The following is a 57507-nucleotide window of genomic DNA, read 5'->3' on the forward strand; positions in this document are numbered from 1 at the left end:
GAACGGCTCGGCCGGATCGAGGACGCGGTGCTTCCCGCGGTCGTGGTCGCGGTCCGGCGCGGGGCCGGTCTCGTCCCGGTCGCGGCGGTGGACCTGCGCCTCGCCCTTCTTGGTGACCCGGAGCTGGATCGTCTCCGCGATCGTGTCGACGTGCCAGTTGCCGTAGGCGGCGAGCAGCGCCTCCTCCACGGCCTGCCGGGCGGGTTCGCCGAGCGGGACGTTGCGGACGTGGGCCTGGCGGTCGTCGTACGTCGTGATCTGGAGGTGCCGTCCGCCCTTGATGTCGACGTAACGCAGCTCGGTCCGCCGCCACGGCGGCAGTTCTCCGCGTCGACGACCGGCGGCGACGGCCCGGACCAGGCGCTCGTCGTCCAGCACCAGGTCTCGAAGCCGGTCAAGCGCGACAACCAGGGATTCGGGCATCCGGCCATTGTCGCGCGTCCGGTTTTCGCCGCCCACGGACCGGCTGCCGGACCGGCCTGCGGGCCTTACCCTGGGAGATCGCGAATCCGGGAGCTCGCGCGCCGGTGCAGAAGGGCGGATCGGATGCAGTACTTCACCAGACCCCTCGAGGCGTTGTTCACGATCGTCGTCGCCGGGTTGCTCTGGGTGCTGGCGTCCGTACCCATCGTCACCCTCGGTCCGGCCACCGCGGCCTTCGCCGCCGTGATGATGGAGTGGGGTCAGGACGGCCCACCCTCGGTCTGGTCGACGTTCTGGACCGCGTTCCGGCGCCACTTCCGGCAGGGCATGTGGCTCGGCTTCCTCGCCACCATCGCCGGGGTGCTGCTCTCGGTCGACCTGATGTACGGCCTGCGGGCCACGGACGCGCCGCTGCGCGCCGTCGTGATGGTCGCCGCGATCATCGGCATCCTGGCCGTCGGCGGGACGCTCGTCTTCACCTTCCCGGTGATGGTCGCCTACCCGGCGCCGTGGCGTCGGGTGCTGCGCAACGCCGCGTTGTTCGCCGCCGCCCATCCGCTGACGACGCTCGGCAGCCTGTTCCTGCTGCTGGCCGCGTCGCTGCTGGTCGTGTTCATCCCGGCGCTCCTGCCGGTGTGGGTCGGGTTCGCGGCCTGGACGATCAGCCGGCTGGTGCGGCGGGTCTTCCGGCGGTTCCTCGCCCGCCAGGAGGCCGCGGCGGCGCAGTCGGCCGCGAAGGCGGCGTCGCTGACCTGACCGCGTGGACCGCGTGGAGCGTCCGGCCCGACCTGGCTGGCCATGCCCTTGGAGTATCGAACGGGTGGCCATGAGGTCTTGGACGGACCGGCGACCCGGGGTGGAGGGTTGAACGAGGTCCACCACGGAAGGTTCGCGATGACACCCGACGGCCCACCCGTCCAGCCACCCGATCGCGGGCTCGTTCGGTCGTTCCGGCACCCGCTGGAGGGTGCCCGCATCCTCCTCGTCGGCGGCACCTCGGGACTCGGGCTGGCGGTCGCTCGGGCCGTGGCGGAGCGTGGGGCCACGCCGATCGTCGCGTCGCGCAGCCAGGTCCACGTCGACGGCGCGCTCGGCGCGCTGCCTGACCACGCGGAGGGCGCCACGGTCGACCTCACCGATCCGGGTTCGATCGCGCGTCTCGTGGACTACGCCGGGGCGCTCGATCATGTCGTCTACACCGCCGGCGAACCCCTTCAGCGCACCGAGCTGACAGACCTCACCCCCGAGATCGTCCGCAGCGTCTGGGAGACCCGCTACCTCGGCGCCCTCAGCGTCGTGCGAGCGGTCGCCGTGGCCGGCACGGCGACGGCCATCGGTGCCATACGCAAGGGCGGCTCCATCGTCCTGACCGGAGGCAGCGCCGGCCAGCGACCGGGACCGGGCTGGTCGCTGGGGGCGAGCCTGTGCGGCGCCCTGGAGGCCCTCACCCGAGAGCTCGCGCTCGAACTCGCCCCGGTCCGGGTCAACCTGGTCGCGCCCGGCCTCACCCGCAGGCCGCAGTGGGCCGGGATGTCCGGGGAGGAGCAGCGGGCGATGTACGGCCGCCTCGCCGCCACCCTGCCCGTCCGCCGGTTGGGCGAGCCCTCCGACGTCGCCCTCGCCTACGTCTACGCCATGGAACAGCCGATGGCGACCGGTACCTCGATCCTGGTCGACGGCGGCGCGGTCCTCGTCTGAGCGTCCCCGTCGCCCGTCTGAGCGTCTCCGTCAGGCGTGGCGGGCGAGCTCGGACCAGTCCGCGAACGCCGGGAAGTCCGACATCCGTCGCAGCGACTTCTCCGCCTCCTCATCCGCCGCGGTGTAGACGACGAGGCGAGCGCCTGGCTGCTCGCGCAGCCACAGGCTCGTCGTCTCCAGTCGGATCAGGCCGACCTGGGGGTGCACGAACGTCTTGACCCGGGTCGTCGGCCGGGCCACCGCGTGGTCGCGCCACATCTCGCGGAACTCCGGGGACACGGCGTTGAGCTCCCGGGTCAGCTCCGACCAGGACGCCTCGCCGACGTGGTCGGCGCGCGCACCACGGAAGAGGGCGAGGGAGTGGCCCGCCTCCTCCTTCCAGGGCAGCACGAGCTCGCGCCACCTCGGCTCGGCGAAGAGCAGCCACAACACGTTGCGGCGGTGGACCGGCAGCGGTGACATGTCACCCATCAGCAGGACGCGGGCGCGGTTGTCGGCGATCACGTCGTAGCGCGGTGTCACCACCTGCGCCGGATAGGGATCGAGGCTGTCAAGAACGCGTTGCACCGCCGGGTCGACCGCGACCTGTGGCGAGGCCCAGGCCGGACACGGCACGCCGGCGAGGGTGAACAGGTGCCGCGCCTCGTCCGGATGCAGCCGCAGGGTGCGGGCGATTGCGTCGAGGACCGAGCCGGAGGCGTTGATCGGGCGGCCCTGCTCGAGCCAGGTGTACCAGGTCACACCGACCCCGGCGAGCTGGGCGACCTCCTCGCGGCGAAGCCCGGGCGTACGGCGGCGCCCGCCCGCCGGCATGCCGACGTCCTCTGGCCGCAGCCGCTCCCGCCTGGAGCGCAGGAACCCGGCAAGCTCGGCCCGGCGTGGTTCGACCTCGGTCACGACAACCAGCATCCCTCGGATATGGCACTGGTGCCAGTCAGCGCTGGTACCAGGATGAGCAGGCTCTGGTACCTGCTTCAGGCCGGGTCAAACCTGGCGATGTGACAGTTGCTTCCTCGACCGACTCCTCGGCCAACTCCTCGACCACGCCGGGGCCTGACCGGCCCTGCTCCGGTCGCCGTTCCGCCGGGTCGACCACCCGCGGCGCCGGCGCCACTGCCGGCGTGTCGCGCGCGGCGTGGCGGGCCCTTCCGATCATCCTGCTCGGCTCGTTCCTCGCCACCTCGAACTTCTTCGTTGTCAACGTCGCCTTGCCGACGATCGGCCGGTCGCTCGACGCGAGCGCGGCCATGCTGCAAGTGGTCGTCGCGGCGTACTCCGTCTCCTACGCGGCGTCCCTCGTCGCGGGTGGCCGGCTCGGCGACCGCTACGGGCGGCGCAGGGTGCTCCTCGTCGGACTCACCGGCTTCGCGGTCGCCTCGGTCGCCTGCGGCTTCGCCTCCGACGCGTGGTTCCTCGCCGGAGGGCGGCTGGTCCAGGGCGCGGCGGCCGGAATCTTCGCGCCCCAGGTCCTGAGCACGATCCAGGCCACCTACCCCGGACCCGCCCGTCAACGCGCGCTTGCCGCCTTCGGAGCGACGCTCGGAATCGCCTGTGTGGCAGGGCAGCTGTATGGCGGTGCCGCGGTCGCCTTCGACCTCGCACACCTCGGCTGGCGGGTCATCTTCTTCACCTTCGCCCCACTCAGCCTCCTCGTCGCCGGCCTCGCTGTTCGCCTGGTGCCAGAGACCAGGGGCGTCGCCGTACCCATCGACCTGCGCGGCGCCGCCGCGCTCACGCTGTCCCTCGCACTCCTGCTGGTGCCGTTGAGCATCGGAGCCTCGGCGGGCTGGCCCGCGTGGAGTTGGGTGAGCCTCGCCGCCGCACCGGTCGCGGCGTACGGCTTCGTCCGCGGTCAGGCGACCCGCGAACGCGCGGGTGGCTCGCCGCTGCTCCCGCCGTCGCTGTTCCGCCTGGTCGCGTTCCGTCGCGGGTTGGCGGTCGTCGCGGTGTTCTTCGTCGGGACCGGAGGCTTCCTCCTCACCACCGGGATCTCCCTGCAGGACGGGCTCGGCATGACCCCCCTCGGCTCCGGGTTCGCGCTCGCGCCGTACGCGCTCGGCTTCCTGGTCGCCTCGCTCACGGTGCCCCGCCTGGTCGGGAGGTACGCCGCGCGGGTGATCGTGGTCGGCGCCGTCGTCCTCGCGGCGAGTCTCGCCGCGGCCGCCGCCCAGGCCGCCCTCGGGTACGCCCATCTGGGCGCCCCGGCTCTCGCGCCCGCGCTGGCGGCGATCGGCTTCGGGCAGGGACTGGTCATGATCCCGGTGTTCGGCGTCGTACTGGCCGAGATCCCGACCGACCGGGCAGGCGTCGCGAGCGGTGTCCTCACCACCACCCAGCAGGCCGCCCTCGCCGTGGGGGTCGCGGCACTCGGCGCCCTCTTCTTCCAGCTCGCCGCGGGACCCGTGGGCGCCGACGGCTGGCGTGACGCGACCGTCGCGGTGTTCGCCGGCGAGGCGGCGTTGGCGCTGCTCACCGTGCTGTTCGCGGTGCGTGCCGGGGGTACCGTCCGCCGTGCTCGCGAGGTGGCCGGAAGATGAGGTGTGACCGAAACGCGAGGTTCCGCGTCCGATGACCGTTCCCACCGCAACTCCCCGCCTGACCCGCCGAACGCCGGCCCGGCCTCCCGACGAAGCCCCCGACCGGACTCCCCGCCGAGTTCGCGGGCGGGCTCCCGGCAACGGGCGTTCGGAGTGGTCGCGGCGGTCGTGATCGGCATCTTCCTGGCCTGCCAGTCGCGAGTGAACGGCCAACTGGGCCAGGAGGTACACGACGGGATCCTGGCCGCCCTGTGGTCGTTCGGATCGGGCCTGGTCGTCCTGGCGACCGTCTACGCGCTCAGCCCCGGGACCCGCGCGGGTGTACGCCGGCTCTGGCGGACCGTTCGCTCGGCCGCCGGGGTGGGAATCGGAACCTCCGCCCGCGCCCTGCGCCCGTGGCACTGCCTGGGCGGGGTGTGCGGCGCCTACCTCGTGGTCACGCAGTCCTCGATCGTCGGACTGGTCGGTGTTGCGGTGTTCACCGTGGCGGTCGTCGCGGGACAGGCGGCGAGCAGCCTGGTCGTCGACCGGCTGGGCCTCGGCCCCGCCGGTCGGCAGCCGGTGACGCTGCTGCGAGTGGTCGGTGCCGTTCTCGCGCTCTGCGCCGTCCTCCTGTCGGTCGGGCACCAGTTGGACACACCGGCCAAGGCCGCCCTCGCGATCCTCCCGGCGCTCGGGGGTGTCGGCACCGCCTGGCAGCAGGCGGTGAACGGCCGGGTGGCCGCGACCGCCAGCGGATCCGGTGGCGCGCAGGTCGGGCAGCCCGGCCCGGTCGCCCCTGTCATCGACGGCCCCCACGCCACCCGCACCCAGGGAGCCCTGGTCGCCGCCCTCGTCAACTTCACGATCGGAACGTCCGCGCTCATCATCGCCGCCCTCGTCGACATCGCCCTGCGCGGAACGCCGGACGCGTTCCCGACCAACCCGATCCTCTACATCGGCGGCATGTTCGGTGTCGCGTTCATCAGCATGGCCGCCTACGTCGTCCGCATCACCGGCGTCCTGCTGCTCGGCCTCGCCTCCGTCGCGGGCCAGCTCATCGGCGCGCTGGTGTTGGACGCGCTCCTTCCCGCCAGTGGCACCGAGCTGAGCCCGACCACCGTCCTCGGCACCGTTCTCACCCTGGTCGCGGTCGCGATCGCCGCCGCTCCGGCGCGACGGACACCCGCCCTGGCGCGGTAGCACGAAGGCCCGCGGCCACTCCGCGTGTCCCCGCTGCTCCCCGGAGGTTCTCCTCGCGTCTCCTCCGACCGGTTCTGGCACTGCGTTTACCTCGCGGGGGTTGCCCCGGAAGGCCGGCGCGGCCACTCTTACGCAATGGAGTACACGCACCTCGGAAGGGCCGGCGTCCCGTGTCTCGGCGTGCCGTTCACGGGGCCGGGCGGCTCCGCGTCTGAGGCGAACGCCGGGTGACACTCTTCGTCGGAGCGCTCAACGGCGGCCACCGTAAGCAGCACCACTCCGGCATTCCCGTGACGCCCGCCGAACTGGCCGCCGACTCGGCGCGGGTCGCCGCCGCGGGCGCTACCGAAGTGCACGTACACCCCCGAAACGCCGACGGGAACGAGTCCCTCGCACCGGGTGACGTCGCCGCCGCGCTCACCGCGATCCGGGCCGCCGCGCCCGGCCTGGACGTCAGCGTCACGACCGGCGCCTGGATCGAACCCGACCCGCAGCGCCGGTCGGCCCTGATCGCCGAGTGGAACGTCCTTCCCACCTCGGCATCGGTGAACGCCCACGAGGACGGCGCGGTCGAGGTGGCACGGATCCTGCGGGCCCGCGGTGTGGACGTCGAGGTCGGACTCTTCACGGTCACCACCGCCGAATGGTTCGTCCGGGGTCCGCTTCGCGGGCTCGCCAACCGGATCCTCGTCGAACCCGTCGACCGGCCGAGCATCCTCGCCGTCCACGACGCCAGCAGCATGCTGCGGATCCTGCGTGAGCACGAGATCGACCTGCCGGTCCTCGTCCACAGCGACGGAGCGGCCACCTGGCCCGTCCTGTTGCGGGCGCGCAAGCTGGGCGTGCCGGTGCGGATCGGGTTCGAGGACACCTTCACGCTGCCGAACGGCGAGGTGGCCGAGGACAACAGCGCGCTGGTCCGGGCGGCCCTGGGCGAACAGACTCCGTCGGCCTGAACGAGCGGCGGGTACGAGCGAGCGGCTGGGCCACCCGCTCGTACCCGCTCCCTACGGCGCCTGCCAGCCCGGGTCGCGGCCGGACAGCCCGAGCGCCTGGTCGAGCCGAGAGGCGGTCGAGGGCACCTCCACCGGGTCGCCGAACAGCTTCATCTCCCGGGCCTGCCCGTCCCACCGGGTCACCCCGGCGTAGGCCGCCTCGGCCACCTCGTCCGTCACGTTCAACCGCTGCCCGGTGGCCTGGGCGAGGTCCCAGCCGTGCAGGACGAGCTCGCCGAAGAGCAACTCGGCGATGACCTCGGCCGGCATCTGCGGCTCGTGCCCGCCCATGGTGGTCATCCCCTCGCCCGCGCCGGGCTCTCCCCACGCGGCGACCGCGCGGTCGAGTTGGGCGGCGTAGTCGTGCGCCCAGTCTCCGCCGGTGAAGTCCCGGTCGGGGTCGAGCACGGTGGGATCTGTCAAGGGTGCCTTGCGGGCGGAGTGCTCCGAGACGTACCCGGTCCACACCACCAGGTGGTTGACCAGGGCACGAACGTCGTAGTCCGTGCAGGGCGTCGGCAACTCCAGCTGCTCGGGGCGGACCCCGCGGGCGACGTCGGCGGCCGACTTGGCGGCGCTCGCCATCAGCGGATGGAGCTTCATGTGCGGTCTCCTCGGGTCGGACGGAGTGCGCGGTGCGCGCGAACCTGACCAGTCAAGCCCGGGACCGGCACCTGGTCTTGAAGAAACGCGACAACCAACCAATCGGGCAGACAGCCAGCCGGACGGCCGACTCGCCCACCGGCCAAGGCCGGCGTCCACCGGGAGGGTCCGCCTCCACCGAGGACCGTCCGCGTTCTCGGGGGATGTCCGTGCCGGCCACTAACCTGCAGGCGTGGAGGGGCTGGTACCGCTGCGCGCTCCGGTGGACACCCGGGGCATCCTGCACGCCCGGGAGGGGCTGCGCAGGTTCGAGCTACGCCGGCACGCGCCCTCGGCCGCGCTGGCCCCGCTCGTCTCCCACTTCTGGGTCGTCGCGTGGGATCTGCGCGGCCAGGCCCCACACACCCAGGTGGTGCTGCCGCACCCCTGCGTCAACGTGACCTTCCTGCCCGGCCGATGTCAGGTCACGGGATCCCGCGCGCACCGCATCGGGAGTCGCTGCACGGCGCCGGGCGGGTGCTCGGGGTGATGTTCCGGCCCGGCGGGTTCCGCCCGCTGCTCGGGCGGTCCCTCACGATCCTCACCGACCGGGTGGTGCCGGTGGCGGAGATCTTCGGGCCGGCCGGTAACGCCGTGTCCGAGGCGGTCCTGGCGGCGTCCGACGACGCCGGGATGGTCGCGGCGTTCGAGCACTTCCTCCGTCCCCGGATCGACGCCCTGGCGGGCGAGGGCGGGTCACGGCTCGCGACCGTCGACCAGGTGGCGGGGATCGTGGAGCGGGTGGCGGCCGACCCGACGGTCCTGCGGGTGGACGACCTCGCCGACCAGCTGGGGATCGGCGTCCGCAGCCTGCAGCGCCTGTGCACCGAACACATCGGCGTCGGCCCCAAGTGGATCATCCGCCGCTACCGGCTGCACGAGGCGACCGCCCGGATGGCGGAAGCGGGCAGTGCGGGGTGCGACTGGGCCCGCCTCGCCGTCGAACTCGGCTACAGCGACCAGGCCCACTTCGTCCGGGACTTCACCGCCACCATCGGCGTCTCTCCCGCCCGCTACGCGCGCGAGACCGCCTCGACGACCGCACGAGCCACCAAGCCGACGGCGACCTCCACACGAGGTCACGGGCGACGGGCCGTGATCGGCCGACGAGGGCGAGGCTGACGAGGCACGCTGGGCGGCGAGCCTCAGGAGGCCGCCCGGCGCACCTCCGACCGCGCCCGTGATACTAATACCGGTATAACTATCGGGCTGCCGCATCTGAGCCCCCGTCAGCACAGGAGCCGTGGATGTGGAGACGCCTTCCCTGGCCCCGGAGGAGCACCCGCATGGTGGAGTTCAAGACCGCGAGCGAGATCGCCGCGATGCGTGAGGCGGGCAGGGTCGTCGCCCACGCGCTCGAAGCGTGCGCGAAGGAGGCGCGGCCCGGCACGTCCCTGCTGGAGCTGGACGAGATGGCCCGCGCGGTCCTGGCCGCCGACGGTGCGCGTTCGTCGTTCCTGCACTATCGCCCGCACTTCGCGCCGACGGCCTATCCCGCCGTCCTGTGCACCTCGGTCAACGAGGTCATCGTGCACGGGATCCCCGACGACTACCGGCTGCGTGACGGCGACCTGCTGAGCATCGACTTCGGGGCGGAGCTCGGCGGCTTCCACGGCGACGCCGCGAGAAGCCTGGTCGTCGGGCAGGCCGACCCCGCCGACGAGCAGTTGATCGCGACCGCGTGGGCTGCCCTCGAGGCGGGCATCGCCGCGGCCCAACCAGGTGGCCGCCTCGGCGACATCTCCCACGCCATCGGCCAGATCGGCCGCGGCGCGGGCTACGGCATCCCGGACGGCTTCGGTGGTCACGGGATCGGGCGCAAGATGCACGAGGACCCCTCGGTCCCCAACGACGGAAGGCCCCACCGTGGCTTTCCGCTGCGTCCCGGCCTGGTGATCGCGATCGAGCCGATGTTCATGGCCGGCGGAGACGACGCCTACCACCTCGCCCGCGACGGCTGGGCCCTTCGCACCAGCGACGGCAGCCGCGCCGCGCACGTCGAGCACAGCGTCGCCATCACCGAGGACGGACCCGTCATCCTCACGCTGCCGTAGCCGCGGACCGGTCAGCCGACGCTGACCTCGACCATGTGCAGGCCCGTCGACCCGTCGGGTGCGGGTGGTGCGAGCGCGGCGGTCTGCACCTCACCGGCCGTGTCGAACGCCCGTACCCGCACCTGGTGGTCGCCGGGCTTCGCGTCCCACGTCCACCGCCACTGCCGCCAGGAGTCCTTGGTGGGTTCGCCGGCGAGGTGGGCGACGTTCCAGTCACCGTCGTCGACCTGCACCTCCACCCGGGAGATCCCTCGGTGCTGCGCCCAGGCGACCCCGGCGACGACCACCTGGCCAGCCGACACGGCGGCACCCGAGCTGGGTACGTCGATGCGCGACGCGGTCTTGATGGGTCCCTGCTCCGACCACCCCCGCGTCGACCAGTACGCCTTGAACCGGTCGAACCGGGTGACCTCGATGTCGACGACCCACTTGGTCGCGGACACGTATCCATACAGGCCGGGCACCACCATCCGGACCGGGAACCCGTGCTCGAACGGCAACGGCTCGCCGTTCATCCCGAACGCCAACAACGCGGAGCGGCCGTCGGTGAGGGCGGACAGCGGCGTCCCGCAGGTCCAGCCGTCCTGCGAGGTGGACCTCACCGCGTCGGCGGCGGGATGGACCCCGACCTCGGCCAGGAGGTCGGCGATCGGCACGCCGGTCCACAGGGCGTTTCCGACGAGGTCGCCGCCCACCTCGTTGCTCACACAGGTCAGGGTCACCCACCGATGCACGATCCGGCGCTTCTGCAACTGCGCGACCGTGATGTCCAGGGGCCGGTCGACCATGCCGTGGATCCGCAGCCGCCACGTCGTCGGGTCGACCACCGGGACGGTCAGGGCCGTGTCGATGCGGTAGAAGACGTCGCTCGGGGTCCGCCACGGCGACAGGTCGTCGACGCCGAGGTCGGCCCCCGCGGGTACCGCCGTGGTCGGCGGGCGCGGGACGGGGAAGGTGGCGCGCGCGTCCTGCGCGGCCTGCTGTCGGGCGAGCAGCGTCCGGCCACCGCCGGCCGCGACGAGGGAGCCGACGACGACCACCCCGCCCCGCCACATCAGCTCACGGCGGGCCATCGGCGCGCGGGGTGCCGGGGGCGACGTGGGAGTCCGGGTGGGAGCCGTCGTCGACATGGTGGTCGGACGTGTCCCGAGCTGGCCACCCGGCGAGGTCGCCGCGCGGACCGTCGGCCGCCGGGCGGCGCTGTCCGCGACAAGCTGGGCGCGCTCGGTGACGGCCAGCAGCCAGGTCAGCACCCCCATGCCGACCGCCGCCGCGACGAGCGAGGGAAAGATCGTGCCCAGTCCCGAGTCGGGCCGAGTACCCGCCGCGATCGCCCCGAGCAGGCCCAGCCCGGCCAGGATCGCGAGGCCGACGCCCCGCCGTCGGGCGGCCAGCACGCCGGCGGCCGCCGCGATCGCGGCGACGACGACGACGATGCCGCTGATCAGGACCGGTTTGTCGGCGGTGCCGAGCGTGCGGATGCCGAACTCCCGGACGGGGACCGGGATGACATCGATGAACGCCGCACCGACGGCGACGACGGGAGAGGAGGGGGGACCGCCAACGACCCCCGCGACGAGTTCGGCGCCCGCGAGACCGGCGCCGGCCGCCAGGACGCCCCACAGGGCTGCCCACGGTCGAGAGATCGACGTAGCCACCCATGCATCTTCGCCCCGAAACCTGGAGATCGGTACATGCGGGCGGCAGGCGTCACACTTTCGACATCGCTCGCGGGCTCGGCGAACGGCTGCGGCGCCCGGCTCGGGGGGTCACAACCGGCCGAGCGCGCCGACGACGACGATCACCAGCAGGAGTATGAGCACGCCGGGGATCACCAACCGCCGATAGCGAGGATGCACGCGAGGAGGTTACTCCGGGTCGCCGGGGCTTCCGCTGAGCGGCCAGGAGGCGACGGTCTCGTAGCGGGAACGCCGCCCCTCGCCCTGGCCGAGGAACGACGCGACCAACTCGACGCGCTCGGCCACCCAGGACGGGCCGGCGTAGGTCGACAACGACTCCACCGCGGCGGACACGTCGCTCGGCTCCCGCAACCGCGCGAGGGTCAGATGGGCCCGGAACCGGCCCTCCCGTACGTCCAGGCCCGCTCGCCTGGCCGCCGCGGCGACCGAACCGGCGAGCGCGCGCAGGGGCTTCAGGTCACCCTGGACACCGGCCCACAGGACCCGTGCCCTGCGCGCGGAGCCGAATCCACCGCCACCTTCGACCCACAGCCGGAGCGGCGGGCAGCGCGTGGCGGCCCGGGCCAGCCGGCCTTCGAGATCGGTCCGGATCGCGTCTGGCACCTCGCCGAGGAAGGCGAGGGTGAGATGCCACTGGTCCGGCAGGCTCCAGCGGTAGCGCGCGTCGACGTCCGGGCGCTCTCGCACGCCGTCGACCGCCGCGCCCAGGTCGGCGAGCACGGCTGGTGGGGGTACGACCGCGACGAACAACCGCATCAGCCCACCGTGTGCCTTCTTGTGTCCTGCACCCGCTCGTCAGCGCCGCTACCGGGTGGCGAACGCGGCCCGGCGGCGCCGGGGGCGCCGTCGGCGGGCGGCTCCACCGACACCTTGTCACGGTCGAGCAGCACCCAGCACGCACGGTCACCCGTCACCGACCGGCGAAGCGGCCCGCGGCTCCCGGCCGGACAGGTCAGGCGGCCGGAGGTCGGGAGGAGCGATCCTCCTGACGCACACCACCTCGCGCAGGCAGAGACCTGCACGAGGTGGCGTACGACGGCTCCTATCGGCCAGCCTGGGCGCGCCGGGCCCGGCGCGTCGAGGCCTTCTTCCGCGACGGCAGCGAGTCGTGCGGCGTCGGCTTCGAGGAATGGGAGGTATCGCTCGAAGTCCATGCGGACACCCTGTCGTCGGACTCCGACGCCAGGTGCTCGACGGAGACCTCCGCCACGATGTCCCCGTCCTTCGGCTGGTCCCCACCGGCTCCGGCGCCCTCCCTCTCGGCTCCGGTTCCGGTGGTCCTGGCCGCCCCGATGCCCTGGAGGTCCTCGAGAGCCTCGAGGTCCTCCAGGTCCTCCAGGTCCGGGTCGCCACGCTGGTCGAGGCGAGGGTTCGCACTCTCGGCCTCGACGGTTGCGGTCCGGCGTTCGCGCTCGAGTACCGAGACGGTCTCGCGGCCCGGTGCTCCCACTCCCGCCGGCACGGCGACGGCCGCCGCGGAGTTGGCGGCCGGACGTGCCACCGACACGGCCTCGATCTCGCCGGCGCCTTCGGGCCCCGCCGCGTCGAGCGGCAGCGACACGACGGCGGGCATCGGGACGAACGGCTTGCGGGTGTCACGCACGTGCAGGTGCGGGCGCGGGCGCCATCGCACCTTCAGTACCAGCCCGTGCCGGCGGCTGTAGACGAAGCCGGCGACCAACGCGCCGAGCAGGCTCATCAGACCACCGCCGATCAGCGTCCAGCGGGCGCCGAAGGTCTGACCGACCCAGCCCATGATGGGTGAGCCGAACGGCGTGCTGCCGATGAACACCATGCTGTAGAGCGCGATCACCCGACCACGCATCTCCGGCGAGACCGAGATCTGCATCATCGCGTTGGCGGAGGTGATCATCGTGAGCTGCGCGAACCCGAGGAACGGCAGCAGCGCGGCGAAGGAGCCGTAGGTCGGCATCAGGCCGTTGACGGTCTCGAGGATGGCGAACACCACCGCCGCGACGAACACGACGCGCAGCCGCGGCCGGGCCGACCGTGCTGCCCGCAGGGCGCCGATCACCGCGCCTACGGCCACACACGAGCCGAGGATGCCGTACTCGCCGGCGCCCTTCCCGAAGACCTCGGTCGCCATCAGCGCACTGGTCATCTGGAAGTTCAGGCCGAAGCAGCCGACGAAGAAGACGATGCACAGCACGGCCATCAGGTCGCTTCTGCCACGCACGTAGCGGACGCCCTCCAGCAGCATGCCGGGCTTACGCGGTGGAGTGTCCGGCGTGTGGAGTTCCGAGGAACGCATCCGGGACAGCGCCACGATCGTCGAGATGTAGGTCACGGCGTTGATGAGGATCACCCAGCCGGTGCCGACCAGGACGATGAGCAGGCCGGCGACGGCGGGGCCGATCACCCGCGCGCCGTTGAACGACGCGGAGTTGAGGCCGACCGCGTTGGGCAGGTCCTCCTTGCCCACCATCTCGACCACGAACGACTGGCGCGCCGGGTTGTCGATGGCGCTCGCGACCCCGAAGAGGAACGCGAGGAGATAGACGTGCCACACCTGCACGACCCCGGTGAGGTTCAGCACGGCGAGCGCGCCGGCGGTGAGCCCCATGGCGGTCTGGGTGCACTGCAGGACCTTGCGCTTGTCGAACCGGTCGGCGATCAGCCCACCGAACGGCGCGACGAGCAGGAACGGCAGGAACTGCAGCCCGGTCGTGATGCCGAGCGCCGTCCCGCTGTTGTGGGTGAGTCCGAGGACGAGCCAGTCCTGGGCGACGCGCTGCAGCCAGGTTCCGATGTTGGAGACTGCCGAGCCTGCTGCGTAGAGACGATAATTGCGGTTCCGTAGTGATCGGAACGTACCTCTCACGCTGCGGCCAGCCTTTCCAGGATCGGCGCCGCCTGGCGCAGGATCTCTTTCTCCTCGGGGGACAGTTCATGGAACCGACGCGCAAGCCAGGCGTCGCGGCGCTTGCGGTCGGCGGCGAGAATGCGGCGTCCTTCGTCAGCGAGTCGAACGACCACCTGGCGTCCGTCGGTCGGGTGCGGTTCGCGCACCGCGAGACCGAGGGCCTCGAGTGAGCTCACGGTGCGGGTGGTCGACGGTGGCCGCACCTTCTCCAGGGCGGCGATCTCTCCGATCGTCAACGCGCCGTGGCGGTTGACGGTCGCCATCACACCCAGCTGGTTTGCCGTGAGCTGGTGGTCGTCGGCGCGTTGGTTGCGCAACCGACGGGACAGCCGCATCACCGAGATTCGAAGCACACTCGCGAGGCCCGCGTCAGATTTCACGGGCATAGTTGATGACGGCATGGTAGTTAGCCTACCTCATTACCCTTGCTAACGACCAACCGTCGGCGGAAACCCACCGTTCTCCGGCAGGACGGCAAGCGCTGTCCAGGTCATTTCCGCCAGGCGGGACGAGTGTGGACACGTGCCCACATGTCGGTACGAGAGCCGGCACATACCGGTACAGGAAGGGTCACTGGTGGCCCGCACCCAGAGTGCCTGGCCACGACAGGCCAGGAGAGGCGGCCGCTCAGGAGACGGAGAAGCCGCCGTCGACGAAGATCGCCTGACCCGTGACGTACTCCGCGGCCGCGCTGGCCAGGAACACCGCGACGCCCATGAAGTCGGCGGGCTCCCCGTTTCGCCCGACCATGGTCCGGGCGGCAAGCGCTTCCTCGCGGTCCGGGTCGTCGAAGACCGCCTGCGTCAGTGGCGTCTTGACGAAGCCGGGCACGATCGCGTTGCAGCGAACGCCGGAACTGGACCACGCCTCGGCCTGGGACCGGGTCAACGCGAGGATGCCGGCCTTGGAGACGCCGTACGCCCCGCTGTTGCCGAAGGCGCGGACCGACTGCTGCGATCCGATGGTGATGATGCGGCCCCAGCCGCGAGCGGCCATCGAGGGGCCGAACCGCTGGCCGAGCAGGAACGCCGCGTCGAGGTTCAGCGCCAGCGTGCGGTCCCAGTCGGGCGTGGTGAGATCGCCCATCCGCGGGCGGAGGTTGATCCCGGCCGCGTGCACGAGGATGTCCGGCTCGCCGAAGACCGCGACCGCCTCCTCCGCCGTCCGGGCCACCTCGGCGCGGTCCGCGAGATCGGCCCGCACGAAGCCGGCCTGGCAACCCGCACGGCGGAGTTCGGCCACCGTCTCGATCAGCGGCGGTTCGCGCCGGGCCACCACCACGACGGCGGCGCCGGCCTGACCGAGCGCGGAGGCGATGCCCCGGCCGATCCCCGAGCTCCCTCCGGTGACGAGGGCGACCCGCCCCCGGAGGGAGAACAACTCGTCGAGAAAGACAGTCACCGGACCAGTGTTCAGGAAACCCCGAGCAGTTGCTTGATCGGGTCGATGGCGAAGTAGACGACGAACAGCGCCGCGACGATCCACAGCAGCGGATGAACCTCACGAGCCTTGCCCCGCGCCACCTTGAGCAGCACGTAGGTCACGAAGCCCGCTCCGATGCCGACACTGATGGAGTACGTGAACGGCATCAGCACGATGGTGAGGAACGCCGGGAGCGCGATGTCGAAGCGATCCCAGGAGATGTCCTTGACCTGGGTCATCATCAAGAAGCCCACCACGACCAGGGCCGGCGTGGCCGCCTCGTACGGAATGATCTCGACGACCGGCGCGAAGACCGTCGCCAGCAGGAAGCACAGACCGGTGACGACGCTCGCCAGGCCGGTGCGGGCACCCTCGCCGACCCCCGCCGCCGATTCGATGTAGGACGTGTTGGACGAGACCGCCGCGGCACCGCCGGCCGCCGCGGCGATGGAGTCGACCACCAGGATCCGCTGGGAGTGCGGCGGTACGCCCCGCTCGTCGACCAGGCCGGCCTCGGCACCGATCGCGGTCATGGTGCCCATCGTGTCGAAGAAGTCGGCGAGCATCAGGGTGAAGACCAGCAGCACGGCGGCCACCACGCCGACGCGCTCGAAGGAGCCGAGCAGGTTGAAGTCACCGAGCAGGGAGAAGTTCGGGACCTGCACCCACGTGTCCGGCAGCCGCGGAACGTTCAGGCCCCAGCCCTTCGGGTTGTCGGCATAACCGGCCCCGGCCGGACCGATCTTGGCGATCGCCTCGATGACGATGGCCAGCACGGTGGCGCCGAGGATGCCGTACAGGATCGCGCCCCGGACCTTCTTGAGCACCATCACGACGATCGCGAGCAGGCCGAGGACGAAGACGAGGACCGGCCAGCCGCCGAGGAACCCGTCGACACCGAACTGCACCGGCACCGGCGGCGACCCCGTACGACGGACCAGCCCCGCGTCGACGAAACCGATCAGCGCGATGAACAGCCCGATGCCGACGCTGATCGCCGTCTTCAGCTCGCGCGGAACCGCGTGGAAGACGGCCGCGCGGAAGCCGGTCAGGACGAGTACCAGGATGATCAGGCCCTCGAGCACGATGAGCCCCATCGCGTCGGCCCACGTCATCGAGGACGCGATCCCGAACGCCACGAAGGCGTTCAGCCCGAGCCCGGTCGCGAGGGCCAACGGGAAGTTGGCGACCAGACCCATCAGGATGGTGACCACACCGGCGACCAGCGCGGTGGCCGCCGCGACCATGGCGAGGTTGGGTGCGCTGCCGCCGCCGAGGAACTGACCGTCGGCGTCCTTCACCGTTCCGATGATCAGTGGGTTGAGCGCGATGATGTAGGCCATCGCGAAGAACGTCACGAGCCCGCCCCGAACCTCCCGGCCGACGGTGGACCCGCGTTGAGTGATTTTGAAGAAGCTGTCGAGCCTGTTCGTGGAGCGCTGTCCGGCAGTTGCCATCCCGGTCGCCGCACCGGCCATCGAGGTATCCCTTCCGCTCGGCTGCCGGTCTCGCACGCCCTGTCGGACACCGCCGCCCCGGCAGTCAGGGCGGCAGCATGACAGAAGGCGACACACCGCGGCCCGCGGGCGTGCCGAGGCGGGACGATGACCGCCCATCGCGAACACCGCGTTACCCTCGGGCGTGTGAGCCGGGACGAAAGCCCTCAGAAGCCGCTGGTGAGCCCCAGCGTCCGCGACCTCCAGCCCCTCGACGTCGACGGCATCCGGACCCTGACCATCGGCGTCATCGTCTGGGCGGTCGCTTTCGTCGTCCTGTTGCCGTTCTCCTCCCGTCTACGGGAGATCGGCATGGACTGGTGGCTGTGGACGTGTGTGACCGGAATCGGCCTGGGCCTGGTCGGACTGGCCTACTGCGTCTGGCGGCGCGGCCGCCTGTCGCGTGGGGTTCCGGATCAGCGGACGTCGGGCTCGGCGTCGTCGTAGCCCAGCGTGTCGAGCACATGCTGGGCCGGCTCGGCGCTCTCCTGCGCCGCGGCGGGCGCCTGGATCTCGGAGTGGGCACCGCAGCCGTGGGCGAAGGCCACCACCTGGCCGTCGCTCGGGGAGTACTCGTTGCTGCAGACCCCGAACACCGTGCCGAGCGGCCCGGCGAGCGACACGAAGAACCCGCACGTCGCGCAGGGATGCGGAGCGGCCTGGGCGATGGGGTCGTCGGGCCCGTGCGTTCCGGTGTACCACCGCTCGGCGGCCTCGTCACGACCCTCCACCGACAGCACCCGGACGCGGCCCAGACCGACCTCCTGGTTGAGAACCCGGAGCGAGTCGGAGGCGTCGGTGTCGTCAGGCCCGAGATAGCCGGGTACGAGACGCGGGTCGTCGGGCGCGGCCGGCAGCAGGTCACCCGGACCAAGGTCACCGGCCTGGACGCGCTCCGACCACGGCAGCCACCTGGGGGCGAGGATCGCCTCGGTGCCCGGAAGCATCGCGACCTCGTCGATGGTGACGGCCTTCGTCCGCGGCGCCCGCGCGACCGAGACCGCCCAGCGCCAACCGACATAACCACCATGGTTGGTGGCGAAGTAGTGGGTGACACTGCGCTCGCCCTCGGGTTCGCAGCCGAGGTAGGCGCCGACACCTCCGCGACCGGCGACCTCTTCGGCGGCTTCCCGCGCCAACTCCACGGCACCGGCGCAGACAGCGTCGATCCGCACGGTCCTGGTCGGTCGCCGGGTGATGGTGCTCACAGGTGCGATTCTTGCACGCGGCCCCACCGCCCCGACCGGGTGTCGCGCGCCCCGAGGCGACCACTGTGGCCAGGGTCGGGCGAACCTGCTCGGGGTAGGACGAGACGCGGGCCGTCAGCCGGGGGGAGGATGAACCGATGGAGCCACGCGATCGCGCGCCCGACCCGGGTGCCACCGGCGACCGGCCAAGCCGGGCCGACGCCGGAGGCCGCCCACTCGGCCCGCCAGGACGCCGCGCGGCGCGACGCTGGGGCAACGGGGAGCCAACGGGTGAGCCCGAGGGCGGGCCCGGGAGCGAAGACAGGAACCAGCCGCGCACCCGGCCGCTCGAGGAGTCTGGTGACCAGCCCGCCGAGGCGGCCGAACACCGCGGTCGTACGACACGCGTCCAGGCCGACTCTCGTGGCGGTGAGGCACCACGCCACTACGCTGCGCGCGGTCCGCTGTCGCCCGACGCCAGGAATGCCGAGAATGCCGAGCCCCCGTCCGGTGGCACGTCCCGCCTGACCACCCCACCCCCGGCGCCGGGTGGTGCGCCGGGTGGAGGTTCCGGCGGGAACGGCGAGGCTCCGCCCGGCGGTACGGCCGGTGGCCCGACCTACGACGCCGGCTCCCACGGCAGTGGTGACTCCACCAACGGAGCCTCCCAGGCCGAGGGCACCAACGCCGAGGGCACCAACGCCGAGGGCACCGGGGACGGCGCGACGCAGGAAGGGGCTCCGCCGGCCACGCCGGGGCGGTTCACCCGGGCCGTCCGAGCGGTCCAGTCAGGCGGCACCGCCACCGCGCGCGCGTCGGCACACGCGGGCGGCGCCGTCGTCCGCCGGGTCCGGCGGGTCACCCACGCCCAGGGCATGGGCGAGTCGGGCCTCGCCAAGCTCATCGAGCTCAACGTCTTCCACTCCGCCGGTGACGCGGCGATGGCCCTGGGGCTCGCCGGCACGCTCTTCTTCGCCGTGCCCTCCGGCGAGGCCCGCGGCCGGGTGGCGCTCTACCTGCTGATCACGATGGCGCCGTTCGCGGTGGTCGCCCCGCTGATCGGGCCGTTCCTGGACCGGTTCCGTCGGGGCCGCCGCTGGGCGATCGGCTCCACCATGGCGCTCCGCGCGTTCTTCTGCTGGGTGATGGCGGGGGCGGTCGCGACCGGCGCGCTGTGGCTCTATCCCCTCGTGTTCGGCTGCCTGATCGCCTCGAAGGCCCACAACGTGACCCGCGCCGCGGCCGTACCCCGGCTGCTCCCGAACGGCGTCGCTCTCGTCACGGCCAACTCCCGGATCTCCCTCGCCGGCAGCATCGGCGCCGGGATCGCCGGCGCGATCGCGGGTGGCCTCGCCTACTTCGGGCCCGGATGGGCACTGCGGTTCGCGTTCGTGATCTTCACGATCGGCACGGTCCTCGCGATCCTGCTGCCGGCGCGGGTCGACTCCTCCGAGGGCGAGGAGGACGTCAAGATCTCCGACATCGGGCGGACGCTGCGCGGCGTCTCGTCCTCGATCGTGCTGGCGCTGCGGGCGAACGCCGCGTTCCGGGTCCTGTCGGGGTTCCTGCTGATGTTCATGGCGTTCCTGCTGCGCGAGGTGCCGTTACCGGGGTACTCCGCGACCGTGCAGGTGGGTGCCGTCGTGGCGGCCGCCGGTGCCGGCAACGTCGCCGGCACCGCGCTCGGAGCGCTCGCCCGGGCCCGCCGGCCCGACCTGGTCGTCCAACTCCTCCTCGGCGTCACCGCGGTGGTCGCCGCCCTGTCCGCGATCTTCTACGGACTGCTCACGGTCGCGCTGCTCGCGTTCGCCGCCGGTTTCGCCCAACAGCTCGGCAAGCTGTCCCTGGACGCGCTGATCCAGCACGAGGTGCCCGAGCAGGTGCGCACCAGCGTGTTCGCCCGCTCGGAGACCCTGCTGCAGCTGTCGTGGGTGATCGGCGGCGGCATCGGCATCGTGCTCCCGCTGATCCCCCAGCTCGGGCTGGGCCTGTGCGCGGCCGGGATGGTCGCCGGCCTGGCGGTCGTGCTGCGAACGTCGTCGCGAGCCAAGGCGGCGGAGTCGGCCGGGTCATCGCCGCCTTCGGCCTCACCAGGACCACAGGAGTCCTGACGTCGATCGGGCCGGAGCCGGTCAGAGCTCCAGCTCGTCGGCGAGGCCTCGCAGCACGGTCGACACCTTCTTGGCGGTGCGCGGGTCCGGGTGCCGGTCGCGGCGGTAGGTCGTCTCCAGCCCGTCGAGCAGCCGGATCAGGTCCTCGACGATCAGGATCATCTGGTCCGGCGACTTGCGCATGGCCTTGGAGACGCTCGGCGGCGGCTCGAGCAGGCGCACCGACAGGGCCTGGTCGCCCTTGCGACCGGCCACGATGCCGAACTCCACCCGCTGTCCGGCCTTGAGGGCGGTCACGCCTGCGGGCAGCGCCGCCGCCCGGACGTAGACATCGCCTCCGTCATCCTTGGTGAGGAAGCCGAAGCCCTTGTCCGCGTCGTACCACTTCACCTTGCCAGCCGGCACATCGACCTCACTCGAGAGAACCCGTGCGGGGGTTTTCCGGATCGCGGGGACAGCCCGCGCCTGTCATGACACGGCCCCCGATCAAGCGGGGGCCGCTCCAAGGGTAGACGCCGGGAGACTCGGGCTCTACCACTTAGATCGGCGGGCACCGGCCGTGGCCGGCACCCTCGAAAGCATCAGCTCAACGGTAACGCTGCGGGTTGGGCAGAAGCTCGTTCATCGAGCCGGAGCGGAAGCCCTTCGGGTCGACCTCCACCACGTCGAACCCGGCCGCGAGCACCGCCTCGTTCGCGTCCTCCAGCGCGGTCACGAGCTCCACCAGCTCCGCGTCGACCTCGACCCGGGCGGCGTCGCCCACGTCGCGTACCCGAAGGTTGCGGACCGGGACGCCCGCCTCGGCCAGGACGGCACGCAGAGCGACCTCGGCCTGTTCGACCCGGGCCAGCCGCGCCGGGGTGATCGTCAGGCCGTAGGCGATCCGACTCGACAGACAGGCCGCGGCCGGCTTGTCCCAGGTCGGCAGGCCCCAGCGCAGCGAAGCCTCCCGGACCTGTTCCTTGGTGAACCCGGCGTCCTTGAGCGGGGTCACCGCGCCCCGCTCGGCGGCGGCGCGGATGCCCGGGCGGAAGCCGGCGCGACCGTCGTCGGCGTTGGTGCCGGTGGCGATGTGGGTGATGCCGAGCTCCTCGGCCAGCGGGGCGAGCACCTCGACGAGCTCGGCCTTGCAGAAGTAGCAGCGGTCGCCGGCGTTGGCGCGGTAACCCTCGCGGGACATCTCGTCGGTGCGCGGCGTGTGGTGGACGACGCCGAGCGAGGCGGCGAACTCCCGCGCCGGCTCCAGCTCCGCGTCGGGCAGGGACGCCGAGACGGCGGTCGCCGCGGCGACCTTGTCCGGTCCGAGCGCGCGGACCGCGGCCGCGAGCAGGAACGCCGAGTCGGCACCACCGGAGAACGCGACCAGAACCGAGCCCAGACCGGCCAGCTCCGACTCCAGGGCGGCCAGCCGCCGCTCGAGCATGTGGTCGTCGAGCCAGAAGGAGAAGTCGGCGAGGTCGGCGAGGACGACGTCCGCTCCGGCCTCCCGCAGCTCCTGCGTCGACAGGCCACCGGTGGGTACGCCGAGAGCGAGCGCACCGGCCGCCCGTGCTCCCCGGATGTCGCCGAGGTGGTCGCCGACGAAGATCGTCGCGCCGTGTTCGCGCAGCACCTCGCCCTTCTGCTCCGCCCAGACGTCACCGACGACCTCGTCGACGTCGAGCCCGAGGTGGTCGACGTGCAGCTTGGCGTGCGGGGTGTTCTTCGCGGTGATGACGAGGACCCGGCCGCCGTGCTTGCGTACGGCGGCGATCGCCTCGGCCGCGCCTCCCATCAGCGCGGACGTCGTGATCGCGGTGTCGGGATACAGGCCGCGGTAGAGCGCGACGGCTTCGGCCACCCGTTCGGGCGGGAACCACGCCGCCGCCTCCTGTGCCAGCGGTGGTCCGAGACGGCTCACCGCGAGGGCGCTGTCGACGAAGACGCCCGACCGCGAGGACACGGCGTCCCACACCGCGGCGATGCCGGGGCGTGAGTCGATGAGGGTCATATCCAGGTCGAAACCGACGACCAACCTATCTGGGGCCACCCCTTGACCTTACGGGCTTGCCCAACGCGACCGACCTCTTACCCGTCGTGCGTCCAAAAGCGGACGAGGCCCGCCGCTTGTCGAGACCGTCCCGGTGACGCGTCGAGCCGACCTACAGGACCGCGGTCAGCGCATCGAGGGCGGCGTGTTGCCGGGCGGCGTCGGCGCCGTCGTAGGGCCCCGCCCAGTGCAGGCCGTACTGGTCGAGCGGGTTGCGGTCGCGGGAGTACACCGAGTCCGCCTGGGTCCGCAGGTAGTCGTGGTAGGGCCGCCCGCCCACGGCCCGGTCCAGCTCGGCGAGGTTGCGGACGAAGACCCCCTTGAACGACGGACCGTCCGCGCCGCAGTCGCCGGTACCGCCCTCGCACGGCTCCCGGAGCACCCCGCCCGGGTTGAGCAGCGGGTCGGTGGTGGCCGCGTCGGCGATCTGCCGGGCCCGGGTGAGCAGGCCCGTGTCACCGGTCGCGCGCTGGAGTTCGACCAGGCCTCCGAGGATCACTCCCTGGTTGTAGGTCCAGGTGGTCTGCTGGTTGTTGCGGCAGGTGTCGAAGTCGAGCCCGTCGTTGACGAGGTGCTGCGCGTTGATCAGCCCGCTCCCGTCGAACCACTGCCAGGTGTCGCGGGCCCGGGTGAGGTGCGTGGTGTCGCCGGCGATGCGGTTGTGCAGGGAGGCGGCGAGCTTGACGAACAGCTCGTTGGTGATGGCGTTCTTGTAGCGCTTGTCGGTCTTCCACCACAGTCCACCGCCGCAGTGGTCGTCCTCGTAGGACCACATGTAGTCGGCCGCGTGCCGCGCCATGTCAAGGTAGCGTTGCTCGCCGGTCAGGTCGTATGCCCGTATCCACGCGAGTCCCCACCAGCCGGTGTCGTCGAGGAACTCGTTGGTGAAGCCGCCCGCGGCATCCTTCTCGAAGGTCAGCCCGACGGCGTAGCGGTAGGTCGTCGAACCCGTGTGCCGACTGTAGTCGAGGATCGCCGTGAGCGCATTCGCCGAGTTCCACCAGCCGGTCGTGCGCCACAGGCCGGTGTCCTGGTCGTAGAACTGCATGAGGGCCGTCGCCGCCGCGTCGGTCGGGGTGGCGGCAGCGACCGTCGAACGCACCCACGGCGTGCACGCGATCTCTGGCCTGTCCCCCGCCCGTCCGCAGGCACGGATCGCGCCGATCCGCCGTGCCGCGGGCACGTCGACGTCGACCAGCATGGTCCGGGTGCCGGCGGCGCCCTCGGGGATCTTCGTCAAGCCGAGCTTGCCACCGTCGGGCTCCCAGGTGAGGCCGCCGTCGAAGGAGCGGTCGAGCCACACCTCGTCACCGGGATCCCCCTCGTCGATGCTCGCCCACGCGACGTTGTCGGCGTCTGACAGGTGCACCTTGACAGTCCGGCCCCAGACCGTGGCCCTGCCGGCCTCCCGGTCCTCCTGGGCGAGCGCGGGATCGCGACCGTCGGACGAAATGGTGCACACCTCCGCATTGGATCGGATCGGACCCGGCGAGGGCGCGGAGCTCCGGCGGCTCCGCGGGCACCCACGACCCGTCCGCGGACGCCGTTGTCGCGGACGAGTCGAGCATGAGTATCCCCACGACGGCCCGGGCCCGAGCGGAACTTCCACATTCTCATGGCCGGGCTGCGGGGCCGCCGACGAGGGAGGGTTCCGAATCGTCCGATTCGCCGCCGAGGTGACGGATCGCGGCGTGCGGGCTCGCTGGGACGTTCGGGAAGCTTGGTCAGCGGCTCGCGGGCCGAGCGGTCAGGACCAGGCCCCTGCCGTCCGGGCCGTCCAGCCGGAGCCGGTCCGCCTCCACCGTCGCGGTGACCCGGCCGCTTCGCAGGACCGCGAAGACCGCGTCCTCGGTGCGGCCTGCGTCACCCTCGCATCCCCTCTGCGTGGCCATGATCGGTCCGAACTCGATCTGGTCCCCGGTGGGGGTCGCCGGGCCGCTGAACCTGTTGCAGCCGGAGAAGCCTCGTACCTGTCCGGAGGTGAAGACGACCTGAACGCGGGCGAAGTGCGGACCGGTCGAGGCGACGTCCCCCTCCACCAGGGTGGGTTGCCACCGCGTCCCTTCCAGGCGCCGGTCCGGATCAGCGACCTCCCGGTCGAGCAGCACGACGCGCGCCTTCTCACCCGACAGGATCAGCTGGTCGTCCGCGACCCGCCACGACGGTCCCGCCTCGATGAGGTCGGCCAGCCAGCGGTCCTGCGCGTGCCGCTTCGGGTCGCAACCGAGGTCCGTCACCGCCAGCTGACCGGCGTCGATCCGGCCATCGTCGAGGGAGGCCGGCCCCTGCATCAGGGAGCAGCCGGCGGAGAGGAGGAGCCGACCGTCGGAGGCGAACTCCAGCCGGATGCGCGTACCCGGCACGAGCGGTCGCGGCCGCTCGTCCTCCGTCACCTCCGTGGACAGGTAGGTCCGGCCGCGCGGCTCGCCGCCGGCCGCGCCGACGGTGGTGCCGGACCGGTCACCGCAGCCGGGCAGGGTGAGGGCAAAGAGCGCCAGGGTGAGCGTCGCGGCGAAGCGTCCGGGTCCCATGTCGAAAGGACGGCTCCGACCCTCCCTCGGTTGTCCGCGCCCTCACTCCGGTCGTCGGCGGTCGGCCGCAGGCGACAACGCCGAGACAACCCGCACACCGTGCGTCGGTCAGGACAGCTGGCGCAGCAGCGCGTCGCAGAAGGCCGGCAGGTCGTCGGGAGTGCGTGAGGTGATGAGGTTGTCGTCCTCGACGACGTCCTTGTCGACCCAGGTGGCACCGGCGTTGCGCAGGTCGGTCCGGATCGAGTGGTACGACGTCACCGTCCGGTCGCGCACGATGTCGGCCTCGGCCAGCACCCAGCCGGCGTGGCAGATGGCGGCGACCGGCTTGCCCGCCTCGAACGCCTCCCGCGTCAGGGCGACGAGCCTGTCGTCGGTGCGCACCTTGTCCGGGGAGTATCCGCCCGGGACGACGACGGCGTCGAAGTCGGCGGCGGTGACGTCCGCGGATCCTTTCTCGACGGTGATCTTGGCGCCCTTCTTGCCGGTCAGCTCCCGGCCGGCGCGCATGCCGACGACGACCGCCTCGTGTCCTGCGTCACGTACGACGTCGTAGGGCACCTGGAACTCGGAGTCCTCGAAGATCTGGTCGACGAGGAACGCGACCTTGGCCATCAGTCCATTCCTTCCGTGCTCGCTTCGCCGGGCCGGCCGGCGAGTCGTGTCGGACCGATGCCCGGAATCTCCTACCCCTCCGAGTCTTCCTCACGCGGGTGGCCGTGTCGCGTCGCCGCGAGGCCTGGGCGAGCCGATTGTGACGCATCAGACACGGACCCGTGCTCGCCGACGGCTCGTCCACGGGCCGGTGTCGGCGGTGGGAGGCCAGGTCAGAGCAGCCCGCGCCGCCGCAGCAGGCCCACGCTGACCGCGCCGGCCGGGAGCAGCAACCACAGGGTGACCAGCCGGAACAGCGCCACAGCGGGCAGGGCGACGGTGAAGCTGACACCGGTCGCGGTCAACGCAGCGACCAGCGCCGCGTCGACCGATCCCAGGCCGCCGGGTACCGGAACGGCGTTCCCGGCCGTGCTTCCGAGCAACAGGACGGCCGCCACGGTGACGATGCCGAGCTGCCCACCGAACGCGTGCACCGAAGCCCACAGGGCGGTGATGAGACCGGCCGAGATGAGCACGGCACCCGCGATGCTCTGCGCGGCGCGCAGCGGGTGCGAGGCCATCGTCCGCAGCGAGCGCGTGAGCTCGGCCAGCATGGCCCGGGCGCGCGCTTCCAGCAGAGCCGACCGGCGGATGATGACGACCGCGACGAGCACCAGCACCGCGAGACCACCGAGGACGTACGGCGCGAAGCGCATGGTGTCGCCGCCGAGGAGGTCGAGGTCGGCGTTGGCCACGAACGCCACCGGCGGCAACAGCACCAGTGCCAAGAGAACCTGGACGCTCTGGGCGACCGAGACCGTGCCGACCGATGCCGTGTTGCCGACACCGACGCGGCGGAGGTACTGCACGTTGACGGCCGCGGCACCGACCGCCGCGGGCGACACGATCCGGACCAGCGATCCCGCCAACTGCGCGGCGAAGGTCGGCCGGAACCGCAACCGGACCGGGCTCGCACCCATGAGGTTCCAGCTGTTGCCCGCGAGCGTGACGATGACGCCGAGGACGGCGACACTGGCCCAGCCGAGCTCGAGCTGGGAGCGCCAGAGCCCCAGGTCGATCTCGTGGCGGTTCTGGTAGGTGAGCCAGCCGACGAAGCCGGCGACGGCGACCAGCAGCAGAACGTGCCGGCGACGCCACGACAACCGGACGTCGGAGCCCGCGGTGGGAGCGGTCGCGACCGCGGCACCACCACGGGTCGTCGGGGCCTCCCGTGTCGCGGACGCGGCGGACGCGGCGGATGGGACGGACACGGCGGAGCGAGGCCGCGCCCCCGCGTCGGCGTCACGCAGGGTTCCGCGGGCCTTCGTGGGCGCCGGGGCAAGACTGGTCACCGGTCACCTCCTACCAAAACGGTGCGCATGTCAATCGTCGAACTGGCTGTGAGTGGTTCCGAAGGGGCGCTCGACCGGGACGTCGCGCGCGACGGACTGGTCCTGAGGTCGGTCCCCGGTTGGGTCACCCGCGTGGCTTCGCGACCCGCGCGGTCGGTGCGGCGGCGGATGGCGGCCCGGACCACCTTCGCGAGGAGTACGCCGACCACACCGACGATGACGGCGTAGCCGACCAACCCGAGCGATCCGCGTACCTGCGCGATCTGGCTTCCGGCGAGGGCGCCCGCGCCGGCGTACACCACCGACCAGCAGACGCCGGCGATCCCGCACCAGCGCAGGAAACGAGCGTACGGGTAGCGGGTGGATCCGGCGACGACGGGCAGGAGTGCGTGCACAACGGGCACGAAGCGTGCCGCCACGATCGCTCGCGGCCCCCAGCGCACCAGCGTCTCACCGGCCGACTCCCAGCGCTGCTCGCCGAGTCGCCGGCCGAGCCGACTGGTGCGGAGTCGGGTGCCGTACCGGCTGCCGAGCAGGTAACCGATGGACTCACCGACGAGCGCGCCGACGACGCCGGCCAGGACCAGGCCGACGAACCGGCCGGGTGTCGTCACGGTGGTGGCGGCCACCAGCAACACCAGGTCGCCCGGGACGAGCAGCCCGAGGAGCAGGGAGGTCTCGAGTACCACCGCGAGGAACGTGAGTCCGAGGACCAGGGCCGGGGGGAGGCCGGTCAGCATCTCGTGCAACTGGGTCAACGTGCCGGCGAGCGGCATGTTCTCCCCCTTCGTCGATCGCGATTCGTCATGTCCCCCGGCGCCGTCGTACGAGTCGGCTCGCCCGGGTAGTTCCAGGCTGCCGGTCGGCGCGCTGCCCTCACATCGGGGAACGACCGCCCCCGACCCTGGACGGGTACTCAGGGTCGGCCAGGGTTTCTACCCGGGCGGCATGAGTGGACGGAGGCGATCGAGCTTGTGACCACGTCGTCGATCCTGCCCGCGCAGGCCTCCCTTGCGCGTCGGCCGATCGTCGAGAGCACCCTGCTACCTAAGTAGGGCGGGAGGGCACGTCTACCTCACCTTCGGAACGATGGGCCGGCACCCATGGCGTACGCCGCCGCGACGAGGCCGGCCGTCGGCGCGGTGATCAGCGCCGACCACGCGCCGCGTCGACCACCCGTCCGCGCTGACCACCCGTCCGCGCGGACCGCGCGGTATGCGAGGGATGCGGCGGGTGGCCCGGCCGGCCCGGGGTCGAAGCCCTGGACCGGGCCCGTTGGGCGCGCCTCGGGAAAGGCTCCCTTGCGAGGCGCTCTACCGTTGAGGTGATGCCCAGGCCCGCTTCCGAACCTTCGACGCTCCCCGAGACGCTGCGCGGCTTCGACGACGACGCCCTCGCGGAGCTCTTCCGTGCCCGGCCGGATCTCGTCACCCCGCTTCCTTCCGACATCGCCCAGCTCGCCTCCCGTTCGACGACTCGCAGCTCCGTCGCCCGCATCCTCGAGCGTCTCGACCGGGTGGGCCTCGCGACGATGGAGGCGCTCGTCGTCCTCCCGCGACCTGTCTCCGTCACCGCCGTCCGCGCCCTCCTCGGCCTGTCGGACGCGCGTCTGCGCGGCGTACTCGCCGAACTCCGCGCACTCGCGCTGGTGTGGGGACCGAGGAGCGCGCTGGAGTTCCCGGTCGTACTCGCCGACCTGCTGGCTCCCTATCCCGGCGGCCTCGGACCACCCGCCGACGACCCGGCGCTGGCCGACGAACGACAGGTGGCGAAACTGCTCGACGACGCCGGACCGGACAGCCGCGCCGTCGCCGAACGCCTCGCGGCCGGCTCACCGGTCGGCATCGTGTCGGACGCCGACCGCTCCGTCACCGTGGAGTCGGCACGCACCCCGGTCGAACGTCTGCGGGCCCGCGGCCTGCTCACCGCGGTGGATCCCCGCACCGTGCTGTTGCCCCGCGAGGTCGGCCTGCACCTCCGCGGCGGCCGCCTCTACCCAGGTGACGACCTGAACCCGCCGGCCCTCGAGGGCACCTCCCGTGACCCCGCGATGATCGACCGGGCCGCGGCGGGTACGACGCTGGAGACCGTACGGCGGATCGAGCAGCTTCTGGACGCGTGGGGAGCCGACCCACCGCCGGTGCTGCGGGCCGGCGGACTCGGCGTGCGCGACCTGCGCCGGATCGCCGGCGCGCTCGAGATCGACGAGCCGAACGCCGCGCTCCTGCTGGAGACGGCGTTCTCCGCCGGACTGGTCGCCGTCGGCGAAGACGACAGCTGGCTACCGACACCGGCCTACGACGCCTGGCTCGCCCTCGACACCGCGCATCGCTGGGCCCGGGTCGCCACCGCCTGGCTGAACTCCCCCCGGGTGCCGGCCCTGGTCGGCAGCCGGGACGAACGCGAACGGCTGCGGCCGGCGTTGTCGGCGGAGATCGAACGCTCGGCCGCGCCCGGCGTCCGCCGGCTGGTCCTGAGCGCGCTCGCCGAAGCCGAACCCGGCACGGCGCCGAGTACCGAGGCGGTGGCCGCCTGGGTGCGGTGGCGGCGCCCCCGCCGGGTCACCGCGTTCGTCGAGCAACTCCTCACCTGGACGCAGACCGAGGCGGCGACCCTGGGCCTGACCGGACTCGGCGCGCTCGCCGCCCAGGGCCGGGCCCTGCTCGACGGGGAGGAGCCCGCGGCCGACGTCCTCGCACCGCTGCTGCCCGAACCCGTCGACCACGTCCTCCTGCAGGCCGACCTGACCGCCGTCGCGCCCGGACCGTTGCGTCCCGAACTCGCCCGCGCACTCGCCGGGATGGCCGACGCCGAGTCACACGGCGGCGCGACGGTCTACCGGTTCAGCGCCTCCTCGGTACGCCGCGCCCTGGACGCCGGGCGGACCGCCGCCGAACTGCACGACCTCCTCGCCCGACACTCCGCCACGCCCGTACCCCAGCCGCTCTCCTACCTCGTCGACGACGTGGCCCGCCGGCACGGCCACCTGCGGGCCGGAGCGGCGACCGCCTACCTGCGCTGCGACGACGAGGCCGCGCTCGACGCACTACTCGCCGACCGGCGTACGGCAGCCCTCGGCCTGCGCCGGCTCGCACCGACCGTGGTGCTCTCCCGCCAGCCGCTGCGTACCCTCGTCGACGAACTCCGCGCGCTCGGGTTCTCGCCGGTCCCGGAGACGCCCGACGGTGCGCTCATGTTGACCGAGACCCGGGTGGGTCGGACCGCCGAGATCCCGCAACGCGCCACCGTCACCGGTCCCCGGGCCCCCGAGCCCGACGTGTTGGCCGCCGCGGTGCGGGCGGTCCGGGCCGGCGACCGTGCCCGGGCGAGCCGGCCCGCCGGGGTTACTGTCGGACAGTTGCGGCGGACACCCTCCGGTGAGGCGGTCGACGTGCTGCGCGCCGCGTTGGCAGGTGGCTGGTCGGTGTGGATGGGGTATGTAGACCAGCAGGGTGGTGCCCGTGACCGCATCGTCGACCCGGTACGGATCGACGGTGGCTGGCTCACGGCGTACGACCACGCGGCGGGGGAGGCTCGTACCTTCGCCCTGCACCGCATCACCGGTGCGGCGCCTGTCGACTAGGTAGGGTGCCGCACGAGGGCTCTGGTGGACGACCGAGGGGGCGGACCCACGCATGGCCGGAAGAACGGCATTTCCCAAGCCAGGCCGACGCCGATTCTGGCGTTCACTCACACTCGTCACATCGATCGCCACACTCGGCTTCGCGGTGTTCGCGGGCTGGCTCGGACTCTTCCCGTCCCCTCCCGACCACACGCCGGTCGCGGGACCAGCGCCGTCCGCCGGCGCTGCCGCGAACGACGCGACGGATCCGCACCGCACCGCCCCCAGACCTGGTCCGGGCCGGGCCGCCAGGAGCGATGACCGGTCGCGAAGGACCGCTCCGGCGACGTCCCCCACCTCAGCGGCAAAGCCGTCTACCGTCACCATTGCCCGGCGTGGCTCCGGCAAACTCGCCCTGGCACCGGGCGGGACCAAGCCGTTCGGGACCGGTCCCCTGGTCCGCTACAGCGTCGAGGTCGAGGACTCCCTGCCATGGACGCCCGCCGAGGTCGCGAAGATCGTCGACGGGACACTGGCCGACCCGCGCAGCTGGGCCGCCGCCGGCCGGGCGAGGTTCGAACGCGTCGCGAGCGAGGACGCCGACCTGCGCATCATCATCGCGTCCCCGGCGCTGACCGACGACCTGTGCGAACCCCTCGACACCGGTGGCGAGCTGTCGTGTCGGATGGGCGGCCACGTGGCGATCAACGCCGAACGCTGGGCCTTCGGTGCGGACGCGTTCCACGGTGACGTCGCCAACTACCGGCACTACGTCGTCAACCACGAGGTCGGACACTCACTCGGCAAGGGTCACGCCCAGTGTCCGGCAGCCGGGCGGCAGGCCCCGGTGATGATGCAGCAGACCAAGGGCGTGGACGACTGTTTGCCCAACGCCTGGCCCCTCCCCTCCGAACTCTGAGGGTCAGGCCAGAACGACGGCGGGGAGCGCGGCGATACTGTCGAGGACGTACGTCGGGGCCGGCTCGAGGTCGGCAGCGGTGGCACGGTCGGTGATCCCGGTCAGCACGAGCGCCGTCGCGACGCCACCGGCCCGACCCAACTCGATGTCCGTACCCACCCGGTCCCCCACCACCAGGACCTCCTCGCGCGCACAGCCGAGCCGCTCCAGCGCCGCCGCCAGCATCAGCGGAGACGGCTTGCCCGCCACCGCCTCCACCCGCACACCGGTGGTCGCCTCCAGGGCCGCGATGATGCCGCCGCAGTCAGGTACCTCGCCGTCTTCGACAGGGCAGGTGGCGTCGGGGTTGGTGGCGACGAACCTCGCGCCGGCCCGGATCCCCCGAAACGCCTCCGACCAGGTCGCGTAGCTGAACGTCCGGTCGAACGACGCGACCACCACCTCGGCCTGGGTCCCCTCCGAGACGAGGGTCACTCCCGCGCGCACCAACTCCGAGCGCAGGCTCTCCTCGCCGAGGAGGTACACGCGGGCACCCGGGGCCTCCGCCCGGAACCACTCGGCCATCACCGCGCCGGAGGTGAGCACGTCGCTCGGCTCGGTCGGGATGCCGAGCCCGGAAAGGCGCTCGGCGTAGGAGTCTGAGTCGCGCAACGGGTTGTTGGAGACGAACAGGACGCGGACGCCCTCTTTCCGGATCTCCGCCAGCGCCTCCACGGCGCCGGGGACAGGCCGGCCAGACAGGTAGACCGTCCCGTCCAGGTCGCAGATGACGCCGCGGAAGCCGGCGGTCGAGTTGCCGTTCATCACGGCCAAGCCTGGCACGCGTCCTCTCCGGGTCGTTCGTCAGGCGGGACGAAGCGCGAGCGCCAGCAGCCGAGCCGCGGTCACGACGCCCAGCAGCCGGGAGTCCTCGACGATCGCCACCAACGGGCTGTGCAGTCGGGCCATCAACGCCGCGAGCTCGAGCAGGGTGTCGCTCGCGTGGAGTACCGGCAGCTCGGCCGGCCGGTCCGCCAGCATGTCCGCGACGGTACGCCCGGCCAGCTCGGTCGCGATCCGGTCCGCCGCCTTCTCGTTCAGGACCCGCGCGAGCGGCGGATCGTCCTGCACGTAGTCCGGGACCACGAACCGCACCACCTGGGACGCCGGCAGCACCGCGACCGGTCGCCCTCCGTCGGCGGTCACGACCAGACCGGGCAAGTGGTACTCGCCGAGCAACCTCGCCGCCTCGAGCGCGTCGGAGCCGATGTCGACCGCCGGATGGTCCTCGACCAGGTCACGAGCGAGCATGCCGGCACGCTACCTCGCGACCGCTTGGCTCCGGCGGCTTCGGCGAGTTCCGCGTATTCGGCGTATTCGGCGTACGACGAAAGTGGTGGACACCGGTTGGCTTTCGGGTGTGGGTCAGGGCCCGCTGTCCTCCGTAGCGTCCCGGTGACGGAGGAGCCGGAGGCGCGTGGACCTGACCGGGCGCGTCCACGAACGAGGGGACACGGGGATGCGGAAGCCGCGCGCGGCGCACTGGACGGTGCCGTCGGTGATCTCGGCGGTGATGCTGACGGGCGTACTTCTGGTGACCGTGGCCGCACCGCCCGGGCCGAGCGGGCCGGTCGGGCCCAACCGGCCCGACGGCGGGCCGAGCTCGTCGGGTCCGGTGGCGATGACCGACCGGGGGCTCGTCCGGGGTACGTCGCGCGAGGGATACCAGACCTTCCAGGGGATCCCGTACGCCGCGCCACCGGTGGGCGAACGACGCTGGACCGCACCGCGACCCGCGCCCGCGTGGCGCGGGATCCGGGACGGAACCACCCCGGGCAGCCCGTGCCCGCAGGGTCCGAGTGGCGAGATCACCTGCGGCAGCGTGGAGGAGGACTGCCTGTTCGTGAACGTCACGACACCCGCGGCCGGCAGCAGTCCGCGCCCCCGGCCGGTCATGGTTTGGCTGCACGGTGGCGGCTACTCCGACGGCGCCGCCAGCAGCTACGACGCGCACCGGCTGGCCGTTCAGGGCGACGTCGTGGTGGTCACGGTCAACTACCGGCTCGGGATCTTCGGGTTCCTCGCCCATCCCGGCCTCGCGGGGTCGGGGACGTTCGCCCTGCTGGACCAGCAGGCGGCGCTGCGCTGGGTACGCCGCAACGCCGCCTTCTTCGGCGGGGATCCGCGCAACGTCACGCTGTTCGGGGAGTCCGCGGGTGCCAGCAGCACCTGCGCACAGCTCGTGTCCCCGTCGGCGGCCGGGCTCTTCGACCGGGCGATCCTGGAGAGCGGGCCGTGCACGGTCGACGAACACATGGAATACGCCGCCGCACCGGTTCCGCTGGCGCGGGCGGAGCAGACCGGCGTCGAACTCGCCACCCAGGCCGGCTGTGAGGAGGACCCGGGCGCGGCGCCGGTCGGGCCGGCGAGAGTGCTCGACTGCCTGCGTCGGCTGCCGGCTCGAGCCCTCCTGGACCTGCGTCATCCGGACAGCCCTTCCTCCCCACCGACGTTCCGTCCGGCGTACGGCACTCCGCTCCTCCCGCGCAGCCCGGAGGCCGCCCTGCGATCCGGCCGGTTCCTTCGGGTGCCGCTCCTCGCGGGCGTGAACCGGGACGAGGGCCGCTACTACGCCTGGCTCCAGGAACTCGAGAGCCCCATGTCCATCGAGCGGTTCCGGGGCCTGCTCGCGAGCACCTTCGGAGCCGCCGCCGAACGGATCGCCGCGCGCTACCCAGTGGCGGAGCACGGCACGCCGGTGCTGGCCTGGGGCGCCGTCGTCACCGACCACTACTTCGCCTGCCCGGCGCTGAGCACGCAACAGCTGGTGGGACGACGGGAACGGGTGTTCGGGTATGAGTTCGCGGACCGGAACGCGCCGAACCTCGGCGTGGGGGCGCCGCCGGAGTTCCCGCTGGGCGCGTATCACTCGGCTGAGCTGTCGTACCTTTTCGACTTCGGTCCGTCGCAGCTCACGCGCGCGCAACGTCGACTCTCAGACACGATGATCGGCTACTGGACGGCGTTCGCGCGTCGCGGTGACCCCAACGGCCCGGGGCGGCCCCGGTGGTCGGCGTCCGGTCCGGACGGCTCGCTGGTGCAGCGGCTCGCGCCGGGGAACGGTGGGGTGCGCCCGGTCGACCTGGCCGTCGAGCACCAGTGCGACTTCTGGGCAACCATCCCCACCACCCCTTCCCCGTGATCGTGATCATGAAGACGGATGGTGCGCCTCATGACCATCCGTCCTCATGATTCGGCCAGATGCTCGGGCAGCGCTGCCCGGTCAGCGGACGGCGGCGAACGCGGCGTCGGCCAGACCGCGCCAGATCAGCCCGACCTCACCGAAGCCCGCGGCCCGCAGGAACTCCAGGTGGGTGGTAGAGACCGGGACCGAGTCACCGTGGGACTCGGCGTAGATGGTGTCGCGCTCGGCCACCGCGTCGGCGAGTTCGGGGGCGCGTCGCGCCGCGTCCCACCATGCCGACCAGGAGAGCACCTCACCCGCGGCGTACTCCGCCTCCCGCCGGACCTTCCGCAGCTCCTCCAGCCGACGGGTCAGCTCCGGCAGCCCGGGGTCGGCCATGTGGTCGGCGTTGCAGAAGACCCCACCCGGCCGCAGGACACTCGCGATCTCGCCGTACAGCACCCGGATCCGTTCCGCCGGAAGCCAGTGCAAGGCGGTTGCCGTGAGTACGGCGTCGAACTCGCCGGTCACCGCGTCCGTCCACCCCGGCGTGCCCAGATCCGCGCGGACGATCTGGACCCGCTCGTCGCCCTCCAGGCTGCCGCCCGCGATCCGCAGCAGGGCCGGATCGAGGTCGAGGCCCACGCTGCTGGCGTCCGGCAGCCGGTCGAGCAGCCGGCGAGTGATCGACGCCGTCCCGCACGCGAGGTCGAGCACCCGCGGCTTGGGACCGCAAACCGCCTCGACCACGTCGAGCAGCGCGGCGAACCGCTCCTCCCGGTCGGGCATGAACGCCTCCTGCTGCCTGTCCCACAGCACCTGCCACTGACCCCAGTCCATCGACATCTCCCTACGTAAGGTTCACTTCGGACAAGTGGTAGTTACACCGTAGAGTGCGTCCAGTAAGGTGCACAAGTGGACTTTCTCCGTTACGCCGAGCGGGCAGCGGATCTTGTGAACGTCCCCCTCGAGGACGAGGACGACCTCCGCTCCCACCTTGCCGACCGGCCCTGGCTCGCCGACCGGATCACCAGCTCCGACGTGCGTGCCCTGCGCCGCCTGCAGCGCGACCTGCGGCCGGTCTTCCTCGCGGATCCCGCGCCCGACGCCGGAGGCGACGGGCCGGGAGCAGCCGCGACGGAGGCGATCGTCGAACGCCTCAACACCCTGCTCGCCCGCCACCCGGTCTCCCCGTTCATCTCCGGTCACGGCGAGGCGGGACTCCACCTCCACGTCGCCGAACGCGAGTCCTCCGTCGCCGAAACCCTCGCCGCGGAAGGGCTGATGGGCATGGCGATCGTGGTGTGCGATCTGGGGCCCGACCGGTTCGGCAGCTGCCAGGCGGCGAAGTGCGCCAACGTCTTCGTCGACACCTCGCCCAACCGCTCCAGGCGCTACTGTTCGGACCGCTGCTCCTCACGGGCCAACGTCGCGGCGTTCCGGGCCCGCCGAAAGGCCGCGGCCCCGGCATGACCGGAGGTGGACGCATCGTGTCGGACGGTCACAGAGGGTCGCCACCCCTGGACGGACCACCCGCCAGCCTGGCCACTTGGGCGGCGGAACACCTGCGACTTGCCTACGGTTGGACACTGGAGTGAATCCCCCGATGCTTCACACGGAGATCCTGTGAACGACGGCCCCCTGATCGTCCAGTCCGACAAGACCCTCCTCCTCGAGGTGGGACACGCCGCGGCCGACGAGGCGCGGAAGGCGATCGCGCCCTTCGCCGAACTCGAACGCGCGCCGGAGCACGTCCACACCTACCGGCTCACCCCCCTCGGCCTCTGGAACGCCCGGGCCGCCGGCCACGACGCCGAGCAGGTCATCGACACCCTGCTGCGATTCAGCCGGTACGCGGTTCCGCACGCGCTCCTCGTCGACGTCGCGGACACGATGGCCCGCTACGGCCGGCTCCGGCTGGAGCAGCACCCGACACACGGGCTGGTCCTGGTGACGACCGACCGCCCGGTCCTGGAGGAGGTGCTGCGCAGTTCGAGTTCGAAGCTGAAGCCGATGCTCGGCACGCGGCTCGACCCCGACACCGTGGCGGTGCACCCCTCCGAACGCGGTCACGTCAAGCAGGCCTTGCTCAAGCTCGGCTGGCCGGCCGAGGACACCGCCGGATACGTCGACGGCGAGGCACACGCGATCGACCTGCTGGAGGACGACTGGTCGCTGCGCCCCTACCAGCAGCAGGCCGCGGAGGCCTTCTGGCACGGGGGCTCCGGCGTCGTCGTACTCCCCTGTGGCGCCGGCAAGACGCTGGTCGGTGCCGCCGCGATGGCGCACGCGAAGGCCACCACGCTGATCCTCGTCACCAACACCGTCTCCGCCCGGCAGTGGAAGGACGAACTCGTCAAGCGGACCTCGTTGACCGAGGACGAGATCGGTGAGTACTCCGGTGCGCGCAAGGAGATCCGTCCGGTCACCATCGCGACGTACCAGGTGATGACCTCGCGCCGTAAGGGCGCCTACACCCACCTCGAACTCTTCGGCGCCCGCGACTGGGGCCTCGTGCTCTACGACGAGGTGCACCTGCTGCCCGCACCGATCTTCCGGATGACCGCCGATCTGCAGGCCAGGCGCAGGCTCGGGTTGACAGCGACGCTGGTCCGCGAGGACGGCCGCGAGGGCGACGTGTTCTCCCTGATCGGACCGAAGCGGTACGACGCGCCGTGGAAGGACATCGAGGCCCAGGGCTGGATCGCCCCCGCGGACTGCGTGGAGGTGCGGGTCACCCTCACCGACAGCGAACGCATCACCTACGCCACCGCCGAGACCGACGAGCGCTACCGCCTCGCCTGCACGACCGACACCAAGGCCCGCGTCGTCGAACGCCTCGCCGAACAGCACCGCGGCGAGCCCACCCTGGTCATCGGTCAGTACATCGACCAGTTGGACGACCTCGCGGCCCGCCTGGACGCGCCCATCATCAAGGGCGAGACGACCGTCCGCGAACGCCAGCGGCTGTTCGAGGCGTTCCGCTCCGGTGAGATCAACCTGCTGGTGGTGTCGAAGGTCGCCAACTTCTCGATCGACCTGCCCGAGGCGGCGGTGGCGATCCAGGTGTCCGGCACCTTCGGGTCCCGCCAGGAGGAGGCACAGCGTCTGGGCCGACTGCTCCGTCCCAAGCACGACGGCCGGGCGGCTCGGTTCTACGCCGTCGTGTCACGGGACACGGTCGACCAGGACTTCGCCGCGCACCGTCAGCGCTTCCTCGCCGAGCAGGGCTACGCCTACCGCATCGTCGACGCCGACGACGTGCTGTCCGGCGAACTCCCGAGCTGACCCCGACCCGCACGGCGACCGGACGCCGACCCGCGCCGGCCCCGACCTGACCCCACGCCCGCCCGTCACGGGCAGCGCGGGATCATGGCGGTGAAGCCGGGCCGGCCGGGCGTCAGGGTGTACCAGTCGAAGACCCACCGGCCGTCGTCCAGCAGGTTCCACACGGCGCTGGGGCCGATCCGCATGCCGGCACGCTGGCAGCGGACGTAGGCCATGCCGCCGTAGGGGACGAGTCCGGTCCGCGGGTAGGACGTGGCCGGCCCAGCCCGCATGATCAGTCCACCGTTGGCCCAGGCCGCGTAGGGGTAGCGGCACTCCGGGATCGGCGCTGAGAACCCGCGCTTGTTCGGCGTGTTCAGGTGCAGGTCACTGACGTAGGTGCCGTCCGCGAACTTGCTCCACACCCGGGTCGTGCCGACCAGGCTGCCGGTGGTCTGACAGACGACGTCGACGTTGCGTCCCGGCGCGTACCCACGCACCACCGGGTACGCCGTACCCGGGCCGGTGTGCGACCACAGCGTCCCGCGGGAGATCACCCGCTGCCAGAAGCGGGCGGCACCCTGGGGGCCGTCGACACGGTTGCTGTCGATCTCGATCGACCGGCCACCCCAGGTCTCGACGTGCGGGCCGCGGTACTGCTTGATGCGCTGGTGCATCCCCCACTGGTCGTTCGGCGCGTAACGCTCGCCCCACACGCTCGCGCGTCCGTCCCACCGTGCGATCCAGACCGCGTCCGGGCGGACGTAGGTGCTGGACAGGTACGCACCGGAGAGGTCGCTGATACCGGAGGCGGCACTGGAGTAGACGCCGGACAGGTACCCGCCGTCGTGCAGGCGCTTCGTCCAGGCGCTGAGGAACGTCAGGACGATCCGGCTGCAGCTCGCGATCCGGTTGTCGTACCCCTCCATGTCGAAGTAGATCGCGGTCCCGGGCCCCAGCCCGAACTTCTTCGCGCGGGCCATCGCGTCGACGGCCGCGTCGATGCCCTGCTGCCCGGGGTTGGCGGAGCGGATCGGGCCGAGATCGTCCTGGAACGCACACGGCGCCTGCCGTCCGACGTAGATCGGAGTCGTCCGCCAGCCGAGTCGCGCGATGGACCTGACCCAGGTGGCGTCGAGGTTGCCGTCGGGACAGGCCCGGTTGACACCGCCGATGTAGATGCCCACGCCACGGTGCGGCGAGGCGAGCCACGCCCGCATCGTCTGCAGCGACGGCGCCGCGCAGGCGTCGAACCCGCTTCCCCGAAGCCTCGTGGTCGAGGCCATGCTCGGCAGGGTCACCGGGTCGTTCAGGGCGAGCGCCCCACCCACCGTCGGCGCCTTGCCGTCCAGGAGAGGCGCCGGGTCCTGCGCGGCCGTCGAGGGGTCCAGGTCTAGAGCGGTCTCGGCCGTCGGGACGCTCGGCGTCCGGCGTTCAGGTCCCTCGTAGCGCACGCCGCGCAGGACGGCGTCGAGGAGCTCGGGGCGCTCACCAAAGGCCGCCGTGAGCGCGAGGCCCGTGCCGGACAGGGCGTAGCGGATCTCCTGAGTCACGCCGGCGGCGGCCGCGAGCGAGATCATCTCTCCGGGTTCGGCGACCGAGGCGACGGCGGTGGCGGCGGTCGCGGGCTCGATCAGCAACGACTCGGTCCGCCCGACCGCGTGGGCCGGACAGTCCTGGTCCGCGCCGGGCGTACCGAGGTAGAGCGCGGGCCGGTCGAAACGTACACAGGTGTCGGGTTTCGCCTCCAGGTCGTGGACTTCCCACCCCGCGGGTACGGCGAGTCGCAACCCGCGATAGATGACCGCACGGCTTCTGGCATCGAGGGCGTCACCGGCCGCGGGCCGCGCGGCCGGCTCCCCACGCGCCACGACCCGCTCGGAAGCGACAGGCTGCCCGGCGGCGACGGCCGGACCGGGCACCGCGCCGCTCGTGGCGAAGACCCCTCCGGCGAACGCGACCACGAAGCTGAGGCTCAGCCTGGTCGTACGGCGAGCCGCGCGCCGCGAGCCGGCCTGCTGGGTGGTGTCAGCGGTGTCAGGTGTCGTCACTGTCGCCTTCCCGGAACGAGCGCGTCGCCGGTGCGGCGGTCGCGGTGATACGAGTGACGATGACCACGATTCGCATGCAGAACGTCACCCACTGCCACAGACAGCATCACATCCGCATCAGGTGTCCCAGGCAACGCAGGAGTAACCACAGGGCTGTAATTTCGCCCTCCGGGCAGTCGCCGCAGTTCGGTTGGTTGCGGGACAACGTCGGCACCGCGGTATTCGGTCGAACCCGGCAGCCGCACGTGTTAACGTGCTGGGCCCTTTCCCTCCATCGAGCCGCTGCTCGCGCGAAGCGGAGGTCGAGTATGCCCACCCACGAGACCATCGAGCCGCCGGATACCGCGGACGCCGCGGACACCGCGGATCGTCCGGACGCCCCCGACCACCTCACCGCCGAACAGGATCACCTCTCGGCATCGCGTTCGGCACTCCATCGGATGCGCGAGCGCACCGAGTCGCTGGACGCACAGGGCGGCAACGCCGTCTCCACCGAGTACCTCAAGGCCACGCTCCACCACCGGGCCCTCTCCCTCGCGGACGACCCGAACACCCCTCTCTTCTTCGGCCGGCTCGACTACGCGGCCGGCGCCGGTCCCACCGAGGAGCCGTCCGCGGGGCGCGCCGAACGTTTCTACATCGGGCGGCGACACGTCACCGACGACGCGGGCGACCCGATGGTGGTCGACTGGCGGGCGGGCGTCTCCCGCCCCTTCTACCGCGCGACCCGCGCCGAGCCGATGGGCGTGGAGTTGCGCCGACGGTTCGGGTTCGGCCACGGCGACCTGACGGCGTACGAGGACGAGCACCTCACCGACGCGACCGAGGCCGGCGAGGTCAGCCAGATCCTCGAGACCGAGATCGAACGCCCCCGTGTCGGCCCGATGCGCGACATCGTCGCGACGATCCAGCCCGAGCAGGACGACATCGTGCGGGCCGATCTGGCCCGAACCGTCTGTGTGCAGGGTGCTCCCGGTACCGGGAAGACCGCCGTCGGCCTGCACCGCGCGGCGTTCCTGCTCTACGCCCACCGCGACCAGCTGCGGCGTCAAGGTGTCCTTGTCGTCGGACCGAACGACTCCTTCCTCCGCTACATCGGCGACGTCCTTCCGGCGCTGGGCGAGATCGAGGCCCGGCAGAGCACCGTGCCCGAACTCGTCGGCCGGATCAGGATCCGCGGTGAGGACCCGGCCGGTGTCGCGACGCTGAAGGGCGACGCGCGGATGGCGGAGGTGCTGCGACGCGCGGTCTGGGCACACCTGTGCCAACCCACCCAGGGACTGCTCGTTCCTCGTGGTGCCCGCCGGTTCCGGGTTCCGACGTATGAGGTGAGCGAGATCCTCGACGGGATCCGGGCCCGCGGTGTCCGCTACGGCGCGGGCCGGGCGATCCTGCCGCAACGCCTCGCGCACTCCGTCCTGCTGCGGATGGAGGCCGACGGCGACTCACCCGACGACCGGGTGCAGAACTCCGTCGCCCGCAGCCGACCGGTGCGGGCCTACGTCGACGAGATCTGGCCCGCCGTCGATCCGGCCCGACTGGTGTTCCGGCTCCTGAGCGAGCCGGAGTTCCTGGCCGAGCATGCCGAGGGCCTACTGGACGCACGCGAGCAGGAAATGCTGCTCTGGCCCACACCTCCACGCACGGTGGGATCCACTCGCTGGTCCCTCGCCGACGCGGTACTCGTCGACGAGGTCGCCGACCTGATGGACCGAACGCCGAGCATCGGCCACGTCGTCCTCGACGAGGCGCAGGACCTCTCACCGATGCAGCTGCGCGCCGTCGGGCGCCGGTGTTCGACCGGCTCGGCGACGGTCCTGGGAGACCTCGCCCAGGCCACCACGCCCTGGGCGACCCGCGACTGGGCCGAGGCGCTGGCTCATCTGGGCAAGCCCGACGCGCACGTCGAGGAGCTGACCAAGGGGTTCCGTGTTCCCGCCGACGTCATCGCCTACGCCGCCCGGCTGCTTCCTCTGATCGCTCCCAGCCTGACCGCACCCAGCTCGGTCCGGCGCACCCGCGGCGACCTCGTCATCTCCCACACGAAGTCGGTCGTGGAGGCGGCGGTCGAGGGAGCACGCGAGGCGCTCGAACGCCCCGGATCGGTCGGCCTGATCGTTCCCGACGAGCGCGTCCGGCCCTTCCGGACCGCCCTGGACAAGGCCGGGGTGCCGTACGCGGTGCTCGGCGAGGAGGGCGACGTGGACGCCCGGCTGGACGTCGTACCGGCCTCGCTGGCCAAGGGTCTGGAGTTCGACCACGTGGTCCTCGCCGAGCCGGCCCAGATCGTCGCCGCCGAACACGACGAGGTGACCGGTCTGCGCCGGCTCTACGTCTGCCTCACCCGTGCGGTGACCTCGCTGCGGGTGTTGCACGCCGAGCCGCTGCCGGAGCCGTTGGCCCAGGCACCGGCACTGGGCGAGGCCGCCGGGGTCTGGTAAGCCTGGGAGATGGGCAACCTTCACCCCAGGGTGGCGCTCTGCGCGGTCGAGGACGCGTACGTCGAACTCTCACGGTTCGCGAGCGGCCTCGACCACGCCGATCTCATGCGTCCGAGTCGCTGCGTGGGGTGGACGGTGGCCGACGTGCTCTTCCACGTCCTGCTCGATGCCCAACGCGCACTGGTCACGCTGGCCAGCCCGGCCGGCAAGCCCGCCGACAGCGATCACGTCTCCTACTGGCGTACCTGGGCGACCGAGCGCACCGAGGCCGCCGCCGCCGACCACGCGAGGTTCGTCCGGATCGGGGCCGCTGCCTACGTGGACCCGCGGACCGTTGTCATCCACTGGAACGAGACGGCCGGCGCCGCGCTCCGGCTCGCCGCACAGGTACCCGGCGCCGACGTCGTCGTGACCCAGGGCCACTCCTTCACGGTCACCGACTTCCTGAGCACCCTCGCGGTGGAGGCCACCGTCCACCATCTCGACATGACGGTCGCGCTGCCCGGTCGCCCGGTGCCTCGTCCCGGCCCGGTCGCGCACACCGTCGACGTCCTGGACGCCCTGCTCGGCGAGGTCCGGCAGCGGCCGGCGTGGGACGACCTCACCTGGATCCTGAAGGGCACCGGCCGGGTGCCCCTGACCGCCACCGAACGCCAGGGACTCGGCAGCACCGCGAGCCGTTTCCCGCTGGTGGGCTGACGAACCTCGATCGGAGCCTGCGATGACGGACACCGGACCCGACGACATCGACCCCGATGCGGCGCGCTCGCAACCAGAGCGGCTGCTCCCCCGCTGGGCGGCGCTCCTCCCGGGCCACGATGTCGAGGCGGCCGGCCAGGACCTGCTGGACCGGTACGCCGAACCGGTCCGCCGTTACCACGACCGCGTCCACCTCGCGGAGGTCCTGGACGCGGTCGACCTGCTTGCCGAGCACGCTCGCGACCTCACCGCCGTACGCCTCGCGGCATGGTTCCACGACGCCGTCTACGACCCGCGCCGCGGCGACAACGAGGCGGAGTCCGCGCGACTCGCCCGCACCGTCCTGCCGGCGTACGCGGCCGACCACCTGGTCGCGGAGGTCGCCCGGCTGGTCGAGCTCACCTCGACGCACGCGGTGAGCGAGGACGACGCCAACGGCGTGGTTCTCTGCGATGCCGACCTCGCGATCCTCGCGGCGCCCCCGAAGCGGTACGCCGACTATGTCACCGGCGTGCGCGCGGAGTACGCCCACGTCGAGGACGACGCCTTCCGGGCGGGCCGCGCTCGGGTGCTCGAAGGGCTGTTGAGCCACGACCGGCTCTTCCACACCCCCGTCGGGCGTCGCGACTGGGAGCAGCACGCCCGCCACAACGTGGAGGCCGAACTCCTGCTCCTGCGCGGGGCCGACTGAGCCCCACCAGGCACGGCGGACAGCGATGACCGACAGTGGGGAAGCGCTTCCTCAGGCTTGCGCAAAGTTGAGCCAAGAGGGCTGTCGCGGTGCATCTACGGGCATTAGGCTGGCGCACCGTGATCCTTCCCAAGCCGCAGCAGTTCGAGCGCCACGACGGCGCCTTCCACCTGACCAGTACGGCCACCGTGCGGTTCGACGAGGCATCCGCGCCGGCCGCCCGGGCGCTTCGGCGCGCGCTGTCTCCGGCGACGGGCTTCGCGCTGGACGACGCGACCGACGGTGACGCCGCCGCCTTCACCCTCTCCGTCGACCCGACCGTCTCGGGCCCGGAGGCCTACACGCTCGCGGTGACAGCGGAGGGCGTGCAGATCGCCGGCAGTGACCCGGCCGGCGTCTTCTACGGCGTCCAGTCCCTGCGGCAACTGCTCCCCGCCGAGGCGTTCGCGGCGACGAAGGTCGAGCGTGACTGGGAGATCCCGGCGGTCACGGTGCAGGACCGCCCGTCCTTCGGCTGGCGCGGCACGATGCTCGACGTGGCGCGACACTTCATGCCGAAGGAGTTCGTCCTCAAGGTCATCGACCTGCTGGCCCTGCACAAGCTGAACGTCTTCCACTTCCACCTGACCGAGGACCAGGGGTGGCGCCTCGCCAGCGAGAAGTACCCGCGGCTCACCGAGGTCGGCGCGTTCCGGCCGGAGACGCTGATCGGGCACGGGCACCGGCCCGAGAGCGAGTTCACCTTCGACGCCACGCCGCACGGCGGCTTCTACACCCAGGACGACATCCGGGAGATCGTGGCGTACGCGCAGGAACGCTTCGTCACGGTCGTACCCGAGATCGACATGCCCGGCCACATGCTCGCGGCCATCACCGCCTACCCCGAGCTCGGCAACGGTCTCAAGCCGGCGCAGGTGTGGACCCGCTGGGGGATCAGCGAGCAGATCCTGAACGTCGAGGACTCCACCCTCGACTTCTGCCGGGACATCCTCTCGGAGGTGATGAGCCTCTTCCCGAGCCCGCTGATCCACTGTGGCGGCGACGAGACCCCGAAGGACGAGTGGAAGGTCAGCCCGGCCGCCCAGGAGCGGATGGCTTCCCTCGGACTGAAGGACGAGGAAGCGCTCCAGTCGTGGTTCACCGGCCAGATGGCCGCCTACCTCGCCGAGAACGGCCGCCGCTTCGTCGGCTGGGACGAGGTGCTCGAGGGCGGTGGTCCCGCCAACCTGCCCGACGATGTGGTGGTCATGTCGTGGCGCAGCGAGGAGGGTGGCATCGAGGCCGCCCGCGGTGGACTGGACGTCGTGATGGCGCCCTGCAAGTCGGTCTACTTCGACTACTACCAGAGCGAGGACCGCGAGTCCGAGCCGCTCGCGATCGGCGGCTTCGTCTCCCTGCGGAAGGTGTACGACTACCGCCCGATCCCGGGTGAGCTCGACGCCGAGGCCGCGGGCCACGTGCTGGGATCGCAGTGCCAGCTGTGGACGGAGTACGTCCCCACGCCCGAGCACGCGGAGTACATGCTCTTCCCCCGCGTCTGCGCGTTCGCCGAGGCCGTGTGGCGTGACGAGACCGGCGGGATCGACGACTACGACGTGTTCCTCGACCGGCTGCGCCCGCACCTCGCCCGACTCGACCAGATCGGCGTCAACTACCGCGCGCTCGACTGACGCGCTCGTTCGACCCGCACTGCCGCGCGGGGTTCCTCCCGGCCGCCCTTCGGGGCGTGGAGCCCCGCGCGGTGGGCGGCACCAGCTGGCGCGGCCCCTAACCGGGCCGGTGGTCCGGCCGCTGCTCGGGGCCGGCCGGGGACTTGCGGCGGCGCAGGCCCGCCGCGGCGATCCGGGCCACGAGCTCCCTGCTGGACACCGGCTGCGCGCCGGCCGCCAGGAGCTCGGCGTACCGCTCCTGCGGGACGTCGTAGTGGTCGCGGTGGAAGCCCCGCTCGGGTAGGCCGTACGCCCGTGCGAACGCGTGGAGCTCGTCGAACGAACGATCGCTCACGAGGTGGGACCAGAGCTTTCCACGCGCCGGCCAGGTCGGCGGGTCGAGCAGGATCGTCACCGCATCACCCTACTGACCGGTATCCCGCTCGGGCGGGCCGCGACCTGCCGACCTACCGGTGCCCCGGGGAGGTCCTCCGCCCCTACAGCGCGCCGCCCGCGACGTCGAGGGCCCGGACCACCTCGTCATCGATCAACGTGCGCCAGGCCCGGACGTAGCCCGCGTCGACGTAGGCCTTCCACGAGCGATCGGGCCGGACGGCCGTGCCGACGTGGAACGCGCGGACGCCTGCCTGCGCGAGCCAGGGCACGTGCTCGGCCCGTAACCCGCCGCCGGCCATGATCCGCCCGGCCGCGAACGGGTCGGTCTTCGCCCGGCGTACCAGGTCGTCGATCCCCGCCTCCACGCCACGCGCGGAGCCGGCCGTGAGAACGTGGGTCAAACCGGGCAGTTCGCGCAGATCCCACCAGGCGCGGTCCTGGTCGAGGGCATGGTCGACCGCCCGGTGGAACGTCCACGGCCGGTCGGCGAACTCCTTGACCAGAGCGCGGGTAGCATCGAGGTCGACTTCGAGCGTGGGGGTCAGGAACCCCAGGACGAAGCCTTCGGCGCCTGCCTGGGCGTAGGCGGCGGCGAGTCCGTGCAGTCGGCTCAGCTCGGCTCCGGTTGCGGTGAAGTTGTCGGCGAGGCGGAGCATGACCCGCAGTGGTATCTCCGTCCGGCGCCGGATCTCCTCGACCACCGACGGTTCGGGCGAGAGTCCGTCGGCGTCCATGGCGGTGACCAACTCCACCCGGTCCGCGCCGCCGTCCGCAGCGGCGACGGCGTCGGCGGCTCCAAGTGCGATGACCTCGAGGAGGGGACGCGTCATGTGTGTAAGCCTGCCAGGATCGTGGCCGTGACGGACGACGACCCGCTCATCGGTGCACGCGCACTGGTGTTTCACGACCTGCAGTCCTCCGGCCACGCGGACCCCCGCGGCGTCTCCATCCTGGAGGACGCCGTGGCGGCACGGCGATGGTGGGTTTCGGAATGGCCCGAGGGCGCCGACTACGTCGCCGGCCAGATCGCGCAGGACGTTCAGGACGCCATGATGGACACCGTCGGGCGCTGGCCCCGCTGCAAGGCCTGCGACGATGTGGAGCCGCACGAGCTTCGGATCGCCCCCGAACTCGGCCCCGACCCGCACTGGGTCTGTGACCGCGGCGGCATCGTGGTCGCCCGGCTCGGCGGCCTGTGAGCCCGACACCTCGCTGCTAACGTTTCGCCCGTGGGAGCCAAGCCCGTCGACCAGACCACCCAGGTCTGGTTGGAACGAGCGCGGGACCTTCTGCTCGCCTCGTCGGACGGCCCGGTTCCACTCGACCGGGCCGCCGAGGCCGCCCGCATGTCGCCGTACCACTTCCACCGGACGTTCGCCCGGACCTACGGCGAGACTCCGCACGCGCTCGTGACCCGCCAGCGCATCGACCGGGCCAAAGCCCTGCTCGCCGGAACCGACCTCACCGTGCTCGAGGTCTGCCTCGCGATCGGCTACCAGAGCGTCGGCACGTTCTCCCGCCGGTTCGCCGCCCTGGTCGGCCGGAGCCCGTCGGACTACCGGCGAGGTGTCCGGCCGCTGCTCGTCGCGGTGCCCCGGACCGCCTCGGACCTGATCTGGACGCCGCGGTTCGTCCCGCTCTGCTTCACCGCGGGCTGGTCGGCCGCGTCGGCCACCACCTGAGCTCGGGTCACTGTCCCATCCCGGACGCCCCACTTGGTTGTTGCCGTTTGTAGACAATAATCGGAACGGTCGAGGGCCCATTCGGCGATCTCCCTTATCCACACGCGATGGAAAGGAACGCCATGTCCACGGGCACGACCGACACGTCCGCAGCCTCGGCGAGCGGCTCCGAGCTCGCCGGCCTCTACAAGTTCCTCCGGGTCACCGATGTCGCCGACGCCATGGACGGCCTCGGCTACTTCGACATCGGCCTGGTCTCCCGCGACGTACGTCCACTGTGGTCCGGCATGAAGTTCTGGGGCGTGGCCGCGACCCTGCGCTGCGTGCCGTCCAACCGACCGATGTGGAAGCTCGACACCACCGAGGACATCGTGGCCGCGCACCGCATCTGGTTCGAGGAGGTCGGCCGCCCGGCCGGCGTGGGCGACCTCCCACCCGGCCACGTGATCGTCACCGACGGCGGCGGGGCCCGCGAAGTGGGCTTCTGGGGCTCGATGAACGCCATGGCCGCGCACGCGAACGGCGCGGTCGGCATCATCACCGACGGCTACTGCCGAGACACCGCCGAGATCGCGCTGCAACAGACTCCGGTGTGCGCCGCCGCCCGGGGTCGCACGATCATCCCCGGCCGGATCGAGGCCATCGAGGCGCAGACCACGATCGGGTGCGGCGGCGTCCAGGTCCGCCCCGGCGACATCGTGGGCACCGACGACGACGGCGTGATCGTCGTACCGCAGGAGATCGCTCCTGAGGTCGCGAAGCACGCCAAGGCCATCCTGATCGCTGACATGCACGCGCGCCGCCGGGTCTACGACAAGCTCGGCAAGGCGCCCGACGAGACCGTCGACATCGAGGCGGTCGAGAGCTACCACGCCGGTCTGTAGCGACGGACCGCACGGGTACGGCGAGCCTCCGATGGGGGCTCGCCGTACTGGTCACTCCCGGCGGCTCGCACCCAGCCGGGAGTCCGACCCGCACCGGCCAGCGTCGCGATGACCCGCTTCGCAAGATCGGAGATGCCGGCGCCCGACTGCGGCTCCTAGCCTCGGTGAGGTAAGTCCCGTGGCAAAGGAGCACACATGATCCAGCGTCTGTCCCATCTCAGTGTCTACGTTCTCGACCAGGACTCCGCCTACGACTTCTACGTCAACAAGCTCGGCATGGAGGTCCGAACCGACGCGACCTTCGGCGAGGGCCAGCGTTGGCTGACCGTCGGCCCGAAGGGCCAGCCCGACCTCGAGCTCACCCTGATGCCCGCGAGTGCCGGCCCGCACCTTCCGGCGGAGAAGGTCGCGGCCGTTCGGGAACTGATCGGTTCGAACACCTTCGGCATCGGCGTGCTCGAGACCGACGACATCCACCGTGACTACGAGGACCTGCGGGCGAAGGGCGTGGAGTTCGTCAGCGCACCGCAGGAGCAGTTCTACGGCATCGAGGCGCTCTTTCGGGACGACTCCGGAAACTGGTTCAGCATGACCCAGCGCACCACGACCTGAGCCGGCCCCGCTGTACGGTGACGGTGCCCGCGCCACGCCCCGCCGCCGAAGGAGAACGTCCGTGCCGTTCGACACCCGTGCCGCCACCGCGGTGACCCGCATGGGACTGGGGCTGGCGGCGCTCGGCCGCCCCGCCTACATCACCCTGGGCCGGGACGCGGACCTGCCGGCCGAGCGGTCCGTCGAGGCCATGCGCACCCGCACCCACGAGGTGCTGGACGCCGCCCATGCGGCGGGCGTGCGCTACGTCGACGCGGCGCGGTCCTACGGACGGGCGGAGGAGTTCCTCGCCGGATGGCTGCGGGAGCGGCCCAGGGCCGCCGACGTGGTGGTCGGCAGCAAGTGGGGATACACCTACACCGGGGACTGGCGCATGGACGCGCCGGCGCAGGAGGTCAAGGACCACACCGCCGCCACGTTCACCCGCCAGCTCGGCGAGACCCGCCACCTGCTCGGCGACCGGCTCGACCTCTACCAGATCCACTCGCTCACCCCGGACAGCTCCGTCCTGACCGACCGCCCGCTCCAGGAGCGGCTGGCCGCTCTCGTCGCGGAGGGCGTCAGTGTGGGGGTGTCCACGAGCGGCCCGCGCCAGGCGGACGCCGTGCGGGCGGCTCTCGACATCAGCGTGGCGGGCGTTCCGCTCTTCACGAGTGTCCAGGCCACCTACAACCTGCTGGAGCCCTCCGTGGGGCCCGCCCTCGCCGAGGCGCGGGCCGCGGGGCGCACCGTCATCGTCAAGGAGGCCCTGGCCAACGGGCGTCTGGCGCAGGAGACGGACCGCCCGCTGCTCACCCGGCTCGCCGCCCAGGCGGAGTGCTCCCCCACGGCGCTGGCCCTGGCGGCCGTGCTGCACGAGGAGTGGGCCGGGGTCGTGCTCTCCGGTGCGGTGACCACCGACCAACTGGCGGACAACCTGTCCGCCGCGCACGTCCGGCTGGACGGGGAGGCGCGTGAACAGCTCGCGACCCTGGCCGAGCCGGCCGAGGCGTACTGGCGCGACCGCGGCTCGCTGCCCTGGTCCTGAACGCCAGGAGAGCATCCGGGACACCGAGCTTCGGCGTGCGGTCCGTGCTTCGCCGTGCGGTCCGTGGTGCCGGGGCCCCACGGACGGCACAGCTCGGCAAGGTCAGACTCCGTCGAGGTCGGCGTGGGTTGCGAGCGAGGGTCCGCGGCGCTGCTGGATCTCCCGGGCGCACCCCTCCGCGTCGCGCAACGCACGGATCGCGTTGGCGCCGGCGAGCTTGCGCAGGTCCTCCTCCGACCAGCCCCGCTCCAGCAGGGCGGCGAACAGTCGCGGATATCCCGACACGTCCTCGAGCCCGATCGGGAAGGTGTCGGTCCCGTCGTAGTCGCCGCCGAGGCCGAGGTGGTCGATCCCGGCGACCTCACGCACGTGCTCGACGTGGGCCACCACGTCGGCGATGGTTCCCTCGGGCTTCGGGTGCTCCCGCTGCCACTCCCGGGTGAACCCGTAGAACGCCTGCAGGTCGGTCGACTTCACGCCCACGGCGGCCGCTGCCGACGCGGCCTCCTTGCGCCACTCGGCACACGCGGGGGTGACGAACTCCGGCACGAACGTCACCATGCACACGCCGCCGTTGGCGGGGAGTGCGGCGAGCACGTCGTCGGGCACGTTGCGGGCGACGTCGCAGACGGCGCGGGCCGAGGAGTGGGAGAAGATCACCGGCGCCTCGCTCACGCGCAGTGCCGCCCGCATCGTGTCGGCGGACACGTGGGAGAGGTCCACCAGCATGCCGAGCCGGTTCATCTCCGCGACGACCTCCTCCCCGAACCGCGACAGGCCGCCGACCGCCGGCTCGTCGGTCGCGGAGTCGGCCCACGGCACGTTGTCGTTGTGGGTGAGGGTCATGTAGCGGACCCCGAGCGTGTACATCGCGCGCAGCGTGGCGAGTGAGCAGTCGATCGAGTGACCGCCCTCCATGCCCATCAGGGAGGCGATCCGGCCGGAAGCGAAGACCTGCTCGACCTCCTCGGCGGTGGTCGCGAGTCCGAAGGTGTCGGCGTAACGGCGGACCATCGCGTGAACGCCGTCGATCTGCTCGAGCGTGGCGGACACGGCGTGGTCACCCTGGAGCCGGCTCGGTACGTAGACCGACCAGAACTGCGCGCCGACACCGCCCGCCCGCAGCCGGGGAATGTCGGTGTCCAGGCCGGGCTGGGACTGGGCGACGTCGACCTTGTCGAAGTCGTAGGCCGCGGCCCGGCGCACCGCCTGGGGAAGATCGTTGTGCCCGTCGACCAGCGGGTGAGCGGCGAGCAGCGCCCGGGCCCGCTCGAGGTGGTCGGCACGGTCGGCACGGTCGGCACGGTTGGCGGGGTCGCTGGTCATCTCGGTCGGCATGAGTCCGATCTTGCCCTGCACCTCCCCCACGCGCACGAGGGGCGGCCCCGGAGTGTTCCGGGACCGCCCCTCGCGGTGGTACGTGGAGTAGCTCGAAGGCTGCTGGACTCAGAAGTCCATGCCGCCACCGTCGGGCATGCCGCCCGCCGGAGCCTTCTCCTTCTCGGGCTTGTCCGCCACGACCGCTTCCGTGGTGAGGAAGAGGCCAGCGATGGACGCGGCGTTCTGCAGCGCGGAGCGGACGACCTTCGCCGGGTCGGGCACGCCCGCCGCCAGCAGGTCGACGTACTCGCCGGTCGCGGCGTTCAGGCCGTGGCCGTCGGGCAGGTTACGGACCTTCTCCGCGACGACCCCGCCCTCGAGACCGGCGTTGATCGCGATCTGCTTGAGCGGAGCCTCCAGCGCCACCTTGACGATGTTGGCGCCGGTGCCCTCGTCACCCTCGAGGTCGAGCTTGTCGAAGGCACGCTTGCCGGCCTGGACGAGCGCAACGCCACCACCGGCGACGATGCCCTCCTCCACCGAGGCCTTCGCCGCGCGAACGGCGTCCTCGATGCGGTGCTTGCGCTCCTTCAGCTCCACCTCGGTGGCCGCGCCGACCTTGATCACCGCGACGCCGCCGGCCAGCTTGGCCAGCCGCTCCTGCAGCTTCTCGCGGTCGTAGTCGGAGTCGCTGCGCTCGATCTCGGCGCGGATCTGGTTGACCCGCCCCTGGATCTCCTCCGGGTCGCCCGCGCCCTCGACGATGGTCGTCTCGTCCTTGGTGACGACGACCTTGCGGGCGCGGCCGAGCATGTCGAGGGTGGCGGTCTCGAGCTTGAGACCGACCTCCTCGGAGATCGGCTGGCCGCCGGTCAGGATGGCGATGTCGCCGAGCATGGCCTTGCGGCGGTCACCGAAGCCGGGCGCCTTGACGGCGACGGACTTGAAGGTGCCACGGACCTTGTTGACGACGAGCGTGGCCAGGGCCTCGCCCTCGACGTCCTCGGCGATGATCGCGAGCGGCTTGCCCGACTGCATGACCTTCTCCAGCAGCGGGAGCATGTCCTTCACCGCAGAGATCTTGCCGTTGAGGACGAGGACGTAGGGGTCGTCAAGGACGGCCTCCATGCGCTCCGCGTCGGTCCAGAAGTACGGCGAGATGTAACCCTTGTCGAAGCGCATACCCTCGGTGAGCTCGAGTTCGAGCCCGAAGGTGTTGCTCTCCTCGACGGTGATGACGCCTTCCTTGCCGACCTTGTCCATCGCCTCGGCGATGATCTCGCCGACGCTCGCGTCGCCACCAGCGGAGACGGCCGCCACAGAGGCGATCTGCTCCTTGGTCTCGACGTCCTTGGCGGCCTGCGCGAGCTGCTCGGTCACGCGCTCGACAGCCGCCTCGATGCCGCGCTTGAGGCCCATCGGGTTGGCCCCGGCGGCGACGTTGCGCAGACCCTCGCGAACCAGCGCCTGAGCGAGCACGGTCGCGGTCGTGGTGCCGTCACCGGCCACGTCGTCGGTCTTCTTGGCAACTTCCTTGACGAGCTCGGCCCCGATCTTCTCCCACGGGTCTTCGAGCTCGATCTCCTTAGCGATGGACACGCCGTCGTTCGTGATCGTCGGCGCACCCCACTTCTTCTCGAGGACGACGTTGCGGCCCTTGGGGCCAAGCGTCACCTTGACGGCGTCAGCAAGGGTGTTCATACCCCGCTCGAGGCCGCGGCGCGCCTCCTCGTTGAACGAGATGATCTTGGGCATCTAGCTGGATCCTCCCCCAGTCGGGTGGATGGTCGTGTGTCCGGCCCGACGCCCGCGACGGACGGCCCCTGGTCTGTCCCGGGACCTCGTCGAACCAAACCGTTGACTTGTCACTCGCGACCTTCGAGTGCTAAGGACGTGTTTAGCACTCGACCCGGGAGAGTGCAAGCCAGCCGCCGGGTGGCGCCGCGGGGCGCGCTCAGGTCGGGCCGGGGAACCGCCCGGGGAGTCGCCGGGGCGGTCGAAGGGGTGGCAGGCGCGCCTCGACGAGAGCCCACGCGGCCGGCACGGACGGCGGGAGCGGGCGGCGGCCCGGCCAGAGTTGGGTCGGCGCGTGGCGTGACCTGCCGGGCCGGTCTCCCGTTCACGAGCGGGAAAGAGGACGGGAAGCGTTCACCGTCCGGCCCTCCCGCGGTCAGCTTCTCCTCGTTCTCTCCTCGCCCCGACCTTTGACCGGACGCCGGCAGCGCGGGGCTAACCGGACAGTCGCAAGGCCACCCGGACATGGGACGAGCCGGGGCCCGGACGGTTTCCCGTCCGGGCCCCGGCCCCGTGATCGCCCTCTATGGGCTCGGCTTTTATTGCGACTCAGACCGGCCGTACTTCATGCGCCTCGAGCCCCTTCGGGCCCTTGACGACCTCGAACTCGACGGCCTGGCCGTCGGCAAGAGACTTGTAGCCGTCCATGACAATCTTCGACCAGTGGACGAACACATCGTTGCCATCATCGACAGCGATGAAGCCGTAGCCCTTTTCAGAGTTGAACCACTTCACGGTTCCCTGCGTCATGCCCTCTCCTCAGGCCCGTTCGGGTGTCAGACCCGCCCGGCGCGGGCCTGGGTCGTCCTCACCGCACCCGTCCCCAAGGGGAGGCGTTGCGATAGATCCGCGCGCATTCCCACCGTTGGCGGTCGAGCCATTACGCACGATCATGCCGACCACGGCTGACCATAGCTGAACTCCACCCCTTGTGGGGAGATGTCTTGACGATCTCCTTTGGGCCAACTTTGGCCGGTTGTTGGGAAGACCCAAGGGGGTCGTTTGGACTTTCCGGCTGACGGAAAGGTTCCGGACCTTTCGGTCACCTGGAAGGAGGATCGCCGTCCCGTTCCGGCCCCAGGCGGGCGTTCCTGCGGAGCCGCTGGCCGCCTGGCGCCCCACCATCTGAACCGACCGCCACGCATTCCTGGGCACCGCTTACCGCGGACCCACATTCGGTTCGGCGGACCGGGATCAGACCCCGATCGGCGACACTCCGAAAGGTTCGGCCCAGTCGTAGGTGCGCCGGCCACTCGCGGTGAGCCAGCCGCGCGGGGTCGTGGAGTACAGCCAGTCAAGCGGTTCGACGCCGCCGGCGTCCCCACCGTCGAGGGCGAGCCGGACAGCCGCGCGCAGGTCGGCGTCCACCTGGGGATTGCGAGACCGCGGGTCGACCGACACGAACAGAGCGGTCCCCGACCGGGCCACCAGGTCGAGGAACTGGCGGTTCTTCTCCCAGGGCGTCCGCGGGGTGCACGGCACGCAGTCGGCGTCGGCGACGAAGAACCTGCCGTGTTGCGCCAGCCGGTAGGCGAGGGTGTTGACGCCCATCCGCCGGGTGCGCTCCCAGTCGCGACCGGAGGTGTCGTCCCCGATCCGTTGCACCTCGACCAGTCCGGCGGCGAGGTGGCCGACGGTGTTGCAGCCGATCAGCGTCGCCTCGCCCGCGCCCTCGCGGATGACTTCGTACAGCCGGAGCAGGATCTCGGCGTTCGTCCGGCTCTGATCGGCGAAGTGCCAACCGGGGTCGGTGAGTTCGGCGCCCATCGCGGGACCGAACCGACCGAACGCGTCGAAGGTCGAGAAGTCGTGCTTGACGAGTTCGAATCCCCAACCGACGATGCGGGCGACGTCTTCGCGGATGGTGTCAAGGTTGCCTTGCAGGGTGAGGTCGAGCGGGAGTTCCCTGGCGGGCCGGGGTCCCGGACGCAGCCGCGCCGGGTCGTCGACGACGGTCAACGCGGCGGGGCGCATCCAGATACCGGGCCGGGCACCACGCGTCTTGATGTCGGCGGCGAACCCGGGCATGTCGTCGAAGGTGCCAAGTGTTCCGGCCGTCCAGGGGCCACCGGGGGCGCCGCCACCCGGGGTCCAGCCGGCGTCGACGACGCAGAAGGGCCGGACCGGGTGTCCGTCGGCGTACTCCACGATCGTCTCGGCGTCACGCAGGATCTGCGCGGGACCGAAGTTCTGCCCGTAGGCGTAGTACCAGTTGTTGCAGCCGACCACGGGTTCGGCGACCGGCATCGGGTCGTCGCACATCGCGGCCGTGAGGTCCTGCTGGAGTTCGAACGGCGACTTGTTCGAACCGGCGGCGGTGCCCACCAGGGTGGCCGCTTCCAGGACGCGTTCACCGAGGTGGACCGGTCCCCCGCCGTTGCGCACGTCGAGCCAGAGGGAGTAGCCGCCCTCGTCCACGGTCCAGGAGCAGAACGCGCGGGGACGCACCTTCACGCCGTGCCCGAGTGTCGTGTGGGTCGCGGGTTCGTACCCGAGCCACGACCAGGGCAACACCCGCCCCGGCTCGAAGTGCCGCCAGGACAGGTCGCCGTAGGAGCGCTCCCAGGCGTCACCGAGGATCAGGAGGTCCGACGACCACGGCACGTCCCAGCGCAGCACCACCCACGACAGCCCCGCGCTCGGGCAGGCCACGTCGACGATGAGGGCGTCGTCGCCGGGGTGGGACCTGACGTCCGTCTGGCGGAAGCCGATCTCGACGCGATGGGTGACGAAACGGTGCCCGTCAAAGCGAGCTTGACGGACACCGTCCTTCGTGTCGTGGATGACGAATGCCGCGTGCGGCACTCCAACGCTCAGCGCGCACCACCCGCGACCGCCGGGATCACCGAGACCTGCACACCCTCGGGGGTGAGGGTCTCGAGACCGCCGGCGAACCGCACGTCCTCCTCGCCGACATAGACGTTGACGAACCGGCGCAGCTTGCCGGCGTCGTCGAGCACGCGGGCCCGGATGCCGGGGTAGGTCTCGTCGAGGGAGGTGAGCACCTCGGCGAGCGTGGTGCCGTCGGCCTTCACCTCCGAGGAGCCACCGGTGTAGGTCCGCAGGATCGTCGGAATGCGTACTTTCACGCTCATGCGAGTCCAGCCTCCGTGAATGCGTCGTACGTCGGACGGATCGTCGCCTTCGGGCCGACCTTGCCGGCGATGGCGTCCAGAGTCTTCAGGCCGTCACCGGAGTTGATGATCACGGTCTCGGCGCCCGGGTCGAGCTGGCCGGTGCGCACCAGCTTCGCGAGCGTCGCCACGGTCACCCCGCCGGCCGTCTCACCGAAGATGCCCTCGGTCCGGGCGAGCTGGGCGATCCCGGCGATGACCTCGTCGTCGCTGACGTCCTCGACCGTCCCACCGGTCCGCCGGCACACGTCGAGCACGTAGGGCCCGTCGGCCGGGTTGCCGATGGCGAGGGACTTCGCGACCGTGTCGGGCTTCACCGGCTGCACCACGTCGTGGCCCGCCTTGAAGGCCGCCGAGACCGGCGAGCAACCCGTGGCCTGGGCACCGAAGATCTTGTACGGCGTGTCCTCGACGAGCCCGAGTTCGACGAGCTCCCGGATGCCCTTGTCGATCTTCACCAGCTGGGCGCCCGAGGCGATGGGAACGACGATCTGTTCCGGCAGCCGCCAGCCGAGCTGTTCGGCGATCTCGAAGGCGAGCGTCTTGGAGCCCTCGGCGTAGTAGGGCCGCACGTTGACGTTGACGAACGCCCAGCCCTCCTCCTCACCGGCGATCTCGCTGGCGAGCCGGTTGACGTCGTCGTAGGTGCCCTCGACCGCGACCAGCGTGCCCTCGTAGACGGCGGTGGTGAGGATCTTCTGCTGCTCGAGGTTGTGCGGGACCATCACCACGCTGCGGATGCCCGCGCGGGCGGCCGCGGCGGCGACCGCGTTGGCGAGGTTGCCGGTCGAGGGGCAGGCGAGCACCTGGAAGCCGAGCTCACGAGCCGCGGTCAGCGCGACGGCGACCACGCGGTCCTTGAAGGAGTGGGTCGGGTTGCCGGAGTCGTCCTTGACCCACAGCCGGGCCAGCCCGAGGTCGGCGGCGAGGCGGTCGGCGCGGACGAGGCGGGTGAGTCCGGGTTCGGTGTTGGGGAACGACGCGACGTCGGTCGGCACCGGAAGAAGCTGCTGGTAACGCCAGATGTTGTGCGGACCGGCCGCGATCTGCTCGCGGGTGATCCGGGGGTAGTCGTAGGCCACCTCGAGCGGGCCGAAGCACTCGCTACAGGCGTAGTGCGCGCCGAGCGGGATGGTCGTCCCGCACTCGCGACATCGCAGCGTGGTGGCGTTGCCGAAAGCTCCCGGGCGGATGGTGTGCGCGCCTGGCGTCGTGCCGGCGTCAGCATAGGTCGTCATACGAGGCCTCTCCTCCTCATCTTTCCCGCGCTCCACCTCGCCAGGAGGTCGTCCTGACTACTGGTGTCGCGGGCCGGAGTTGGCACCGTGTCCGCCGTGGGCCTGCGAAGACGCGAGACGCGCATGTCGGCGGTCGGCCGG

General features: G+C 71.7%; 53 protein-coding genes and 1 riboswitch (2 of these 54 only partly in view). Of the genes, 24 read left to right on the forward strand and 29 right to left on the reverse strand.

Annotation, left to right across the window (positions count from 1 at the left end):
• On the reverse strand, window positions 1–423 hold the 5' end (the start) of the coding sequence (locus HEB94_RS44655) for a class I SAM-dependent methyltransferase (protein WP_192755448.1). It extends 813 nt beyond the left edge of the window; 423 of the gene's 1236 nt are visible here — the first part of the coding sequence; it begins with the start codon at window positions 421–423; its stop codon lies off the left edge, out of view.
• 123 nt (window positions 424–546) lie between these two features.
• Between HEB94_RS44655 and HEB94_RS44660 the strand changes: the two genes are divergently transcribed.
• Window positions 547–1179, forward strand: a complete 633-nt coding sequence (locus HEB94_RS44660; RefSeq protein ID WP_192755449.1) for a YesL family protein — start codon at window positions 547–549, stop codon at window positions 1177–1179.
• A 138-nt stretch (window positions 1180–1317) separates the two neighbouring features.
• Entirely contained in the window at window positions 1318–2121 is an 804-nt protein-coding gene (locus HEB94_RS44665) for an SDR family oxidoreductase (RefSeq protein WP_192755450.1), read from the forward strand.
• A gap of 30 nt (window positions 2122–2151) precedes the next feature.
• On the opposite strand, the gene HEB94_RS44670 is transcribed toward HEB94_RS44665, so the two are convergent.
• On the reverse strand, window positions 2152–3018 hold the full coding sequence (locus tag HEB94_RS44670; RefSeq protein ID WP_337918409.1) for a helix-turn-helix transcriptional regulator: 867 nt from the start codon (window positions 3016–3018) through the stop codon (window positions 2152–2154).
• Between the two features lie 101 nt (window positions 3019–3119).
• On the opposite strand from HEB94_RS44670, the gene HEB94_RS44675 reads away from it, so the two are divergent.
• The 3 genes from HEB94_RS44675 (at window position 3120) to HEB94_RS44685 (ending at window position 6796) form a co-directional block, all read left to right on the forward strand.
• Window positions 3120–4658, forward strand: a complete 1539-nt coding sequence (locus HEB94_RS44675; protein WP_192755452.1) for an MFS transporter — start codon at window positions 3120–3122, stop codon at window positions 4656–4658.
• Between the two features lie 3 nt (window positions 4659–4661).
• Entirely contained in the window at window positions 4662–5840 is a 1179-nt protein-coding gene (locus HEB94_RS54000; RefSeq protein ID WP_337918410.1) for a DMT family transporter, read from the forward strand.
• A 227-nt stretch (window positions 5841–6067) separates the two neighbouring features.
• Complete coding sequence (locus tag HEB94_RS44685; protein WP_192755453.1) at window positions 6068–6796, forward strand: 3-keto-5-aminohexanoate cleavage protein; 729 nt, start codon at window positions 6068–6070, stop codon at window positions 6794–6796.
• Window positions 6797–6847: 51 nt separating this feature from the next.
• Here the strand turns inward: HEB94_RS44685 and HEB94_RS44690 are convergent, their stop codons facing one another.
• Window positions 6848–7438 carry a TIGR03086 family metal-binding protein gene (locus tag HEB94_RS44690; RefSeq protein WP_192755454.1) on the reverse strand — a complete coding sequence of 197 codons (591 nt, stop codon included), beginning with the start codon at window positions 7436–7438 and terminating at the stop codon, window positions 6848–6850.
• A 232-nt stretch (window positions 7439–7670) separates the two neighbouring features.
• Here HEB94_RS44690 and HEB94_RS49860 point away from each other — a divergent pair, with 232 nt between their 5' ends.
• The 3 genes from HEB94_RS49860 (at window position 7671) to map (ending at window position 9531) form a co-directional block, all read left to right on the forward strand.
• Entirely contained in the window at window positions 7671–7967 is a 297-nt protein-coding gene (locus HEB94_RS49860) for a DUF6597 domain-containing transcriptional factor (RefSeq protein WP_202896872.1), read from the forward strand.
• Window positions 7964–8599 (forward strand): helix-turn-helix domain-containing protein, encoded by a 636-nt coding sequence (locus tag HEB94_RS44695; protein WP_202896873.1) that lies wholly within the window; start codon window positions 7964–7966, stop codon window positions 8597–8599. The genes HEB94_RS49860 and HEB94_RS44695 overlap by 4 nt, the downstream gene beginning before the upstream one ends.
• A gap of 164 nt (window positions 8600–8763) precedes the next feature.
• Window positions 8764–9531, forward strand: a complete 768-nt coding sequence (gene map, locus HEB94_RS44700; RefSeq protein ID WP_192755455.1) for a type I methionyl aminopeptidase — start codon at window positions 8764–8766, stop codon at window positions 9529–9531.
• A gap of 11 nt (window positions 9532–9542) precedes the next feature.
• On the opposite strand, the gene HEB94_RS44705 is transcribed toward map, so the two are convergent.
• The 6 genes from HEB94_RS44705 to HEB94_RS44730 form a co-directional block, all read right to left on the reverse strand.
• The gene (locus tag HEB94_RS44705) at window positions 9543–11189 is read right to left on the reverse strand and encodes a molybdopterin-dependent oxidoreductase (RefSeq protein WP_337918411.1); all 1647 of its coding nucleotides are present in this window, start codon (window positions 11187–11189) and stop codon (window positions 9543–9545) included.
• 210 nt (window positions 11190–11399) lie between these two features.
• Window positions 11400–11987: an RNA 2',3'-cyclic phosphodiesterase gene (thpR, locus tag HEB94_RS44710; RefSeq protein WP_192755456.1), complete on the reverse strand. Its 588-nt coding sequence runs from the start codon at window positions 11985–11987 to the stop codon at window positions 11400–11402.
• Window positions 11988–12273: 286 nt separating this feature from the next.
• The gene (locus tag HEB94_RS44715; RefSeq protein ID WP_192755457.1) at window positions 12274–14073 is read right to left on the reverse strand and encodes an MFS transporter; all 1800 of its coding nucleotides are present in this window, start codon (window positions 14071–14073) and stop codon (window positions 12274–12276) included.
• Complete coding sequence (locus HEB94_RS44720; RefSeq protein WP_192755458.1) at window positions 14070–14501, reverse strand: MarR family winged helix-turn-helix transcriptional regulator; 432 nt, start codon at window positions 14499–14501, stop codon at window positions 14070–14072. Before HEB94_RS44720 ends, HEB94_RS44715 begins: the two co-directional genes overlap by 4 nt.
• Window positions 14502–14742: 241 nt before the next feature.
• On the reverse strand, window positions 14743–15516 hold the full coding sequence (locus HEB94_RS44725; protein WP_192755459.1) for an SDR family oxidoreductase: 774 nt from the start codon (window positions 15514–15516) through the stop codon (window positions 14743–14745).
• Window positions 15517–15527: 11 nt separating this feature from the next.
• The gene (locus tag HEB94_RS44730) at window positions 15528–17015 is read right to left on the reverse strand and encodes an NCS2 family permease (protein ID WP_238361786.1); all 1488 of its coding nucleotides are present in this window, start codon (window positions 17013–17015) and stop codon (window positions 15528–15530) included.
• 165 nt (window positions 17016–17180) lie between these two features.
• Here HEB94_RS44730 and HEB94_RS51855 point away from each other — a divergent pair, with 165 nt between their 5' ends.
• Window positions 17181–17480 carry a DUF2530 domain-containing protein gene (locus tag HEB94_RS51855; protein WP_337918414.1) on the forward strand — a complete coding sequence of 100 codons (300 nt, stop codon included), beginning with the start codon at window positions 17181–17183 and terminating at the stop codon, window positions 17478–17480.
• On the opposite strand, the gene HEB94_RS44740 is transcribed toward HEB94_RS51855, so the two are convergent.
• Complete coding sequence (locus HEB94_RS44740; RefSeq protein ID WP_420481618.1) at window positions 17450–18250, reverse strand: DUF3027 domain-containing protein; 801 nt, start codon at window positions 18248–18250, stop codon at window positions 17450–17452. The genes HEB94_RS51855 and HEB94_RS44740 overlap by 31 nt on opposite strands.
• A 128-nt stretch (window positions 18251–18378) precedes the next feature.
• On the opposite strand from HEB94_RS44740, the gene HEB94_RS51860 reads away from it, so the two are divergent.
• Complete coding sequence (locus HEB94_RS51860) at window positions 18379–20331, forward strand: MFS transporter (RefSeq protein WP_238361787.1); 1953 nt, start codon at window positions 18379–18381, stop codon at window positions 20329–20331.
• Between the two features lie 21 nt (window positions 20332–20352).
• Here the strand turns inward: HEB94_RS51860 and HEB94_RS44750 are convergent, their stop codons facing one another.
• The 7 genes from HEB94_RS44750 to HEB94_RS44780 all read right to left on the reverse strand — a co-directional run bounded on the left by HEB94_RS44750 (window position 20353) and on the right by HEB94_RS44780 (window position 27613).
• Window positions 20353–20736, reverse strand: a complete 384-nt coding sequence (locus HEB94_RS44750) for a cold shock domain-containing protein (RefSeq protein ID WP_192755461.1) — start codon at window positions 20734–20736, stop codon at window positions 20353–20355.
• 181 nt (window positions 20737–20917) lie between these two features.
• Complete coding sequence (gene larE, locus HEB94_RS44755) at window positions 20918–22360, reverse strand: ATP-dependent sacrificial sulfur transferase LarE (RefSeq protein WP_337918416.1); 1443 nt, start codon at window positions 22358–22360, stop codon at window positions 20918–20920.
• Between the two features lie 112 nt (window positions 22361–22472).
• On the reverse strand, window positions 22473–23822 hold the full coding sequence (locus tag HEB94_RS44760; protein WP_337918417.1) for a glycoside hydrolase family 76 protein: 1350 nt from the start codon (window positions 23820–23822) through the stop codon (window positions 22473–22475).
• Window positions 23823–24084: 262 nt separating this feature from the next.
• Window positions 24085–24891, reverse strand: coding sequence for an META domain-containing protein (locus tag HEB94_RS44765; RefSeq protein WP_192755462.1), 807 nt, complete (start codon window positions 24889–24891; stop codon window positions 24085–24087).
• A gap of 108 nt (window positions 24892–24999) precedes the next feature.
• Entirely contained in the window at window positions 25000–25506 is a 507-nt protein-coding gene (locus HEB94_RS44770) for a type 1 glutamine amidotransferase domain-containing protein (protein WP_238361788.1), read from the reverse strand.
• 212 nt (window positions 25507–25718) lie between these two features.
• Window positions 25719–26837: a lysylphosphatidylglycerol synthase domain-containing protein gene (locus HEB94_RS44775; RefSeq protein WP_192755463.1), complete on the reverse strand. Its 1119-nt coding sequence runs from the start codon at window positions 26835–26837 to the stop codon at window positions 25719–25721.
• A complete protein-coding gene (locus HEB94_RS44780) occupies window positions 26834–27613 on the reverse strand; it encodes a DedA family protein (protein WP_192755464.1) in 780 nt (259 codons plus the stop codon). Before HEB94_RS44780 ends, HEB94_RS44775 begins: the two co-directional genes overlap by 4 nt.
• A gap of 551 nt (window positions 27614–28164) precedes the next feature.
• Between HEB94_RS44780 and HEB94_RS44785 the strand changes: the two genes are divergently transcribed.
• Both HEB94_RS44785 and HEB94_RS44790 read left to right on the forward strand, forming a co-directional pair.
• Window positions 28165–30420: a helicase C-terminal domain-containing protein gene (locus tag HEB94_RS44785; RefSeq protein WP_192755465.1), complete on the forward strand. Its 2256-nt coding sequence runs from the start codon at window positions 28165–28167 to the stop codon at window positions 30418–30420.
• A gap of 52 nt (window positions 30421–30472) precedes the next feature.
• Window positions 30473–31318 (forward strand): DUF3152 domain-containing protein, encoded by an 846-nt coding sequence (locus HEB94_RS44790; RefSeq protein WP_192755466.1) that lies wholly within the window; start codon window positions 30473–30475, stop codon window positions 31316–31318.
• 3 nt (window positions 31319–31321) lie between these two features.
• On the opposite strand, the gene HEB94_RS44795 is transcribed toward HEB94_RS44790, so the two are convergent.
• Together HEB94_RS44795 and HEB94_RS44800 are read right to left on the reverse strand one after the other, a co-directional pair.
• Entirely contained in the window at window positions 31322–32122 is an 801-nt protein-coding gene (locus HEB94_RS44795; protein ID WP_192755467.1) for an HAD-IIA family hydrolase, read from the reverse strand.
• 39 nt (window positions 32123–32161) lie between these two features.
• Entirely contained in the window at window positions 32162–32608 is a 447-nt protein-coding gene (locus HEB94_RS44800) for a CBS domain-containing protein (RefSeq protein WP_192755468.1), read from the reverse strand.
• Between the two features lie 208 nt (window positions 32609–32816).
• On the opposite strand from HEB94_RS44800, the gene HEB94_RS44805 reads away from it, so the two are divergent.
• On the forward strand, window positions 32817–34499 hold the full coding sequence (locus HEB94_RS44805; RefSeq protein WP_192755469.1) for a carboxylesterase/lipase family protein: 1683 nt from the start codon (window positions 32817–32819) through the stop codon (window positions 34497–34499).
• 81 nt (window positions 34500–34580) lie between these two features.
• Here the strand turns inward: HEB94_RS44805 and HEB94_RS44810 are convergent, their stop codons facing one another.
• Window positions 34581–35321 carry a class I SAM-dependent methyltransferase gene (locus tag HEB94_RS44810; protein ID WP_192755470.1) on the reverse strand — a complete coding sequence of 247 codons (741 nt, stop codon included), beginning with the start codon at window positions 35319–35321 and terminating at the stop codon, window positions 34581–34583.
• Window positions 35322–35396: 75 nt separating this feature from the next.
• Between HEB94_RS44810 and HEB94_RS54005 the strand changes: the two genes are divergently transcribed.
• On the forward strand, window positions 35397–35954 hold the full coding sequence (locus HEB94_RS54005; protein WP_337918418.1) for a CGNR zinc finger domain-containing protein: 558 nt from the start codon (window positions 35397–35399) through the stop codon (window positions 35952–35954).
• Window positions 35955–36107: 153 nt separating this feature from the next.
• Window positions 36108–37769 carry a DNA repair helicase XPB gene (locus HEB94_RS44820; protein WP_192755471.1) on the forward strand — a complete coding sequence of 554 codons (1662 nt, stop codon included), beginning with the start codon at window positions 36108–36110 and terminating at the stop codon, window positions 37767–37769.
• A 65-nt stretch (window positions 37770–37834) separates the two neighbouring features.
• Here the strand turns inward: HEB94_RS44820 and HEB94_RS54010 are convergent, their stop codons facing one another.
• Entirely contained in the window at window positions 37835–39799 is a 1965-nt protein-coding gene (locus HEB94_RS54010; RefSeq protein ID WP_192755472.1) for a glycoside hydrolase domain-containing protein, read from the reverse strand.
• Between the two features lie 308 nt (window positions 39800–40107).
• Here HEB94_RS54010 and HEB94_RS44830 point away from each other — a divergent pair, with 308 nt between their 5' ends.
• From HEB94_RS44830 to HEB94_RS44845, 4 genes are all read left to right on the forward strand, one after another.
• Window positions 40108–42240, forward strand: coding sequence for a HelD family protein (locus HEB94_RS44830; RefSeq protein WP_192755473.1), 2133 nt, complete (start codon window positions 40108–40110; stop codon window positions 42238–42240).
• Window positions 42241–42249: 9 nt separating this feature from the next.
• On the forward strand, window positions 42250–42939 hold the full coding sequence (locus HEB94_RS44835) for a maleylpyruvate isomerase N-terminal domain-containing protein (RefSeq protein WP_192755474.1): 690 nt from the start codon (window positions 42250–42252) through the stop codon (window positions 42937–42939).
• Window positions 42940–42961: 22 nt separating this feature from the next.
• Window positions 42962–43630, forward strand: coding sequence for an HD domain-containing protein (locus HEB94_RS44840; protein ID WP_192755475.1), 669 nt, complete (start codon window positions 42962–42964; stop codon window positions 43628–43630).
• 119 nt (window positions 43631–43749) lie between these two features.
• Window positions 43750–45300: a family 20 glycosylhydrolase gene (locus HEB94_RS44845; RefSeq protein ID WP_192755476.1), complete on the forward strand. Its 1551-nt coding sequence runs from the start codon at window positions 43750–43752 to the stop codon at window positions 45298–45300.
• A gap of 97 nt (window positions 45301–45397) precedes the next feature.
• Here the strand turns inward: HEB94_RS44845 and HEB94_RS44850 are convergent, their stop codons facing one another.
• Window positions 45398–45694, reverse strand: coding sequence for a DUF4031 domain-containing protein (locus HEB94_RS44850; protein WP_192755477.1), 297 nt, complete (start codon window positions 45692–45694; stop codon window positions 45398–45400).
• An 82-nt stretch (window positions 45695–45776) separates the two neighbouring features.
• Window positions 45777–46505, reverse strand: a complete 729-nt coding sequence (locus HEB94_RS44855) for a copper homeostasis protein CutC (protein ID WP_192755478.1) — start codon at window positions 46503–46505, stop codon at window positions 45777–45779.
• A 27-nt stretch (window positions 46506–46532) separates the two neighbouring features.
• Between HEB94_RS44855 and HEB94_RS44860 the strand changes: the two genes are divergently transcribed.
• The 5 genes from HEB94_RS44860 (at window position 46533) to HEB94_RS44880 (ending at window position 49880) form a co-directional block, all read left to right on the forward strand.
• The gene (locus HEB94_RS44860; protein WP_192755479.1) at window positions 46533–46874 is read left to right on the forward strand and encodes a hypothetical protein; all 342 of its coding nucleotides are present in this window, start codon (window positions 46533–46535) and stop codon (window positions 46872–46874) included.
• A gap of 30 nt (window positions 46875–46904) precedes the next feature.
• Complete coding sequence (locus HEB94_RS44865; RefSeq protein WP_337918419.1) at window positions 46905–47357, forward strand: helix-turn-helix transcriptional regulator; 453 nt, start codon at window positions 46905–46907, stop codon at window positions 47355–47357.
• Window positions 47358–47479: 122 nt separating this feature from the next.
• Complete coding sequence (locus HEB94_RS44870) at window positions 47480–48241, forward strand: RraA family protein (RefSeq protein WP_192755480.1); 762 nt, start codon at window positions 47480–47482, stop codon at window positions 48239–48241.
• A gap of 195 nt (window positions 48242–48436) precedes the next feature.
• The gene (locus HEB94_RS44875) at window positions 48437–48853 is read left to right on the forward strand and encodes a VOC family protein (RefSeq protein ID WP_192755481.1); all 417 of its coding nucleotides are present in this window, start codon (window positions 48437–48439) and stop codon (window positions 48851–48853) included.
• A gap of 61 nt (window positions 48854–48914) precedes the next feature.
• Complete coding sequence (locus tag HEB94_RS44880) at window positions 48915–49880, forward strand: aldo/keto reductase (protein WP_192755482.1); 966 nt, start codon at window positions 48915–48917, stop codon at window positions 49878–49880.
• Window positions 49881–49982: 102 nt separating this feature from the next.
• Here the strand turns inward: HEB94_RS44880 and HEB94_RS44885 are convergent, their stop codons facing one another.
• The 6 genes from HEB94_RS44885 to thrC form a co-directional block, all read right to left on the reverse strand.
• The gene (locus HEB94_RS44885) at window positions 49983–51218 is read right to left on the reverse strand and encodes a dipeptidase (RefSeq protein WP_238361789.1); all 1236 of its coding nucleotides are present in this window, start codon (window positions 51216–51218) and stop codon (window positions 49983–49985) included.
• A gap of 108 nt (window positions 51219–51326) precedes the next feature.
• Window positions 51327–52955: a chaperonin GroEL gene (gene groL, locus HEB94_RS44890; protein ID WP_192755483.1), complete on the reverse strand. Its 1629-nt coding sequence runs from the start codon at window positions 52953–52955 to the stop codon at window positions 51327–51329.
• A 588-nt stretch (window positions 52956–53543) separates the two neighbouring features.
• Window positions 53544–53744, reverse strand: coding sequence for a cold-shock protein (locus HEB94_RS44895; RefSeq protein WP_192755484.1), 201 nt, complete (start codon window positions 53742–53744; stop codon window positions 53544–53546).
• Window positions 53745–54188: 444 nt separating this feature from the next.
• The gene (locus tag HEB94_RS44900) at window positions 54189–55799 is read right to left on the reverse strand and encodes an alpha-amylase family protein (RefSeq protein WP_202896874.1); all 1611 of its coding nucleotides are present in this window, start codon (window positions 55797–55799) and stop codon (window positions 54189–54191) included.
• 8 nt (window positions 55800–55807) lie between these two features.
• The gene (locus HEB94_RS44905; RefSeq protein WP_192755485.1) at window positions 55808–56089 is read right to left on the reverse strand and encodes a MoaD/ThiS family protein; all 282 of its coding nucleotides are present in this window, start codon (window positions 56087–56089) and stop codon (window positions 55808–55810) included.
• The gene (thrC, locus tag HEB94_RS44910) at window positions 56086–57366 is read right to left on the reverse strand and encodes a threonine synthase (RefSeq protein ID WP_192755486.1); all 1281 of its coding nucleotides are present in this window, start codon (window positions 57364–57366) and stop codon (window positions 56086–56088) included. Before thrC ends, HEB94_RS44905 begins: the two co-directional genes overlap by 4 nt.
• Window positions 57367–57379: 13 nt before the next feature.
• Window positions 57380–57507: riboswitch (SAM riboswitch) on the reverse strand (it continues 47 nt past the right edge of the window).

It is taken from the genome of Actinopolymorpha pittospori, assembly GCF_014873875.1.
GTDB lineage: Bacteria > Actinomycetota > Actinomycetes > Propionibacteriales > Actinopolymorphaceae > Actinopolymorpha > Actinopolymorpha pittospori.

Excerpts from the sequence above, each read along its gene's own strand:
- HEB94_RS44765 (WP_192755462.1), bottom strand. The coding sequence starts at position 24,891 with ATGGGACCCGGACGCTTCGCCGCGACGCTCACCCTGGCGCTCTTTGCC.
- HEB94_RS44835 (WP_192755474.1), top strand. The coding sequence starts at position 42,250 with ATGGGCAACCTTCACCCCAGGGTGGCGCTCTGCGCGGTCGAGGACGCG.
- HEB94_RS44785 (WP_192755465.1), top strand. The coding sequence starts at position 28,165 with ATGCCCAGGCCCGCTTCCGAACCTTCGACGCTCCCCGAGACGCTGCGC.
- HEB94_RS44730 (WP_238361786.1), bottom strand. The coding sequence starts at position 17,015 with ATGGCCGGTGCGGCGACCGGGATGGCAACTGCCGGACAGCGCTCCACG.
- HEB94_RS44870 (WP_192755480.1), top strand. The coding sequence starts at position 47,480 with ATGTCCACGGGCACGACCGACACGTCCGCAGCCTCGGCGAGCGGCTCC.
- HEB94_RS44855 (WP_192755478.1), bottom strand. The coding sequence starts at position 46,505 with ATGACGCGTCCCCTCCTCGAGGTCATCGCACTTGGAGCCGCCGACGCC.
- HEB94_RS44885 (WP_238361789.1), bottom strand. The coding sequence starts at position 51,218 with ATGCCGACCGAGATGACCAGCGACCCCGCCAACCGTGCCGACCGTGCC.
- map (WP_192755455.1), top strand. The coding sequence starts at position 8,764 with ATGGTGGAGTTCAAGACCGCGAGCGAGATCGCCGCGATGCGTGAGGCG.
- HEB94_RS44875 (WP_192755481.1), top strand. The coding sequence starts at position 48,437 with ATGATCCAGCGTCTGTCCCATCTCAGTGTCTACGTTCTCGACCAGGAC.
- HEB94_RS44780 (WP_192755464.1), bottom strand. The coding sequence starts at position 27,613 with ATGCCGCTCGCCGGCACGTTGACCCAGTTGCACGAGATGCTGACCGGC.
- HEB94_RS44800 (WP_192755468.1), bottom strand. The coding sequence starts at position 32,608 with ATGCTCGCTCGTGACCTGGTCGAGGACCATCCGGCGGTCGACATCGGC.
- HEB94_RS44770 (WP_238361788.1), bottom strand. The coding sequence starts at position 25,506 with ATGGCCAAGGTCGCGTTCCTCGTCGACCAGATCTTCGAGGACTCCGAG.
- HEB94_RS44720 (WP_192755458.1), bottom strand. The coding sequence starts at position 14,501 with ATGCCCGTGAAATCTGACGCGGGCCTCGCGAGTGTGCTTCGAATCTCG.
- HEB94_RS44690 (WP_192755454.1), bottom strand. The coding sequence starts at position 7,438 with ATGAAGCTCCATCCGCTGATGGCGAGCGCCGCCAAGTCGGCCGCCGAC.
- HEB94_RS44810 (WP_192755470.1), bottom strand. The coding sequence starts at position 35,321 with ATGGACTGGGGTCAGTGGCAGGTGCTGTGGGACAGGCAGCAGGAGGCG.
- HEB94_RS44790 (WP_192755466.1), top strand. The coding sequence starts at position 30,473 with ATGGCCGGAAGAACGGCATTTCCCAAGCCAGGCCGACGCCGATTCTGG.
- HEB94_RS44830 (WP_192755473.1), top strand. The coding sequence starts at position 40,108 with ATGCCCACCCACGAGACCATCGAGCCGCCGGATACCGCGGACGCCGCG.
- thpR (WP_192755456.1), bottom strand. The coding sequence starts at position 11,987 with ATGCGGTTGTTCGTCGCGGTCGTACCCCCACCAGCCGTGCTCGCCGAC.
- HEB94_RS44660 (WP_192755449.1), top strand. The coding sequence starts at position 547 with ATGCAGTACTTCACCAGACCCCTCGAGGCGTTGTTCACGATCGTCGTC.
- HEB94_RS44805 (WP_192755469.1), top strand. The coding sequence starts at position 32,817 with ATGCGGAAGCCGCGCGCGGCGCACTGGACGGTGCCGTCGGTGATCTCG.
- HEB94_RS44895 (WP_192755484.1), bottom strand. The coding sequence starts at position 53,744 with ATGACGCAGGGAACCGTGAAGTGGTTCAACTCTGAAAAGGGCTACGGC.
- HEB94_RS44840 (WP_192755475.1), top strand. The coding sequence starts at position 42,962 with ATGACGGACACCGGACCCGACGACATCGACCCCGATGCGGCGCGCTCG.
- thrC (WP_192755486.1), bottom strand. The coding sequence starts at position 57,366 with ATGACGACCTATGCTGACGCCGGCACGACGCCAGGCGCGCACACCATC.
- HEB94_RS44795 (WP_192755467.1), bottom strand. The coding sequence starts at position 32,122 with ATGAACGGCAACTCGACCGCCGGCTTCCGCGGCGTCATCTGCGACCTG.
- groL (WP_192755483.1), bottom strand. The coding sequence starts at position 52,955 with ATGCCCAAGATCATCTCGTTCAACGAGGAGGCGCGCCGCGGCCTCGAG.
- HEB94_RS44905 (WP_192755485.1), bottom strand. The coding sequence starts at position 56,089 with ATGAGCGTGAAAGTACGCATTCCGACGATCCTGCGGACCTACACCGGT.
- HEB94_RS51860 (WP_238361787.1), top strand. The coding sequence starts at position 18,379 with ATGGAGCCACGCGATCGCGCGCCCGACCCGGGTGCCACCGGCGACCGG.
- HEB94_RS44665 (WP_192755450.1), top strand. The coding sequence starts at position 1,318 with ATGACACCCGACGGCCCACCCGTCCAGCCACCCGATCGCGGGCTCGTT.